Origin of the sequence: Amorphus orientalis, assembly GCF_030814015.1 — a bacterium.
Lineage (GTDB): Bacteria > Pseudomonadota > Alphaproteobacteria > Rhizobiales > Amorphaceae > Amorphus > Amorphus orientalis.
Window position 1 is genome coordinate 170,021 of record NZ_JAUSUL010000005.1, and the last position, 57,335, is coordinate 227,355.

At 66.5% G+C, this 57,335-nt stretch carries 54 protein-coding genes (1 of these 54 cut by a window edge); 22 read left to right on the top strand and 32 right to left on the bottom strand.

The window, feature by feature from the left end; translation table 11 throughout:
* Together phnC and phnD are read right to left on the bottom strand one after the other, a co-directional pair.
* Positions 1-567, bottom strand: partial view of a phosphonate ABC transporter ATP-binding protein gene (gene phnC, locus J2S73_RS19550; protein WP_306887364.1) — the 5' portion only. The gene continues 252 nt to the left of window position 1, outside the view; the window shows 567 of its 819 coding nt (coding positions 1-567); the start codon lies at positions 565-567; its stop codon lies beyond the left edge, outside the window.
* 69 nt (positions 568-636) lie between these two features.
* Positions 637-1,587 carry a phosphate/phosphite/phosphonate ABC transporter substrate-binding protein gene (phnD, locus tag J2S73_RS19555; protein ID WP_306887365.1) on the bottom strand — a complete coding sequence of 317 codons (951 nt, stop codon included), beginning with the start codon at positions 1,585-1,587 and terminating at the stop codon, positions 637-639.
* Between the two features lie 182 nt (positions 1,588-1,769).
* Between phnD and J2S73_RS19560 the strand changes: the two genes are divergently transcribed.
* Positions 1,770-3,881 carry a hypothetical protein gene (locus J2S73_RS19560; RefSeq protein WP_306887366.1) on the top strand — a complete coding sequence of 704 codons (2,112 nt, stop codon included), beginning with the start codon at positions 1,770-1,772 and terminating at the stop codon, positions 3,879-3,881.
* A gap of 52 nt (positions 3,882-3,933) precedes the next feature.
* Here J2S73_RS19560 and J2S73_RS19565 read toward each other — a convergent pair whose 3' ends face one another.
* From J2S73_RS19565 to J2S73_RS19585, 5 genes are all read right to left on the bottom strand, one after another.
* Positions 3,934-4,392, bottom strand: a complete 459-nt coding sequence (locus J2S73_RS19565) for a GNAT family N-acetyltransferase (RefSeq protein WP_306887367.1) — start codon at positions 4,390-4,392, stop codon at positions 3,934-3,936.
* 146 nt (positions 4,393-4,538) lie between these two features.
* Positions 4,539-5,735, bottom strand: coding sequence for a hypothetical protein (locus J2S73_RS19570; protein WP_306887368.1), 1,197 nt, complete (start codon positions 5,733-5,735; stop codon positions 4,539-4,541).
* 238 nt (positions 5,736-5,973) lie between these two features.
* On the bottom strand, positions 5,974-6,372 hold the full coding sequence (locus J2S73_RS19575) for a cyclophilin-like fold protein (RefSeq protein WP_306887369.1): 399 nt from the start codon (positions 6,370-6,372) through the stop codon (positions 5,974-5,976).
* Between the two features lie 39 nt (positions 6,373-6,411).
* On the bottom strand, positions 6,412-6,774 hold the full coding sequence (locus J2S73_RS19580; RefSeq protein WP_306887370.1) for a PH domain-containing protein: 363 nt from the start codon (positions 6,772-6,774) through the stop codon (positions 6,412-6,414).
* Between the two features lie 186 nt (positions 6,775-6,960).
* A complete protein-coding gene (locus J2S73_RS19585; protein WP_306887371.1) occupies positions 6,961-7,230 on the bottom strand; it encodes an usg protein in 270 nt (89 codons plus the stop codon).
* 336 nt (positions 7,231-7,566) lie between these two features.
* On the opposite strand from J2S73_RS19585, the gene groES reads away from it, so the two are divergent.
* Entirely contained in the window at positions 7,567-7,881 is a 315-nt protein-coding gene (groES, locus tag J2S73_RS19590) for a co-chaperone GroES (RefSeq protein WP_306887372.1), read from the top strand.
* 40 nt (positions 7,882-7,921) lie between these two features.
* Positions 7,922-9,553 (top strand): chaperonin GroEL, encoded by a 1,632-nt coding sequence (groL, locus tag J2S73_RS19595; protein ID WP_306887373.1) that lies wholly within the window; start codon positions 7,922-7,924, stop codon positions 9,551-9,553.
* A gap of 109 nt (positions 9,554-9,662) precedes the next feature.
* On the opposite strand, the gene J2S73_RS19600 is transcribed toward groL, so the two are convergent.
* Both J2S73_RS19600 and J2S73_RS19605 read right to left on the bottom strand, forming a co-directional pair.
* Complete coding sequence (locus tag J2S73_RS19600) at positions 9,663-10,037, bottom strand: VOC family protein (protein WP_306887374.1); 375 nt, start codon at positions 10,035-10,037, stop codon at positions 9,663-9,665.
* Between the two features lie 69 nt (positions 10,038-10,106).
* Entirely contained in the window at positions 10,107-10,790 is a 684-nt protein-coding gene (locus J2S73_RS19605) for a helix-turn-helix transcriptional regulator (protein WP_306887375.1), read from the bottom strand.
* A 267-nt stretch (positions 10,791-11,057) separates the two neighbouring features.
* Between J2S73_RS19605 and J2S73_RS19610 the strand changes: the two genes are divergently transcribed.
* On the top strand, positions 11,058-12,446 hold the full coding sequence (locus J2S73_RS19610; protein ID WP_306887376.1) for a multicopper oxidase family protein: 1,389 nt from the start codon (positions 11,058-11,060) through the stop codon (positions 12,444-12,446).
* 65 nt (positions 12,447-12,511) lie between these two features.
* Here the strand turns inward: J2S73_RS19610 and J2S73_RS19615 are convergent, their stop codons facing one another.
* The 4 genes from J2S73_RS19615 to J2S73_RS19630 form a co-directional block, all read right to left on the bottom strand.
* Complete coding sequence (locus J2S73_RS19615; RefSeq protein ID WP_306887377.1) at positions 12,512-13,192, bottom strand: CatB-related O-acetyltransferase; 681 nt, start codon at positions 13,190-13,192, stop codon at positions 12,512-12,514.
* Positions 13,193-13,861: 669 nt separating this feature from the next.
* Entirely contained in the window at positions 13,862-14,242 is a 381-nt protein-coding gene (locus J2S73_RS19620) for a hypothetical protein (protein ID WP_306887378.1), read from the bottom strand.
* A 182-nt stretch (positions 14,243-14,424) separates the two neighbouring features.
* A complete protein-coding gene (locus tag J2S73_RS19625) occupies positions 14,425-15,327 on the bottom strand; it encodes a class I SAM-dependent methyltransferase (protein WP_306887379.1) in 903 nt (300 codons plus the stop codon).
* Positions 15,328-15,497: 170 nt separating this feature from the next.
* Complete coding sequence (locus tag J2S73_RS19630) at positions 15,498-16,718, bottom strand: NADP-dependent isocitrate dehydrogenase (RefSeq protein WP_306887380.1); 1,221 nt, start codon at positions 16,716-16,718, stop codon at positions 15,498-15,500.
* A gap of 303 nt (positions 16,719-17,021) precedes the next feature.
* Here J2S73_RS19630 and J2S73_RS19635 point away from each other — a divergent pair, with 303 nt between their 5' ends.
* The 3 genes from J2S73_RS19635 (at position 17,022) to J2S73_RS19645 (ending at position 20,575) form a co-directional block, all read left to right on the top strand.
* Entirely contained in the window at positions 17,022-17,843 is an 822-nt protein-coding gene (locus tag J2S73_RS19635) for an RNA methyltransferase (RefSeq protein WP_306887381.1), read from the top strand.
* Positions 17,840-18,640, top strand: coding sequence for a glutamate racemase (gene murI / locus J2S73_RS19640; protein WP_306887382.1), 801 nt, complete (start codon positions 17,840-17,842; stop codon positions 18,638-18,640). The genes J2S73_RS19635 and murI overlap by 4 nt, the downstream gene beginning before the upstream one ends.
* Before the next feature lie 258 nt (positions 18,641-18,898).
* A complete protein-coding gene (locus J2S73_RS19645) occupies positions 18,899-20,575 on the top strand; it encodes a sensor histidine kinase (RefSeq protein ID WP_306887383.1) in 1,677 nt (558 codons plus the stop codon).
* A gap of 28 nt (positions 20,576-20,603) precedes the next feature.
* Here the strand turns inward: J2S73_RS19645 and J2S73_RS19650 are convergent, their stop codons facing one another.
* Entirely contained in the window at positions 20,604-21,518 is a 915-nt protein-coding gene (locus tag J2S73_RS19650; protein ID WP_306887384.1) for an AraC family transcriptional regulator, read from the bottom strand.
* A 184-nt stretch (positions 21,519-21,702) separates the two neighbouring features.
* On the opposite strand from J2S73_RS19650, the gene J2S73_RS19655 reads away from it, so the two are divergent.
* The 3 genes from J2S73_RS19655 to J2S73_RS19665 all read left to right on the top strand — a co-directional run bounded on the left by J2S73_RS19655 (position 21,703) and on the right by J2S73_RS19665 (position 24,648).
* The gene (locus J2S73_RS19655) at positions 21,703-22,563 is read left to right on the top strand and encodes an oxidoreductase (RefSeq protein ID WP_306887385.1); all 861 of its coding nucleotides are present in this window, start codon (positions 21,703-21,705) and stop codon (positions 22,561-22,563) included.
* Between the two features lie 131 nt (positions 22,564-22,694).
* Positions 22,695-23,744, top strand: a complete 1,050-nt coding sequence (locus tag J2S73_RS19660; RefSeq protein WP_306887386.1) for an aldo/keto reductase — start codon at positions 22,695-22,697, stop codon at positions 23,742-23,744.
* A 145-nt stretch (positions 23,745-23,889) separates the two neighbouring features.
* On the top strand, positions 23,890-24,648 hold the full coding sequence (locus J2S73_RS19665; RefSeq protein WP_306887387.1) for a Crp/Fnr family transcriptional regulator: 759 nt from the start codon (positions 23,890-23,892) through the stop codon (positions 24,646-24,648).
* 21 nt (positions 24,649-24,669) lie between these two features.
* On the opposite strand, the gene J2S73_RS19670 is transcribed toward J2S73_RS19665, so the two are convergent.
* Entirely contained in the window at positions 24,670-25,440 is a 771-nt protein-coding gene (locus tag J2S73_RS19670) for a DeoR/GlpR family DNA-binding transcription regulator (RefSeq protein WP_306887388.1), read from the bottom strand.
* Positions 25,441-25,503: 63 nt separating this feature from the next.
* Here J2S73_RS19670 and J2S73_RS19675 point away from each other — a divergent pair, with 63 nt between their 5' ends.
* The 12 genes from J2S73_RS19675 to J2S73_RS19730 all read left to right on the top strand — a co-directional run bounded on the left by J2S73_RS19675 (position 25,504) and on the right by J2S73_RS19730 (position 36,732).
* Entirely contained in the window at positions 25,504-26,178 is a 675-nt protein-coding gene (locus J2S73_RS19675) for a TIGR00725 family protein (protein WP_306887389.1), read from the top strand.
* A gap of 51 nt (positions 26,179-26,229) precedes the next feature.
* Entirely contained in the window at positions 26,230-27,003 is a 774-nt protein-coding gene (locus tag J2S73_RS19680) for an ABC transporter permease (RefSeq protein WP_306887390.1), read from the top strand.
* Between the two features lie 2 nt (positions 27,004-27,005).
* Positions 27,006-28,070, top strand: a complete 1,065-nt coding sequence (locus J2S73_RS19685) for an extracellular solute-binding protein (protein ID WP_306887391.1) — start codon at positions 27,006-27,008, stop codon at positions 28,068-28,070.
* A 34-nt stretch (positions 28,071-28,104) separates the two neighbouring features.
* Entirely contained in the window at positions 28,105-28,926 is an 822-nt protein-coding gene (locus J2S73_RS19690; RefSeq protein WP_306887392.1) for an ABC transporter permease, read from the top strand.
* Positions 28,923-29,963, top strand: coding sequence for an ABC transporter ATP-binding protein (locus J2S73_RS19695; protein ID WP_306887393.1), 1,041 nt, complete (start codon positions 28,923-28,925; stop codon positions 29,961-29,963). Before J2S73_RS19690 ends, J2S73_RS19695 begins: the two co-directional genes overlap by 4 nt.
* Positions 29,964-30,107: 144 nt before the next feature.
* The gene (locus tag J2S73_RS19700) at positions 30,108-30,845 is read left to right on the top strand and encodes an AbiU2 domain-containing protein (protein WP_306887394.1); all 738 of its coding nucleotides are present in this window, start codon (positions 30,108-30,110) and stop codon (positions 30,843-30,845) included.
* A 212-nt stretch (positions 30,846-31,057) separates the two neighbouring features.
* Entirely contained in the window at positions 31,058-31,675 is a 618-nt protein-coding gene (gene rpsD, locus J2S73_RS19705) for a 30S ribosomal protein S4 (RefSeq protein ID WP_306887395.1), read from the top strand.
* Positions 31,676-32,061: 386 nt separating this feature from the next.
* Positions 32,062-33,513 carry a DUF1254 domain-containing protein gene (locus J2S73_RS19710; protein ID WP_306887396.1) on the top strand — a complete coding sequence of 484 codons (1,452 nt, stop codon included), beginning with the start codon at positions 32,062-32,064 and terminating at the stop codon, positions 33,511-33,513.
* Positions 33,514-33,606: 93 nt separating this feature from the next.
* Positions 33,607-34,194, top strand: a complete 588-nt coding sequence (locus J2S73_RS19715) for a nuclear transport factor 2 family protein (protein ID WP_306887397.1) — start codon at positions 33,607-33,609, stop codon at positions 34,192-34,194.
* A 127-nt stretch (positions 34,195-34,321) separates the two neighbouring features.
* Complete coding sequence (locus J2S73_RS19720) at positions 34,322-35,356, top strand: helix-turn-helix domain-containing protein (RefSeq protein ID WP_306887398.1); 1,035 nt, start codon at positions 34,322-34,324, stop codon at positions 35,354-35,356.
* A 101-nt stretch (positions 35,357-35,457) separates the two neighbouring features.
* On the top strand, positions 35,458-35,781 hold the full coding sequence (locus tag J2S73_RS19725) for a hypothetical protein (protein WP_306887399.1): 324 nt from the start codon (positions 35,458-35,460) through the stop codon (positions 35,779-35,781).
* Positions 35,782-35,883: 102 nt separating this feature from the next.
* Entirely contained in the window at positions 35,884-36,732 is an 849-nt protein-coding gene (locus J2S73_RS19730) for an outer membrane protein (protein WP_306887400.1), read from the top strand.
* Between the two features lie 164 nt (positions 36,733-36,896).
* Here J2S73_RS19730 and J2S73_RS19735 read toward each other — a convergent pair whose 3' ends face one another.
* The 17 genes from J2S73_RS19735 to J2S73_RS19815 all read right to left on the bottom strand — a co-directional run bounded on the left by J2S73_RS19735 (position 36,897) and on the right by J2S73_RS19815 (position 57,315).
* Positions 36,897-37,859, bottom strand: a complete 963-nt coding sequence (locus J2S73_RS19735) for a universal stress protein (protein ID WP_306887401.1) — start codon at positions 37,857-37,859, stop codon at positions 36,897-36,899.
* A gap of 27 nt (positions 37,860-37,886) precedes the next feature.
* Entirely contained in the window at positions 37,887-39,002 is a 1,116-nt protein-coding gene (gene mnhG, locus J2S73_RS19740; RefSeq protein WP_306887402.1) for a monovalent cation/H(+) antiporter subunit G, read from the bottom strand.
* On the bottom strand, positions 38,999-39,289 hold the full coding sequence (locus tag J2S73_RS19745; protein WP_306887403.1) for an MrpF/PhaF family protein: 291 nt from the start codon (positions 39,287-39,289) through the stop codon (positions 38,999-39,001). The genes mnhG and J2S73_RS19745 overlap by 4 nt, the downstream gene beginning before the upstream one ends.
* Entirely contained in the window at positions 39,289-39,606 is a 318-nt protein-coding gene (locus tag J2S73_RS19750) for a Na+/H+ antiporter subunit E (protein ID WP_306887404.1), read from the bottom strand. The genes J2S73_RS19745 and J2S73_RS19750 overlap by 1 nt, the downstream gene beginning before the upstream one ends.
* Positions 39,603-41,114, bottom strand: a complete 1,512-nt coding sequence (locus J2S73_RS19755) for a proton-conducting transporter transmembrane domain-containing protein (RefSeq protein ID WP_306887405.1) — start codon at positions 41,112-41,114, stop codon at positions 39,603-39,605. The genes J2S73_RS19750 and J2S73_RS19755 overlap by 4 nt, the downstream gene beginning before the upstream one ends.
* A complete protein-coding gene (locus tag J2S73_RS19760; protein WP_306887406.1) occupies positions 41,111-41,476 on the bottom strand; it encodes an NADH-quinone oxidoreductase subunit K in 366 nt (121 codons plus the stop codon). Before J2S73_RS19760 ends, J2S73_RS19755 begins: the two co-directional genes overlap by 4 nt.
* 4 nt (positions 41,477-41,480) lie before the next feature.
* Complete coding sequence (locus J2S73_RS19765) at positions 41,481-41,930, bottom strand: MnhB domain-containing protein (RefSeq protein ID WP_306887407.1); 450 nt, start codon at positions 41,928-41,930, stop codon at positions 41,481-41,483.
* Positions 41,927-44,230, bottom strand: a complete 2,304-nt coding sequence (gene mbhE / locus J2S73_RS19770) for a hydrogen gas-evolving membrane-bound hydrogenase subunit E (protein ID WP_306887408.1) — start codon at positions 44,228-44,230, stop codon at positions 41,927-41,929. The genes J2S73_RS19765 and mbhE overlap by 4 nt, the downstream gene beginning before the upstream one ends.
* A 63-nt stretch (positions 44,231-44,293) precedes the next feature.
* Positions 44,294-44,494: a hypothetical protein gene (locus J2S73_RS19775; protein ID WP_306887409.1), complete on the bottom strand. Its 201-nt coding sequence runs from the start codon at positions 44,492-44,494 to the stop codon at positions 44,294-44,296.
* Positions 44,495-44,611: 117 nt separating this feature from the next.
* Positions 44,612-45,526: a hydrogen peroxide-inducible genes activator gene (locus J2S73_RS19780; RefSeq protein ID WP_306887410.1), complete on the bottom strand. Its 915-nt coding sequence runs from the start codon at positions 45,524-45,526 to the stop codon at positions 44,612-44,614.
* A 430-nt stretch (positions 45,527-45,956) separates the two neighbouring features.
* Positions 45,957-47,429, bottom strand: coding sequence for a siroheme synthase CysG (gene cysG, locus J2S73_RS19785; RefSeq protein ID WP_306887411.1), 1,473 nt, complete (start codon positions 47,427-47,429; stop codon positions 45,957-45,959).
* Complete coding sequence (locus J2S73_RS19790) at positions 47,401-50,067, bottom strand: nitrate reductase (protein WP_306887412.1); 2,667 nt, start codon at positions 50,065-50,067, stop codon at positions 47,401-47,403. Before J2S73_RS19790 ends, cysG begins: the two co-directional genes overlap by 29 nt.
* A 74-nt stretch (positions 50,068-50,141) precedes the next feature.
* Complete coding sequence (gene nirD, locus J2S73_RS19795; protein WP_306887413.1) at positions 50,142-50,513, bottom strand: nitrite reductase small subunit NirD; 372 nt, start codon at positions 50,511-50,513, stop codon at positions 50,142-50,144.
* Positions 50,510-52,960, bottom strand: coding sequence for a nitrite reductase large subunit NirB (nirB, locus tag J2S73_RS19800; RefSeq protein ID WP_306887414.1), 2,451 nt, complete (start codon positions 52,958-52,960; stop codon positions 50,510-50,512). The genes nirD and nirB overlap by 4 nt, the downstream gene beginning before the upstream one ends.
* 62 nt (positions 52,961-53,022) lie before the next feature.
* Positions 53,023-54,753: an ABC transporter ATP-binding protein gene (locus tag J2S73_RS19805; RefSeq protein ID WP_306887415.1), complete on the bottom strand. Its 1,731-nt coding sequence runs from the start codon at positions 54,751-54,753 to the stop codon at positions 53,023-53,025.
* A 12-nt stretch (positions 54,754-54,765) separates the two neighbouring features.
* On the bottom strand, positions 54,766-55,854 hold the full coding sequence (locus J2S73_RS19810; RefSeq protein ID WP_306887416.1) for an ABC transporter permease: 1,089 nt from the start codon (positions 55,852-55,854) through the stop codon (positions 54,766-54,768).
* A 60-nt stretch (positions 55,855-55,914) separates the two neighbouring features.
* Positions 55,915-57,315, bottom strand: coding sequence for a CmpA/NrtA family ABC transporter substrate-binding protein (locus J2S73_RS19815; protein ID WP_306887417.1), 1,401 nt, complete (start codon positions 57,313-57,315; stop codon positions 55,915-55,917).
* Between the last annotated feature and the right edge of the window lie 20 nt (positions 57,316-57,335).

Below are 57,335 nucleotides of genomic sequence, written 5' to 3' on the forward strand. Positions count from 1 at the left end.
GGTGAGAAGACGCATGATCTTCCGGGAAGTCTTCGGATCGAGCGACGCGGTCGGTTCGTCCACAAGCAGAAGCTCGGGCTCCTGGGCGAGCGCCCGGGCGATGCCGACCCGCTGGCGCTGTCCGCCGGACAGGGCGTCGGCGCGGCTGTCAGCCCGGCCCTCCAGCCCGACCCGGTCGAGGAGCCGGAACGCGGTAGCGATGTCGGAGCCCGGGAAGCGGCGCATCCAGCTGCGCCAGAACGAGACGTAGCCGAGCCGGCCGGACAGCACGTTCTCCATCACCGTCAGGCGCTCGACCAGCGCGTATTCCTGGAAGATCATACCGATCCGGCGGCGCGCCCGGCGCAGGGCCGGCTTGCCGAGCGTGGTCAGATCCAGATCGTTGAGCAGGACCCGGCCCGAGGTCGGCTCGACCAGCCGGTTGACGCAGCGGATCAGTGTCGACTTGCCCGCACCCGACGGACCGATAAGGCCGACGACCTGCCCCTTGGGCAGCGTGAAGCTGACGCGCTGCAGCGCCTTGTCGCCCGAACGGTAGGTCTTGGTCAGGTTTTCGACGGTCAGCATTCGATGGTCATGTCCCGGACGGAAAAGGGCGCGGACGGTGCCGCCCGCGCCCCGATCGGTGACGTCGGCCTACTGGCAATCGTAGGTGACGCCGTTGGCCTGGTCGATCTTGCGGATCACGTCCCAGTCGTCCTTGAAGGTGATCTCGATGAACTTCTCTTCACCGTTCTTGCCGAACTCCTCTTCCAGGCCGGTTCCGGCCCAGTCGAAGCTGAAGAACGCGTCGCGGATCTTCTCCTGCAGCTCAGGCGTCAGGTTGTAGACCACGCCGTAGCCGGTCGTCGGGAAGGTCTGCGAGGTGTAGAGGATCTCGAACTGATCGTCCGACACAACGCCGCGCTCGACCATCCGCTTCTTCACCGAATTGGCGACGGTGGCGACCTCGTAGTCCTTGTTCGCGACGCCGAGGATCGAGTTGTCGTGCTTGCCGGAGAACTGGGTGTCGTAGTCCTCACCGGAGATCATGCCGAACTCGGCCTTCATCAGAGCCGTCGGCGCCTTGAAGCCGGAGTTGGAGGTTTGCGACGTGTGGGTCAGGGTCTTGCCCTTGATGTCCGCCACTTCGTCGATGCCGGACCCCGGATAGGTGATGATCTCCATCTCGTAGCCGAACGATCCGTCCTCGCCGGCCATCATGGCGAAGGGCCGGAAACCGGCGCAGGCGACCGCGATCGGGTTCGACCCGGTGTTGAAGCCGGCCACATGCAGGCGTCCGGCGCGCATGGCCTCGATCTGGGCGGCGTTGGACTGGACCGGGAAGAACTGGACCTCCTTGCCGGTCGTCTCCGCCAGATGGTCGAGGAACTCCGACCAGACCTCGCGGTAGACCGCCGGATCCTCGACCGGCGTATAGGCGAAGATCAGCGTGTCCGGATCGATCTGCTCGGAAGCGTCGGACGGGATGTCGGCGACGAGATCGCCATCGGTGTCCTGGAACCGCGAGCCGAGCTGGAAGTCGGCGTGGGCGGGAACTGCGACGGCAAGCGCAATCAGGGCGGAAATGGCAGTGAGGGCTCTCATGATCGTCTCCCTTGGAAAGAGGCTCGCGACACTGCTAACCGGAGTTCACAACACTTCTGTAACAGTGCCGGCTAACCAGTTCCGGCACTGGTGGATCCCTTTCGCGGCCGGCACGGAGTGGAAAGTCGGCGAGCGGTCAGCTACTCAACGGGGAGTTGGGCAACTGCACCGGAGGGGGACGCATGGGACGTTGTGGGGAGTTTTCCGCTGGCTGGCGCAATCGGCGGTCGACGATGAGCCCGGACGTGGAGGGACACCCTGTCCGCCGCTCGCTGTCCCCTGTCGCGCTCATCCTGGCAGCGGCCGTCTGCGCGCCCACCAGCACCTTCGCCCTCGACGGAACATCCTGGCGCGACGCCCCGCGGCCCGAGTTCGTGCTTTTGGGCAAAGGCAACGAAGGCAAGTACGTGGACATGACCGAGGCCGTCACGCTGGGGCCGGAGTGGTCGGTCGCAGCACCAGGCGCGACACGCTGGGGCAGCGATCAGGCGGTCGTTCTGGGCGGCTTCATGAGCAGCATTCCGGCGGTGGAAGTCTTTGCCGACGGGTTCGCAACCTCCACCCGGATCACGCTTTCCCATGAAGAGACGCGCAAGCGGCCCTATGAGGACGAATGGGGCGCCGTTTATCCCTGGAGCCTCCACGCGACCGCATCCGATCGGCCGGTGATCCGGGCATGGCGCGACCGCGAGGAAGGCGTCGTGGTCGACGTGGCGGAGGCTTCCGAGGACCAGGTCACGGCTCGTCTGCTCGGCCCGCGGCTGGGCGCGGCCGACCGCAACGACCGGGTGATCGATCTGGCCCAGGGGCACGGCGTTCGGGCGCTCGCGGTCGAACTCGGTGAGCCCGGCGACATGCGAGTGCGGGTGGCCGTGGCGCGCGCCGAAGCGGAAGCGGAACACACGCTGACGCCCTCGGTATCCGGCGGCCGGGTCATGGCGCTGGACGTGACCCTGACCCCGCGCGACAACGACGGCCGCGATTTTCAGGCAAACACGCTATCGCTGCTTCTGGCCGGCGAACGCCGCACGGACGACGAAGAGCCGACAGCCTTCCGCGACCCCCGCGACAGCGTCGGTTTCCTCGAACTCGTGCAGACGCCGCTGTCGCGCGGCGAGGCTCCGATTTCCCGGATGGCGGTGACCTTTTCCTCCGCCGATATGCTGCCGCGCGACTGGCGTCCCTTCGTCGAGCGTGGCGAGATCCAGGTCCGCCTGGCCGGTGTCCAGACGCTGACCGAGCGTCTGACCGACACCTCGGACGCCGTCCCGGTCTGGCTGGTCTACGAGGTTGAGCTGTCGTCGGAAGCGGCCGACAGTCCGGTCGGCGGTGACGGCGTCCTGATCGCGCGCCTCGACTGGGAGAACGACGAGCTTCGCCTGCGTCACCGACGGGCCATTGTCCTGAACAATTCAGGCTTGCGGCACGCAACCCTGCGAAGCTTCGAGGTCACCGACGATGGCGTGGCCGGCGTGCTGGTCTCGCGCGACTGGGCGCAAATGGGTCCGCGCCAGCAGGTGCTGGCGCTTCTGGCGCCGGACCTTTCGGTGACCGCAGCCCTCGACGCCCGCGAAGTTTTCGAGCGCGATGCGGAGGACCCGGATTACGAGCCGGTCTTCATGAACGCGCTCTTCGTCACGCCGAGCGCCGAACTCGGTCTCGTGACCTCAACGCGCACCTACATGTTCGACAAGTCCCGCGCTGCGATCTATGCCGTGCGCCCGCCCGGCGGATCGGCGCCGGTCGCCAGGACATCCGAGCCCGTGGCCGGCACCATCACCGAGGAGCCGGTGACTGGCACGGTTACCGAAGAAACGGCGGAAGTGGAGATCGCGGAGGAACCACCGGAACGCTCCAACGGCTCGCTGCGTGGGATGACGTCGTACGAGGCGCTCGGCCGGCTTCTGGACGCGCTCGGCGACCTGGAAGCGGCCGAACCGTTCTACAGCGAGGTTGCCCCCTGCCCGGAGCTTCTGCCGGTGCCTTCCGCGTCCGATCCGACCACGTCCCGCGTCGCTTTCGTGGAATCGTACAACGCACGGCGCGACTGTCTGATGGACCGCAAGACGGTGTTCTTCGAGGAGTTCGACCAGGCAATGGAGCTGGTCCAGCGCGCCAAGGACGTATCGTGGGCCTGGGACGTCCAGCCGCGTGACGTGCGCAACGGCTACGTCCTCCGCTGGAACAGGTCGATCGACCGCCACAACGCGGAGAAGCGGGACGCCGAGGAGGTCATCAACAGGATCGAGAGCGACCTTGAGGCCGCGCTCACCGAATACGATCAGTTGCCGTGAGTCTGTTCCTCTCGGCTCCGACCTCGCCGTGCGGACGCAAACGGCTCTGGCGTCAGTCGAGATCCTTGCGCATGGTCGCCATGCCCTGACGGCGGCTGAGTTCCTCGTAGCCGGCCCCGTCATAAAGCCGCATGGCGGCCTCGTTGTCCGTTTCCGCCTTCAGCGTGATGGACAATGCGCCAAGCTCGCGCGCGGCTTCCTCGGCGATTTCCGTCAGCCGCACGCCGGCGCCGCCCCGGCTTTCCGGCTCGACGAACACATAGACCAGATGCCGGACTTCCGGCCCGATCCCAACGCGCAGCGCGAAGAAGCCGACCTCCCGGTCGTTCTCGTCCACCAGATAGAAAGACGCGTCGTCGGGCTCGTTCAGCCACTTCTCCTGCCATTCGAGCGGATCGAACGGATACTTGGCATTCGGATTGATGAGAGCGATGTCCTCTTCCTCGACGAGAAGCCGGGCCAGAGGAGCGAGATCGAACGGCTGATTGCGCCGGACGCGGAGGTCGGACATGAAGGTCACCTGACGGTTCGGGATAGCTGCGGACGGGCGGCGCACGCCCTTCCCATCCGCGTTCGGGTCCATCGGGTGACACCCCCTAGCAAGATCCGACCGGGCTTGACCACCCGCCGTGACCGCGGAACTCGCCCGCCCCGGTCCTATTGCGGAGCGGCTTCCTCGCCGAGCCGCGTGACCTGGAGCGTCACCGGACCGCCGAGCCCGCGCACCTCCAGTTCCGTGCCCTCGCGCACCGGCACCCGGACCGGCTCGCCGCTGTCCAGCGTGTAGACGGTTCCGTCGACCCGGAGACGGAACGGGCCGTCGCCGTCGATCAGCACACCCACCGCGCCGCCTGAAGCCGGGTCCGGCACGCCGGTCCAGCTGGTCGGGACGGAGACCGACTGCGGTTCGCCCAGACGGGTGACCTGCATGGTCGCGCTGCCCCGCAGGGCCTCGATGACACCCCGGCTCTCCAGCCAGTAATAGGCTGCACCGCCGCCGCCCACGAGCAGAAGCAGGATGATGGCGAGCGCGATCAGTCCGCCCCAGCCGCGGCGTCGCCGTTCGCGCGGCCGCTCCTCGGTCTCCAGCATGAATGCATCGATGGAAGACCGGTCCGACCCCTGCTCCTCGCCGTCATCCTCCTCGTAGGTCTCGTCGTGATCCGCAACGGGACCCGGCGCAGGCGGGCTCGGCGCGACCCGGCGCTGGGCGCTGGCGCGGCGCCGGCGGCCCCTGCGTGGTTCGCGCTCCGGATCCGGAAGCGGTGCGGCCGGCGCGGCATCCGCATCGGCGTGGGGGTCGGCAGCCGCCGGCTCGGGCGCTGCCGGCTCCGGGCGCGGGGCGCCGGGCACGCGCACGTCCGGCGCGCCGACGCGCCGGGCCGCGGGCTCGGCCGATCCGAGCGTGGGCTCGATGCGGCGGCCGGCAGGCTCCGGGGCGGGCTTCGGTGTCCGCTCGACGCGCGGAGCCGCATCGATATCCGGGTCGGCGCGGCGGCCGCGAACTCCGCTCAGATCCCCGGTCGCGGCTGCCGGTTCCGGTGCCGGAGCCGGAGCAGGTTCGTCCACGGGGACGGCCAGCGGAATGGGGCCGTCGGGATCGCTCGACCGGTCCTCCGGCTCCTCGACATAGACGAGATCCGTCGGCTCGTCGTCTTCGCGCTCGTCCGGTGCCTGATCGTAACCGGCATCGTCCGTTGCCTGCTCCCCGGTATAGGTGTCCCGCTCGTCCTCCAGCTGGGCAGCGCTGTCCAGCGGCACGGCCGAGCGGAACGCCCCGCAATAGGGACAGCTCAGGACGGGCCGGACCAGCGGCTCCCCGCAGGCGTTGCAGCGAAATCGGGCAGTTTTCACCAAATCGTCTCCAGTCGGCGCCTCGACGCACTTTCGTCGGCGGACCCTGTCGCTCCGCCATCTGGCGCTCGTGACATGGAACCTCTAAGCCGAATCAGGGAAAAGGTGTGGCAAAGCAACCGTTGATGCGCGGATTTTTGGTCTGCGGACGCTATTTTCCAGCGCTCGCCCTGGCCGAACCGCACCGAGGCGGGATCCCTCGCCCGACGGCGGCGGCCTTCTCCCGCGCCGAGCGATGTCAGTCGGCCCGTGTCTCCTCCTCGGGATCGGCCTTCTCCACCCGGACCGCTGCGCCCGGCTTGGTCGGCACGAGCGCGCGAACGTCTCCGTGAATGTCGGCGAAGACGTTGCAGGGCTCCGCCAGCCGGATCTCGTCGGGCGCGGAGATCGGCGTCGGACCGAAGCCGATGGCGATGATCTGGCCGTCCGGCCAGAAAGCCACTTCCCCGGCTTCGACCGTCTCGCGGGCATCGCGCTCCAGGTCCGGAGATAGGCCGGTACTGAAATAGACCTCTTCGCCCCAGATCGAAGCGTCGCCGGTCAGCGGCAGCGCTTCCCAGACGGCATCCGCGGTGGGCGTGTCGCGCAGATCCGCCAGAAGCACCACGTCGCCGATGGTCATCTGAATGGCTCGCATGAAGACCTCCTGCGTGTCGTCGGTTGAAGCCGCATCCGCTCAGGGCCTGAGCGCCGCCCGCAGCGCCTCGGGATCGGGCAGGCCCTTGACCTCCATCTCCGGCCTGTCGCCCGCCGTGTAGATGCGCAGGGTTCCCACGTTCAGCAGGCGGTCGGGCAGTGACTGGTCGACCTTCACGGTCCGGATGGACTGCAGTTCGATCTCGGTGTGCTCCTTGGACAGGATCCCCCGGTCGAGCGCCACCCGGTCGCCATCGACGGTGACCGTCGTCGTACGATGGATCAGCCACCAGACGACCAGCGCCACGATGCCGATCCCGAGCGGGATCAGGATCACGCACAGGATGAACGTGAGCGGCCGGCTTTTGAACATCGAGGGGTGGGCTTGATAGCGGACAGGCATGGCGGACGGGACTCCTCGCGCGGCATGTTGCAGGACAACGCACGGCGCGAGGATGCGTTCGCTTTGGGGCGCGAGCGCGACAGGCAGATCCGCGTCATCCGCCCGCCGGACGTTGGGCGTCAACGCGCGTCATGACGCATGCCCGGTGGCGCTCGGCGGCTCCGTACAGCTATTCCGATGAGCGCCTCAGTGCAGCAGCGCCATCGCGTCGACCTGGCGCCATTCCCGGTCGCCGACGAGCCGCCGATAGGCCACCTCGACGGAATGGAGCGGACCGTCGAGCTCACGGCGCCAGAACTCAAGGAAGCGGGTGAGCTCCGGAAACTGCGGCGCGAGATCGTACTCCTGCCACAGATAGGTCTGCAGCAGCGTGGGGTGATCCGGCATCCGGTAGAGGATCTTGGCGGTGGTCAGACCGTATCCGTCGAGCTGGCGGTCGAAGCTGGAATCGATCATCGGGTCCCTCTGCTCTTGTCGATGACCCTGAAATGGTGCATTGCAACCGCGGCAAAGGCAAGCCGGCTTTCGATTATACTTCATTGAAATCAGATAGTTAGCAACACTCCTCCGTGGCTGCTGCCAGCAGCTGGCAGGCGCGGCAACCGTTGGCGCGCGCGGCTGTTAGCACTTTCTTCTGGCGAGTGCCAAAAAAGTGTGGCAGGTACCTTGATACCGGTGATGGGACATCCCATTTCACCGCCGCACGGCCCCCGTGCCGCATCAGGACGGGCCGGCCGTGAGGAGGAACTCACCTTGCGAAAATCGCATCTGGTTCATTAGGAGGAACAGAGCATGACGTTCCGGCCGCTTCACGACCGTGTGGTCGTGCGCCGCATCGAGTCCGACACCAAGACCGCCGGCGGCATCATCATCCCCGACACTGCCAAGGAAAAGCCCCAGGAAGGCGAAGTCGTCGCCGTGGGTCCGGGCGCCCGTAACGAGGCCGGCGAGATCGTCGCCCTCGACGTCAAGGCCGGCGACCGCATCCTGTTCGGCAAGTGGTCGGGCACCGAGGTCAAGATCGACGGCGAGGATCTCCTGATCATGAAGGAGTCCGACATCATGGGCGTCATCGAAGGCGCCGCCGCTGCCAAGGCCGCTGCATAAGCGCCGGATCCACGCAGTCTCTCAACGGAGAACAAAAACTATGGCTGCCAAGGAAGTTAAGTTTTCCACCTCCGCCCGCGACAAGATGCTGAAGGGCGTCGACACGCTGGCGAATGCGGTGAAGGTGACGCTCGGTCCGAAGGGCCGCAACGTCGTCATCGAAAAGTCGTTCGGTGCGCCCCGCATCACCAAGGACGGCGTGACGGTCGCCAAGGAAATCGAGCTTGAGGACAAGTTCGAGAACATGGGCGCCCAGATGGTCCGCGAGGTCGCCTCGAAGACCAACGATCTGGCCGGCGACGGCACCACCACCGCCACCGTGCTCGCCCAGGCGATCGTCCGCGAGGGCGCCAAGGCGGTCACCGCCGGCATGAACCCGATGGACCTGAAGCGCGGCATCGACACCGCCGTCGAGGCGATCGTCGCCGACCTGAAGGCCCGGGCCAAGGACATCTCCTCCAACTCCGAGATCGCCCAGGTCGGCACCATCTCCGCCAACGGCGACACCGAGGTCGGACAGTTCCTGGCGGAAGCCATGGAGAAGGTCGGCAACGAGGGCGTGATCACCGTCGAGGAAGCCAAGTCGCTCGAGACCGAGCTCGAGGTCGTCGAGGGCATGCAGTTCGACCGCGGCTATCTCTCCCCCTACTTCGTCACCGACGCCGAGAAGATGCGGGTCGAGCTTGAGGATCCGTACATCCTCATCCACGAGAAGAAGCTCTCCAACCTGCAGGCGATCCTGCCGGTGCTGGAAGCCGTGGTGCAGTCCGGCCGTCCGCTGCTGATCATCGCCGAGGACGTCGAGGGCGAGGCGCTTGCCACGCTCGTGGTCAACAAGCTCCGTGGCGGCCTGAAGGTCGCGGCCGTGAAGGCGCCGGGCTTCGGTGATCGCCGCAAGGCCATGCTGCAGGACATCGCCGTCCTGACCGGCGGCACCGTGGTCTCCGAGGACGTGGGCATCAAGCTCGAGAACGTCACCGTCGACATGCTCGGCCGCGCCAAGAAGATCTCCATCACCAAGGACGAGACCACTGTCGTCGACGGCGTTGGCGAGAAGGCCGACATCGAGGCCCGCGTGGCCCAGATCAAGGCCCAGATCGAGGAGACCACCTCCGACTACGACCGTGAGAAGCTCCAGGAGCGCCTGGCCAAGCTCGCCGGCGGCGTCGCGGTGATCCGCGTCGGCGGTGCGACCGAGGTCGAGGTGAAGGAGAAGAAGGACCGCGTCGACGACGCCCTTCACGCCACCCGCGCGGCGGTCGAGGAAGGCATCGTTCCGGGCGGCGGCGTCGCCCTGCTGCGCGCCACGAAGGCGCTCGAGGCCCTGAAGCCGGCCAACGCCGATCAAAAGGCCGGCATCGAGATGGTCCGCAAGGCCATCCAGGCTCCGGCCCGCCAGATCGCCCAGAATGCGGGCGAGGACGGCTCGGTCATCGTCGGCAAGATCCTCGAGAACGCCGACGCCGCCTTCGGCTGGAACGCCCAGTCGGGCGAGTACGGCGACCTCTACAAGATGGGCATCATCGACCCGACCAAGGTCGTGCGCACCGCCCTTCAGGACGCCGCTTCCGTCGCGTCGCTGCTCATCACCACCGAGGCGATGGTCGCGGAGAAGCCGAAGAAGGACTCCGCCCCGGCGATGCCCGGCGGCATGGGCGACATGGACTTCTGATCCAGTTGGCTGACGGGGCCGGCTCGCCCGGTCCCTTCACCTGGAAGATCCGAGAGGCGCGGGAGCGATCCCGCGCCTTTTTTATTCGACCGCGCCGGCCGTCGCGGCCTCAGACCACGCCCGGCCGCGCATAGACCCGCAGCCGGTGGCCGTCGGGATCCCTGCCCACGAACGACCGGCCGAACCCCAGGGTCGTGGGCGACAGCGCGATGTCGACGCCCCTGTCCGACCAGACGCCGAAGATCTCGTCCACGGTCCCGGTGTCGTCCACCTGGAAGCCGATCTCGGAGCCGCCCACCTCCGATGTGGCCGCCGGCGCCACCGCGTCGCGCTTCCACAGGCCGAGATTGAGGCCGGATGGCAGCGCCATGAGCGCGAAGCCGGGCTCCGCATGAAGCGTCTCCAGTTCCAGCGTCCCCGCATAGAACCGGACACTCGCCTCGACGTCCTTCACGTAGAGAATGATGTTGTTCGCGTCGCTCACAGTCGCCTCCTGGTGAGAAAGAACCACGAGGCGGACGCTACCGCCCTCCGCTGCCAGAATTTGTCAGCATCATTCGGCGGCCCGCCGATCGCGCCACTCCTTCAGAAGAACGGCGCGCCGGCGGGGATAGCGTTCGCCGAGCGGATCGGCCGAGGCGATCCGGTCGGTCCGGAAGCTGCGGAAATCGTTGCGCAGCTCGCACCAGGTGGTGAGCAGCCGGACCCGGTCGAAGAAGGCCAGCGCGAACGGCCAGACGATCCGCTCGGTCCTCTCGCCGGTCTCCTTGCTGTAGACGATCCTGAGCTTGCGCTCGGCCCGGATGGCGGCCCTCAGATCCGCCTGGTCGACCACGTCGACAGGAGCAGCCGCCCCTGGGCCGACCACGAGACCGGAGGTTTCCAGATCGTCGCGCAGGTCGCTCGGCAGCACGGCGGCGATCCGCACCAGCGCGCTCTTCGCCGCCTCGCTGAGGCGCGGGTCGGCCCGGTCGGCCACCCAGCGCGATCCCAGCACCAGCGCCTCGATCTCCTCCGGGGAGAACATCAGCGGCGGCAGCAGGAACCCGGGCTTGAGCACGTAGCCGACACCGGGCTCGCCTTCGATGTGAGCACCGAGCGACTGCAGGCTCGCGATGTCGCGGTAAAGCGTCCTGAGGCTCACGCCGAGACCGTCCGCCAGCACCTGCCCCCTCACGGGACGGCGGTGGGCGCGCAGCAGATCGAGCAGATCGAAGAGCCGTTCGGACCGGGACATCCCCCATTATGCCACTCCCCTGCTGACAATACATGTCAGCATACCGCGGAGACCGACACAGATCGCGCCGGATCCCCCCTGCCGGCGCCGTCCCACTCCCTGTTCGATGCCCGTGCGTCATTTTGGCCACCCGAAACAGCCGTCCGAGGGTGTAAGGAGGGACTCGCCAGGGAGACGAAAATCAAATCATTCCAATAGGTTGGAATGATTTCAATCTGCTAGTCACAGGCGCCGACCCGACCCCGGGGAGCGCAGAGGAGATCGCAGATGAGGATCACGCGACGCAGCTTTCTCCGCACCAGCGGCCTCGTTGCCGCCTGCGGCGCCGGCCTCGGCCTCGCCGGCCGCTATGGCGGCGCCTTGGCCGAGGCGCCGATGGACCTGACGGCCCGCAGGACGTCCGCGGTCCTCGACGGCTCCTCCCTCACCGAGGGCGTGATGACCTGGAACGAGGGGCCGCTGCCGCCGGTGATCCGGGTCCGGCAGGGCGCGCCGTTCTCCGCCCGCCTCGTCAATGCCCTGGACGAACCGACCACGATCCACTGGCACGGGCTCCGGATTCCCAACGCCATGGACGGGGTGCCCTTCCTGACCCAGCCCTATGTCTATGAGGGCGACAGCTTCGACTATGCCTTCACGCCGCCGGACGCCGGCACGTTCTGGTACCATCCCCACTGCAACACGCTGACCCAGCTCGGTCACGGGCTGGCCGGCCTGTTCATCGTGGAGAACCCGGACGATCCCGTGTTCGACGACGAGATCGCGCTCAACATCCGCGACTGGCGGCTCGACGGCAAAGGCCGGTTCATCGCCCAGTTCAAGCCGCGCGACGCCGCGCGCTCGGGCACCTTCGGAACGGTGCGGACGACCAACTGGACGCCGGAGCCGATCTACGACGCGCCCGCCGGTGGCCTGGTGCGCGTGCGCGCGGCCATCACCGACGTCACCCGCATCTGCCGCTTCGAGCTGGAGGGCGCCGACGCAAAGGTCATCGCCATCGACGGCTATCCGGTCCCTGACCCCTTCGCGTTCGACGAGATCACGCTCGGGCCCGGCCAGCGGCTCGATCTGGTCGTCCGCATGCCGGACGAGGAAGGTGCCATCGCACGGCTGATCAACGAACGCACGACCAGTCCGTACGCCATCGCCCAGTTCCGCGCCGTCGGAAGCAGCCTCAACCGCGATCTGCGGGAGGTGACAGCGCTGCCGGACAACCCGGTCGCCGAACCCGACCTTGACGATGCGACGGTGCTGCCGCTGGAGCTGTCGGCAACGGCCGAGGAGGCGCCGGCCAAGGGCAGTATCTGCGGGTCGCTCGGCTACAATTTCTGGGCCATCAACAAGGTGCCGTGGTCGGGCGATTCCGCCGATCCCCACGAACCGCTCTACGAGCTGAAACAGGGCCGCTCCTACGTTCTGGACATGGTCAACAGGACGCCGCACCTGCACCCGATCCACCTGCACGGCCTCGCCTTCAAGCCGATCCGCTCCTCTGACGGTCCGGTCGCGCCGCGCTACACCGACACCTACCTGATCAACCCGGACGAGCGGGTGCAGCTCGCGCTCAAGGCCGACAATCCCGGCGACTGGGTGTTCCACTGCCACATCATCGAGCACCAGAAGACCGGTATGACCGGCTTCTTCCGGGTGGTGTAACGGACCCGGTCCAGGCCGCAACCCGCCCCGCCCGTCAGCCCGGCGCCCTCACCCGACTGAAGTCGCTACCGACCGGCAACCGCGTCGGCGATCCGCCGCAGCGCGTCCAGATCCCCGCCCGAGATGGTCCGGTGATTGGCCTCGATCACGTCGGCCGGCCAGTCCCACCAGCTTATCTCCTGGAGCGCCGTGATGGTCGCGTCGTCGAAGCGGCGGCGGACCGGCACGGCCGGATTGCCGGCGACGATCGTATAGGCCGGCACGTCGCGGGTGATGACCGAGCGTGCCGCGCAGATGACGCCGTCGCCGATGGTGACGCCCGGCATCACCAGACAGTCCATCCCCATCCAGACATCGTTGCCGACCACCGTGTCGCCCTTGCGGCCGGGAATGTCGAACAGCGCCAGAATGTCGTCCCGGCTCATGTCCGGCGTCAGCATGAAGGTGGCGAACGGATAGGTGGAAAACCCGCTCATGTCGTGGTTGGCGGAGCTTGTGATGAAGCGCACGCCGTGAGCGAACTGGCAGAACTTGCCGATCACCAGCTTTTCCGGGCTGAGCGGAAACAGATACGGGGCCATGTAGGCGGCGTAGTCCGGCAGGACCAGGAAGTTGTGATAGTAGCTGAAGTCGCCGACCTCGATGCGCGGATGGTCGATGACGGCCTTCAGATGCACCGTCTGCTCCACGACCATGCCGTCGGGCATCGTCATCGGGTTCTTTTTGGCGGGGTCGAGCAGCGGCACGGGCATCTCCTGACGGTCGGACGGCCTCCGCAGGCGGGCGCGGAGCCGGTCTGACTACAGAAGGGGATGCGCGGTGTCGAGCAGAACGGTGCCGACGAACCAGTGGCGTTGTTCACGGGCCACTGTCGAACTGGCACGACCCCAGCCCCTTGTTCCGCTCATTCCCGCGAAGGCGGGAATCCAGGGCCACACGACGAACCCGGTGCGATCAGCCGTCAGAAAAAAGAGCGGCAAGCCGGAAGACAGCACCGCATTCGCCGCAGCCGCGAAGACGCTACCGCCGCCGTAGCACGAACCTCGACAGCGCGTTCTTGCGCCGGGCGAAGGCAAACAAATACGCCAGAACCTATTCTCCGCGGGACGGAGTGGAGTCGAAAAGCTTACCTAGCGACGACGGGCGATCATGAAACCAATCCCACGCAGCTTGTGGGAGAAGGCCATTCACATTCCACTTATTAACCTCAGATACTATAAATAGAGACCCTGGCAAAATATTTGATATCTTTTGAGTAAGATCATATGCCGTAATATTCGTCTTTACAAAAAAAGTCCATGGTAAATAATTCCAATAACCATATATATCTTTACTATCCGTTATATATTGAAGAAAAATCCGAACATCAACACTTCTCATGTCTAAGCTGACAGAATATATCTTAATATCACCGCTCAAAGCATCTCTCCTTTCTGTATTTCAGGAGAATTATTCTGAACAGGCGCGGCATTTAGGATTTTGTAATCGTTATTATTTTCATCGAGAGCAAGATTTTTATCTGCCATATATTTCTTGAAAATATGATCCTCTGAATGCAGCCTATCTGGATCACGCAACAGTAAATAACCTATACATCCAGCACCAAAAATAGCTATAAGAGCGCAAATAGAAGAAAAAACGACTCTAACAAAGCCTTCCCCAAATATAGCCCCACATAAAGAGAGAGCAAATATAGTAAAACAAAACACAATTATTGGAGAGGCAGCAGTCTTTGTCGCCACCTTCCAGACCGCACTTTGCGCTTGGTCCGGAGCGTTTGCTGGAAAACGAAACATAACTAGAGGCGCCCGAAAGCTAGGAGAAAGATCATTTTTCGACCTCAACCCTTTTCTTGCACCAAATTGGACTGCACTAGGTCTCGTCTACAACTGCCACCAAAAACGATGCCTTTAAGCAAATAGAAAAGTCAACTGAATACAATTATAAATTGCAAATGATAAATCAAATTTTTCGGCCCCTACCGCCGCTTCAGCACAAACCTCGACAGCGCGTTCTTGCGCCGGGCGAAGGCGAGCTTGGAATTGCGGAGATAGTGCTCGAAGAAGTCGTACTTCTCCTGGTCCCATTCGGCGATGATGACGTCCTTCTTCGCCTTCAGGTTCTTGATCCACTGGTCGAGGGTGAGGATGTAGTCCTCGCGCCGGTTCTCCAGATATTCCAGCCGGAACAGCGGATGGGAGGCGGTCACCACCTCGTCGATGAACGGGATGTCGGACTGCGGGAACACCGTTTCCGGGATCCAGGTCTTCGCCTCCTCGAAGGTCGGCGTGTCCCAGACGATCGTCTGCAGCGACAGGAAGGCGCCCGGCATCATGTTCTTGTGGCAGATCTCGAAGAAGCGCGTGTAGGCCTCGATCTTCTCCGCCTTGTTCATCGCGGGCCGGGCGAAATGCTCGAACGCGCCGACCGAGACGATGCCGTCGTAGGGGCCGTCGAGCTCCGCCTCGTAGACGTCGGCCAGCCGGACTTCGACGCCCTTCAGGTTGCGGCTCTCGATGTGGTCGCGCTGGTCCTTGGAGAGCGTCAGGCCGACCGCGCCGCGCCCCTCGTACTCGGTCACGGCCGCCGCCAGGATCGCGCCCCAGCCGCATCCGACGTCGAGGATCCGCGCGCCCGGCTTCAGCTGCAGCGCGTCGAGATGGAAGCGGATCTTGGCCCACTGGGCGTCATAGAGGTTGTCGAGCGCCGGCTCGGCCCGGTTGGGCAGATGGAAGCGCGCGGCCGAATAGCAGAGCGTCTCGTCCAGGAACAGCGAGAAGAAACGGGTCTCGTTGTCATAGTGGTACTGGATTGCCTCGGCCGCCGACAGCGTGCCCGCCGTCTCCCGGTCGACAGGTTTGAACGCGGTCCGTTCGTTCACGGCTCACCCCTCCGTTCGGCCATACCCGGCATGCCGGCCCCCGCCCCTCGCGGCCGACCGGCATCCATTCCTGACTCGCAACTATCGCGCCAGCGGCGTTCGTCTTCAAGCGGAGACCGCCAGGATCCGCCGTCTCGGGACGGCGGATCCGAAGTGTCGTGGGGCCGAGATCAGCCCTGCATGCCCATCGCCTTGGCGACGCGGTCCGACACGGTGTCCAGGAATCCGGTGGTGGATTCCCAGGACTGGTCGGCACCGACCAGAAGCGCCAGGTCCTTGGTCATGTGACCGTCCTCGATGGCGCCGACGGTTTCCTTCTCCAGCTGCTCGGCGAAGGTCTTCAGGTCGTCGTTGCCGTCCAGCTTGGCACGGTGGGCGAGGCCCCGCGTCCAGGCGAAGATCGAGGCGGTGGAGTTGGTGGAGGTCTCCTCGCCGCGCTGATGCTGGCGATAGTGGCGCGTCACCGTGCCGTGGGCGGCTTCCGCCTCCACGGTCTGTCCGTCCGGCGTCATCAGCACCGAGGTCATCAGGCCGAGCGAGCCGAAGCCCTGGGCCACGATGTCGGACTGCACATCGCCGTCGTAGTTCTTGCAGGCCCAGACGTATCCGCCTGACCACTTCAGCGCCGCCGCAACCATGTCGTCGATCAGCCGGTGCTCGTAGGTCAGGCCCGCCTTGTCGAACTCGGCCTTGAACTCGGCGTCGAAGATCTCCTGGAACAGGTCCTTGAAGCGGCCGTCATAGGCCTTGAGGATGGTGTTCTTGGTGGAGAGATAGACCGGCACCTTGCGCATCAGGCCGTAATTGAACGAGGCGCGGGCGAAGTCCTTGATCGACTCGTCGAGATTGTACATCGCCATGGCGACACCGGAGCCAGGTGCGTCGAACACCTCGTGCTCGATCTCCTGGCCGTCCTCGCCGACGAACTTGATCGTCAGCTTGCCCTTGCCCGGGAACTTGAAATCGGTGGCGCGGTACTGGTCGCCGAAGGCGTGACGGCCGACGATGATCGGCTGGGTCCAGCCCGGCACCAGGCGCGGCACGTTGCGGCAGATGATCGGCTCGCGGAAGATCACGCCACCGAGGATGTTGCGTATCGTGCCGTTCGGCGAGCGCCACATCTTCTTCAGGCCGAATTCCTCGACCCGGCCCTCGTCGGGCGTGATCGTGGCGCACTTGACGCCCACACCATGCCGCTTGATCGCGTTGGCGGCATCGACCGTGATCTGGTCGTCGGTCTCGTCGCGCTTCTGGACTGACAGGTCGTAGTATTCGAGATCGAGGTCGAGATAGGGGTGGATCAGCTTTTCTTTGATGTAGTGCCAGATGATCCGGGTCATCTCGTCGCCGTCGAGCTCGACGACCGGATTTGCGACTTTGATCTTTGCCATCGTGGAACGGACCTTCGGTTTGAGGCCAGGGGTGGTGCGCCCGGAAATGCGGCGGACCGCCGGTGATTGGAGGCAGGCCGGCAGCCGGACGCACGCGGGAAAGCAGGTGCGGCGTCCTTCTAGGTCATGGCCGCGGAAATGTGAAGGAATGCCGCAGCCGATTTGCAGGCGCGCGCGGCCTGCCGCCGCGATGTCCGCCCCGGACGCGTCTCAAAACCTCGCTGCGAACGTCCCCGGCCAACCCGCCTCGATCCCCTCGCGACGCGTCTTCCCGTCGCCGCCATGGCCGCTATGATCCGCCCCATGTCAGAAACCGATTCCGCCCCCGAAACAACGTCGCCACCGCCCGCGATCGTCCTGGTCGAGCCCCAGCTCGGCGAGAACATCGGCACGGCCGCCCGCGCGATGGCCAATTTCGGCCTGGACGATCTGCGCCTGGTCGCGCCGCGCGACGGCTGGCCGAGCGAGAAGGCCACGGCCGCGGCCTCCGGCGCGACCCACGTGATCGACCGGGTCCGGGTCTTCGAGACCACGGAAGCGGCGATCGCCGACCTCAATTTCGTGCTGGCCACCACCGCACGCGCCCGCGGCTTCCATCGGCCGGTCCTCGGCCCGGAGGAGGCCGCCGCCCGCACGCTGGCGCCCGCCGGTAACGCGGTGTCGGGCGTCCTGTTCGGGCGCGAGCGCTGGGGCCTCACCAACGAGGAGGTGGCGCTGGCCGACGCCATCCTGACCTATCCCGTCGACACCCGGTTCGCCTCGCTCAACATCGCCCAGGCCGTGCTGGTGTTCGCCTACGAGTGGCGCCGGCAGGCGACCGCATCTGCCCTGCCGTTCGCCGCCCAGCCGAGTGCCCCGCCCGCCTCGAAGGCCGACGTCCTCGGCCTGTGCGCGCATCTGGAACAGGCGCTGGAGCCCACGGGCTATTTCCGTCCGCCGGAGATGCGCCCGGTCATGGTCCGCAACCTGCGCACCCTGATCCAGGACGCCGGCTTCACCGAGACCCAGGTCCATCTCCTGCGCGGAGTGGTCGCCCATCTGGAGGGCCGGCGCGGACGTCCGATCCCGAGAGAGACACCCGCCCCGGACGAGACCGTCGGCGAATCCGGACCCTCCGACACGTGAGCCGGCCGATCCTGGTCTTCGATTCCGGTCTCGGCGGCACCACGGTCCTGGCGGCGATCGCGACCCGCCTTCCCGATACCCGGTTCGTCTATCTCGCCGACGATGCCGGATTTCCCTACGGCGCCTGGACCGACGAGGCCGGGCTTGTCGCGCGGATCGTGGACCTCGTGACCGCCGAGGCCGCCGCCAGCGACGCCTGCTGCGCCGTGATCGCGTGCAACACCGCGGCCACCGTGGCGCTCCCCGCCCTCAGGGCCGCCCTGGATATCCCAGTGGTCGGGACGGTGCCCGCCATCAAGCCGGCGGCCGAACGCTCGCGGAGCGGCCTCGCCAGCGTGCTCGCCACACCGGCCACCGTCGCCCGCGACTACACCCGTGAGCTGATTCGCGCCCATGGCGGCGACGTCCGCTTCACCCTGATCGGCGCGGCCCCGCTCGCCACCCTGGCCGAGGCCCATGCCGCCGGCGCGCCTGTGGATTCGAACGAGATCGCTCGCATCGTCGCGCCTTGCTTCGTGGAGGACGGCGACCGCCGCACCGACGTCGTGGTGCTCGCCTGCACCCATTATCCGCTGCTCAGCGACCTCCTGCCCCGGATCGCGCCGTGGCCCGTCGACTGGATCGATCCGGCACCGGCCATCGCCCGCCGGGTCGCAGCGGTGCTCGACGTCCCGGAGACAGACGAGCGCGCGCCCGATACCGTCGACATCGCCGCACGCTTCACGAGCGGGCGGGCCCGCGCGCCGGAAATCGCGCCCCTTGTCGACCACCGCATCCGCGCGCTTGCGACGCGCTAACCGACGGCCGGCCGGCCCGCAGGCGGAGCCTCGCCCGAACGCTATGAAAATTCCTGCCCTCGATATGTCATCTTGTATTGCTGAGTGACGCGGTCTCGGCAATCTGCGCGACGGAGACCGACGCACGTCCTCCCGAAGATCGTCGGACTTCGCGCAAGCGAGCCCGAACCAACCCCGATCGACGCATGACGTGTCGATCGCACGTCGCACACGACGGTCCGGACCGGACCGGACCGGAAACTGGAGCACGGATCTGGCGTGAAACGCGCATTCCGCCGCATGCCCACCGCGACGATCGGCTTCTATCTCATCGCGATGGTGGTTGCCGTCGCGCTGCCGATTCTGGCGTTCGTGGTGATTCTGCTCGACCAGTTGGAAAGCAGCGAGCGGGCCGCCCTGGAGCGCCGTACCGTCCGCGACGCCCAGGCGCTGTCCACCGCCGTCGAGCGCCAGCTCCACGACATGACCGTCACGCTCCGGCTGCTGTCCACGGCGCATGAGTTGGCCGAAAACGATCTTCAGACCTTCCACAACCGCACCCAGTCGGCGCTCCGCTCCTCGTCGATGTTCCTGATCCTGGTGAAGGAGGACGGGCAGCAGGTCCTCAACACCCGCAGGCCCTACGGCGAACCGCTCGGCGAGATGTCGAACCTGCCGGCGCTTCAGGAGGCGCTGGAGTCCGGGACGGTCGAGGTGTCCGACGTTTTCTTCGGACGGACCGGCAATCGGTGGGTCTTCAACGTCACCATGCCGCTCTCGGAGGAACTGGCTCGCGCCGGCGCAGCGCTGATCCTCACCCAGAACGTCGAGGAACTGGCGGGTCTGGTGAAGACCGAGGGCCTGCCCAAGGGATGGTCGGCGACCGTCGTCGACGGGGCCGGACGCACGATCGCCGCAAGCGGCGAGGCCGATCCGGGCGAAACCTTCGACGAAGCCCTGCTGGCGGGCGCCACGGGCCTGTCCGGTACGATCCGCACCCAGGGCGACAACGGCGACGTTCTCGCCGGCTATGCACGCCTCGCGGGACAGGCGTGGACCATCTTCGTCTACGGCCCCGTCGACACCGCCCAGGCCTCCCTGGTGACGGCATGGCGCTCGCTGCTTCTGGGCGGCGGTCTTCTGATCCTGGTCGCCATCGGCGGGGCATTCCTGCTCGGCCGCCAGATGCGCAACTCGATCGTATCCATCGCATCGATGGCCGAACGGATGGGACAGGGAGAAATCGTCTCCCCGATCTCCACGCGCATCGTCGAGGCCGACATGGTCTCGATTGCGCTTTCGGAGGCCTCCTTCGACCGCGCCGAAGCGGAGGACCGCATCCACTTCGTGATGCGCGAACTCGCCCATCGCACCAAGAACCTGCTCAGCGTGATCCAGGCCATGCTGCGCCAGACCGCCCGCCAGAGCGCGACGCTCCAGGAATTCCAGACATCGGTCAGCGGCCGCCTTCAGGGTCTGGCGCGCTCGATCGATCTTCTGACTGCCGAAAACTGGACCCAGGTCTCCATGACCCAGCTCGTGACCGGCCACCTGGAAACCTTCATCGACACCAGCGAGCGGCTGGAAATCTCCGGTCAGGACTTCGCCCTGAAGCCCGAAGCCGTCCAGAACGTCGGCATGGCACTGCACGAACTCGCGACCAACGCGGTCAAATACGGCGCCTGGTCGACCCACAACGGCAAGGTGCTGATCGACTGGGCGGAGACACCCGGCGCCGACGGCGGCGACAATCGGATCACGATCCGCTGGCGGGAGGTCGGCGGCCCGCTGGTCCGCGCTCCGGAGAGCAAGGGCTTCGGCACCACCGTGATCGACCGGCAGCTCACCGCCGCCTTCGGGGCCCGCGTCGACCTTGACTACGCGGAGGACGGGCTGCGCTGGACACTCGACGCCCCCGCCTACGCCCTCAAATGGGAAGCACGGAAGGCCCAGTAGAGCCGGACGGCTCCGGACGGGACCTCCCTCAGGCCTCCAGCACCTCGCCGGCCCGGCGGGGATCACTCAGTGCCAGGGTCCTGAGGCGGCTGGCGTCGCGGCCCGGCGGCGCCCCGAACATGCGCGCATATTCGCGGCTGAACTGGGACGGGCTCTCATACCCCACGGCAAAGCCGGCCCGTGCCGCCTCAACCTGGCCGCCCAGGAGCAGGCGGCGCGCCTCGTGCAGCCGGATCCGCTTCTGATACTGGAGCGGCGTCATCGCGGTGATCGCCTTGAAATGGCGGTGGAACGAGGATCCGCTCATGCCGGCGATCTCGGCAAGGCGCGGAATCGACAGCGACTGATCGTAGGTCCGCTTGATGTGCTCGATGACCCGGGCGATCTGGGACGCCCGGCTTTCGGCCAGCGCGATCTGCCTCAGCGCATGGCCCTGTTCCCCCTGCAGGAGCCGGTAAATCAGCTCCCGTTCCAGGAGCGGCGCCAGCACCGGTATATCCGCTGGCCGATCGAGCAGCCGCAGAAGCCGCGCCACCGGCTCGGCGATCTCGTCGGTCAGCCGGCTGGTGCCGAGCGCCAGCGCTTCGCTCGCGCCGCCCTCGTCGCCGAGGCCGATCAGGAGTTCCGCCAGCATCGCCGGCTCCAGCCGCAGCACCAGCGCCCGGTAGGGCTTGTCCGCGCTCGCCTCGCAGATCTCGCCGGAAACCGGAAGATCCACCGACACGACCACATAGTCGCCGGCCCGGTATTCCACGATCCGGTCGCCGACCACGACCCGCTTCGCCCCCTGGGCCACCACGCACACGAGCGGGTGGTAGACCGACGAAACCGGGCTCGTGCGGATCGACGACTGGACCAGCGCAAGCCGGGGAATGTCCGTGTCGCAGCGCCCCTCCGCGCAGTATCGGCCAATCAGCTCCGAGATTTCCTCAAGCGATCCCATGCACTTCTCCTCAGAAATCCGGGCGGATGACGCCATGACGATGGCGGACGCGTCCAGCTACAGATCGTGACTTTGACAGGATTGTGCAAGAAGGCGACACGATCCGGCTAACGCACCGCCGCCCCGGCGCCCCATCTCCCATCTGTCCAGTCCCCCATCTGTCCAGTCCTACGGGAGCCTCACCATGACCAAGACCTGGTTCGTCACCGGCGCAAGCCGCGGCATCGGCGCGGAGATCGCCCGCGCCGCCCTCAAGCACGGCGACAATGTCGTCGCCACCGGCCGCGACGCCTCCCGTGTCGCCGCCGCCTTCGAAACCGACACCTCCCGCCTCCTCGTCCTCAGCCTCGACGTGACGCGGCCGGACGAGGTCGTCGACGCGGTGAGTTCCGCCATGGCGCGCTTCGGCGCCATCGACGTGCTCGTCAACAACGCAGGCTACGGCCAGCTCGGCCTGTTCGAGGAGATCTCGCCCGAGGCCATCGAGCGCCAGTTCGCCACCAATGTCTTCGGCCTGATGACCGTCACCCGCGCCGTGCTTCCCGGCATGAGCCAGAAGCGGTCCGGCCGCATCTTCAACCTGTCGTCGGTCGGCGGCCTCACCAGCAGCGCCGGCGGCTCGATCTACTGCTCGAGCAAGTTCGCGATCGAGGGCTTCTCCGAAGGGCTCGCCGCCGAAGTCGCCCCGTTCGGGATCGGCGTCACCCTCGTCGAGCCCGGCTATATCCGCACCGACTTCCTGGACGAAACGTCCGTCCGGTTCGGCGACGGCGCCATCGCCGACTACGCCGAGACGTCGGCGGCGCTGCAGTCGGCCTTCGCCTCCTACAGCCACCGCCAGCCGGGCGATCCGAAGCGGCTTGCGGCGGCGATCCTGGAGCTTGCCGGCCGGGACGATGCGCCCCTGCGCTTCGCGGCCGGGTCGGACGCGGTGGAGATGATCGCCGCGCACATGTCCGAGCACAAGCGGGAGCTCGACGCCTGGTCGAGCCTGTCGCTCTCCACCGACGGCGCATTTTCCTCGGAACTCGCCGCCGACGCCTGACCTTTCCCACCCCAATCCGGCGCGGCTCGAGCGATTGACGCCGGAACCATTCCTCACCGCTCGGGCAGTCATGTCCGAGCGGAAGAGGCTTCGGACGGTCGCGCCTCCTCCCTCACTCACGGAGTCCTGCCATGCGATACAACAGCCTCGGCCAGACCGGCCTTTTCGTTTCGGAGCTCTGCCTGGGCACCATGACCTTCGGCGGCGGCGAAGGCATGTGGCGCGCGATCGGCGCGGTCCAGCAGAAGGACGCCGACGACCTGGTGAAGACGGCCCTCGACAACGGCATCAACTTCATCGACACGGCAAACGTCTACGCCGAGGGCCTGTCGGAACAGATCACCGGTCAGGCCCTGAAGAATCTCGGCATCAAGCGCGACGAGGTCGTCGTCGCCACCAAGGTCCTCGGCCCGATGGGCGAAGGCCCGAACCAGCGCGGCGCCTCCCGCTTCCACATCCTGGATCAGGCCAAGGAGAGCCTGAAGCGGCTGCAGCTCGACCACATCGATCTCTACCAGATCCACGGCTTCGATCCGGCCACCCCGATCGAGGAGACGCTGGAGGCGCTCGACACCCTCGTCCGACACGGCCACGTTCGCTATGTGGGCGTCTCGAACTGGGCCGCCTGGCAGATCGAGAAGGCGCTCGGCATCTCCGAGCGCAAGAATCTCGCCAGGTTCGCGTCCCTGCAGGCCTACTACACCGTGGCCGGCCGCGATTTGGAGCGCGAGATCGTTCCAATGCTCCGGGCCGAGGACGTGGGCCTGATGGTCTGGAGCCCGCTCGCAGGCGGCCTTCTCTCCGGCAAGTACGACCGCGACAACCAGACCACCGGCGACGGCCGTCGCGTCAACTTCGACTTCCCGCCCGTCGACCGGGAGCGTGCGTTCGACGCGATCGACGTCATGCGGCGGATCGGCGAGGAGAAGAACGCCTCGGTCGCCCAGGTCGCGCTCGCCTGGCTGCTGCATCAGCCGGTCGTCACCAGCGTCATCGTCGGCGCCAAGCGTGTCGACCAGCTCAGCGACAATCTCGGCGCCGTCGAGGTCGAGCTGTCCGAGGACGACCTCTCGGCGATCAACGCAGTGACCGAGCTGCCGCCGGAATATCCGGGTTGGATGCTGGAACGGCAGAGCGGCTACCGGGCCGACCTTCTCGCCAGTTCCCGGCGCACCGAATAGCCGGTGAAGGGGCGCCCGGAAGCGGGCGCCCCTGATCCGCATCCCGCACCGTGACGCTGCCGATACGGAGAGAAAGATCGCGGATAAGTGCTTGATTTAAACAAATGTTGATGCGCGGTCCGGCAACGGCGCTAATCCGTCTTCCATGCCGCCCGCAGACCCTCACAGCAATCCGCTGGTCCGCAAACTCGACAATTTCGCCCGCCTCTCCTTCGAAGAGAGGCGGATACTGCATCATGCGGCGACCGAACGGGTGCGCAGGATCGGGGCCCGCGAGAGCCTCGTGCACGAAGGCGGCAAGCCGCCGGATATCAGTTTGCTGCTGTCCGGCTGGGCCTGCCGCTACAAGATGCTGTCGGATGGACGCCGCCAGATCCTCGCCTTCCTGATCCCCGGCGACCTGTTCGAACAGAACGGCCACGTGCTGCGCGAGATGGACCACTCGATCGGGACGCTCACGCCCGTGGAAGTCGGCGAGATCGCGCGCCCGCGCTTCGACGAGGTCCTGTCCGAGCGACCACGAATCGCCCAGGGCCTGCTCTGGGACACGCTCGTCGGTGCGGCGATCCAGCGCGAATGGACGGTCAATCTTGGCCGGCGCGACGCGCCCGAGCGGGTCGGACATCTTCTCTGCGAGCTTTTCGTGCGGCTGCAAAGCGTTGGACTGACCCTTGGCAACCGCTGCGATCTGCCGCTCACCCAGAACGAACTTGCCGACGCCACCGGCATGTCGACGGTCCACGTCAACCGCACGATCCAGGATCTGCGCGCCGCCAACCTGATCATCCTGCGTGAGAAGACCCTGACCATCCCCGATATGGACACCCTCAAGCGGGCCACCCGGTTCAGTCCCACCTATCTCCATCTGCAACGGGTCGGCGGTCACCTCGACGCAAGCGACTGAGGCCGGCCGACGCGCCTTGGCTCAGGCGATGAGGACGCTGCACTCCGCCGCGGCGAACGCCTCCGCGAGGTCGGCGGGCGGATCGCGGTCGGTGATCACGCCCCGTAACTGACGCGCTGCACAGACCCGGCGCCGCGCGGTCCGGGCGAATTTCCCCGCGTCCGCCAGCGCCCAGCCGTCCTTCGCCGCCTCCAGCGCCGCCCGCTTGATCGCCACCTTGGCCGGATCGAAATCCCACGCCGCCCCGTCGGCATCGAACGCCGACACGCCAAGAAACGCGTGGTCGAGCCGGACGTCGCGCAAGGCCGCGATGGCAGGCGCACCGGTGATCGCGCCGTCCGGGGTCTTCACCTCACCCGGCAGAACCTCCACCGCAATGCCGGGCGCACCGGCGAGGATCATCGCCGCGTTGAGCGCAACGCAGACGCCGCGCAGATCCATCAGCTCGCCCGCGTCCAGCCGCGTGCGAAGGGCGCGCGCCGCCGCCTCCACCGTCGTGCCCACGTCGAACAGCACCGTGTCGCCCTGGCGAATGAGGCCAGCCGCCGCCTGGCCGATCGCTTCCTTGCCCGCCGGATTGATGGCCTGCTTCGCCGAGTAGCTCGGCCGCGTCTCGTTCTCCGACAGGCCGGCGCCGCCGTGAAAGCGCTTAAGGAGCCCCAGTTGCTCCATCGCGATCAGGTCGCGGCGCACCGTCTGGGCGGAACAGCCGAAGCGCTGCGCCAGGCCGTCGATGGTGACGAAGCCCGCTTCCTGCAGGTCGGAAAGAATCTGCTCGCGCCGCTCGCCCATCGCGTCCGGATCATGTAAGATTTCGTTCATAGGAATTCGGATTTACCACATGAGAGATCGCGCATGCCACTTTTGAAGCGTAGCGGCGACGGTGCCCTTTGGCGAGAAAGCGAGCGCTTCGATCCCTGGGCCCAGACATGGGTCGCAGGCACGGCGCCCGCCGACCTTGCCCCGGTCAGCGCCCGCGAAGCCCTGCGCATGGTCATGACCGGCAACCGGGTCCGGCGCATCCCGGTCGGCGTGATCGGCCCGCGCGAGCCCGGCGGCCGGCAGAAAGAAATTGCCTACGAGCTCGGCCGCGCCCTCGGCGAGATCGGCGTCCAGATGATGTGCGGCGGCAAGACCGGCGTCATGGAAGCCGCCTGCCGCGGCAATCTCGAGGCGGGCGGCCAGCCGATCGGGCTTCTACCGGAAGGCGACTGGACCGAGGCCAATCCCTATGTGGCGATCCCGATCGCGACCGGGATCGGCCCGGCCCGCAACGCCATCCTGGCGCGGGCCTGCACGGCGCTGATCGCCGTCGGCGGGGGCTACGGCACCCTGTCGGAAATCGCCTACGGGCTGCAGTGGGAGCGGCTGGTGATGACGCTGGAAGGCGCCCCCGAAGTCGCCGGAGCCGTGGCCTGCAGCGACGTCGACGCCGCCATCGACCGGCTCGCCGGTCATCTTCTCTGCCTGGAAAAAACCGAACCAAAGAATGCGACTGCCGGGGAAACGCAACTCTCACTGACGTCATAAAACTTACATTAGGTCGGGCTATGTAAGAACTCGACCACCAAGGGGGGACCGATGGCGCTCGTCACCTGGGCGTATCTCGTCTATCTCGCGTTGCCGATCGCGCTGCTCGCCGTCGGTTCCGTCGGCGAGACATGGACCAACACGCTGCTGCCGGCCGGCTTCACCGGCGACTGGTACCGGGCCGTGCTCGACGACCCGAGCTTCGTGCGCGCCTTCTGGACCAGCCTCCAGGTGACCGGCACGACGTGCCTGGTCGCCGCCCTCATCGGCCTGCCGCTCGCCTATGCGGCGGTCACGTCCGGCCGCGAAAGCGCCTCGCGCTTTGTCCGGCTTCTCATGCTGGTTCCGGTCGCCGCTCCCGAGATCACCCTCGGCTTCGGCTTCATCATCGCCTTTTCGACGGCGGTGACGCCCTGGCTCGGCTCCTTTTACCTGCTCGTCGCCGGCCATGTGCTGCTGACGCTGCCCTATCTCGTCGCCACGCTCATGAACGACATGGCCGCGCTGAAGCTCGGCGATCTGGAGGCCGCCGCCGGCTCGCTCGGCGCGGGCTTCTGGCGCCGGCTGATCGACATCGTCGTGCCGGTGTCCGCCACCAGCCTGCTCACCGGGCTGGTCACCGTCGCCGCGATCTCCATCGGCGAATTCCAGTTGTCCAACCTGATCGCCGGCTTCCTCGACCGCACCTACCCGATCGTCCTGCTCCAGGCCTTCTACGGGGCCACCGGCTTCGCCTGCGCGGCGACGGTCATCCTTCTCGCCCTTTCCCTCATCACCGGAACCGCCGCGGCCACCCTGTCCGCGGCCACACACAGGGAGACCTGACCATGAAGAGGTTTGCACTTACGGCCGTTGCGGCGCTCGCGCTCGCCACGACCGCCCACGCCTTCGACGGCGAGCCGCTCTATGACGGCGAGCAGTCGCTCTACGACCAGGCCGCCGAAGAGGGCATGGTCGTGTCCTTCGACACCGGCCCGACCTGGGCCAACTGGGCCGCCCAGTTCAAGGCGTTCAAGGAGCGCTATCCGGGCGTGGAGATGGTCTACAACGACCTTGGCTCCGCCGCGACGGTGGTCGCCCTCGACAAGGCCCGCAACCGGCCCCAGGCCGACACCGCCTATTACTTCGCCGGCTCCGCCCTGGACGCCGCCGACAAGGGCGTGGTCGCGCCGTTCGAGCCGGTCAACTTCGAGAAGCTGCCGGAGCCGTTCAAGGATCCGGAAGGCAAGTGGTTCACCATCCACACCCTCAACGTCGCCTTCCTGGTGAACACCAACCTCGTCGATGACGTGCCGACCAGCTGGGCCGACCTCACCGACGAGAAGTACAAGAACTCCATCGTTTATCTCGACCCGCGCTCGACCGGCCAGGGCCAGGTCGTGGTGTTCGCAGCGGCGCTGGGCAACGGCGGCTCCATGGACGACGTCCAGCCGGGCATCGACTACCTGAAGAAGCTGCACGACAACGGCAACGTCATGCGCACCGTCGGCACCACCCCCTACGCCCAGTTCCTCAAGGGGGAGATCCCGATCTATATCGGCTACGAGAACGACGGCCTGAAGGCGAAGTACAAGGACGGCATGGGCGACGCCGTCGAAGTGGTGATCCCGGAGGAGGCCTCCGCCGCCGCCCCCTACGCCATCAGCCTGGTCAAGGACGGCCCGAACCCCCACGCCGGCCGCCTCTGGCTCAACTTCATCATGTCCGACGAGGGCCAGGCCCGCTTCGCCGACGGCTTCGTGCGGCCTTCGGTGCCGGGCGTGAAGCTGCCGGCCGAGGTGGCGGAGATGATGCCGGCCGCGCCGCAGCTCCAGCCGCTCGACGTGGCCAAGGCCAAGGCGATGAAGTCGGAGATCGACGAAGCCTGGTCGAAGGCCGTTCTGGCGCAATGACACCGGTCATGACACGCGGCGCGCGGAGGTCTTGATGCGCGCGTCGATCCTGAAATGGGCGCTGGCGGTTCCCGCCGGCGCCTTTCTCGTCGTCTTTCTCGCCTGGCCGCTCGCCGGCGTCGTGACGGAGGCGCTGTCCGACGGCGGCAGCGCGTTCGGCCGGCTCGCCGATGATCCCGTGTTCTGGCGCGGTCTCGTCGGCAGTGCCGTGCTGGGCACGCTGGCGCCGGCCGTCTCCACCGCCGTGGGCCTTGGCGTCTCGCTCCATCTGGCCCGGCTCGGTCCCGCCAAGCGCACCGCCCTTCTGACGGTGATCGCCGTGCCGCTCTCCTTCTCCGGGCTCGTGGTCGCCTACGGCTTCATCCTGGTGTTCGGGCGCTCCGGCTTCGTCACCATGCTGCTCGCCGACCTCGGCGCCGATCCGGCCGTCGTCGGCGGACTGATCTACACCCCCGCGGGTCTCGCGATCGCCTACTGCTACTATCTGATCCCGCGCGCGGTACTCGTGATCTTTCCCGTGGTCGCCAACTTCGAGACCGAGCAGATCCAGGCCGCCCGGGCGCTCGGCGCGTCCCGCTTCCGCGCCTTCCGCGACATCCTCCTGCCCCAGGTGGCGCCGGCCTGCCTCGTTGCCTTCGCGCTGTGCGCGGCCGTGGCGCTCGGCGCCTACGGCACGGCCCTCGCCCTTTCCGGAACCCAGATCGCAATCCTTCCGATGGTCCTTTATTCCAAGATTTCCGACTCCGGCTCCGACCTGCCGGCCGCTGCCGCCATGTCCCTCGTCCTGATCGCGCTCGCCTGCACCGTCATGGCCATCGCCGAGCTGGTCCGCCCGCGCACGAGGCGCGCGGCATGAGCGGCAAGCAGCTCACTCTCGAAGCCTGCGGCAAGACCTATCCGGACGGCACCCGGGCGCTCACCCCGGTGGACCTCACTGTGGCCGCCGGCGAGATCGTCGTCCTGCTCGGCCCGTCCGGCTGCGGCAAGACCACGCTTCTGCGCATGGTCGCCGGCCTCGACCGGCCCGATCCCGGCGGCCGGGTGATGCTCGACGGCCGCGACGTGACCACGCTGCCGATCGAGAAGCGCGGCGTCGGCATGGTCTTCCAGTCCTACGCCCTGTTTCCGCACATGTCGGTCGCCGGCAACATCGGCTACGGGCTCCGGGTCCAGGGCTGGCCGAAGGCGAAGCGGAAGGCCCGGGTCGACGAGATGCTCGCCACCGCCCGGCTTGAGGAGTTCGCCGGCCGCCGCGTCGACCAGCTCTCCGGCGGCCAGCGCCAGCGCGTGGCGCTCGCCCGCGCGCTTGCGCCGGGCTCCGGCATGATCCTGCTGGACGAGCCCCTGACGGCGCTGGACGCGGGCCTTCGCGAAGGGCTGCGCGCGGAAATCGCGGCGATGATCCACGCCCAGGGCGCCACCGCCCTCTACGTCACCCACGACCAGGCCGAGGCCCTGACCCTGGGCGACCGGCTGGTGGTCATGGACAAGGGCCGCATCGCCCAGGTCGGCACGCCGCGCGAGGTCTACTACGCCCCTCAGAGCGACTATGTCGCCGGCTTCTTCGGCCATGTGAACCGGCTTTCCGGCACGGTGGAGAACGGCGTCTTCACCACCGCCGCCGGGACGCTTGCCCTGCCCGGCCGGCCGAACGGGGAGACAACGCTGGCCTTCCGCCCGGAAGCGGCGGTCGTCGGCGCGGCGAATGGCCTGACCTTCACCGTCAAAGCCGCGCTCTTCGAAGGCCCCCGCCAGCGCGTCGACCTCGCCGGGCCTGAAGGCGAGCATCTCGTCGCCTTCGCGCCGGGCATCCGCCCCTACGCGCCCGGCGATCAGGTCACCGTCAGCGTCGATCCCGACGGCCTGCTCGCGACCGGCGCATCGGCCATCTGATCACCGGGCAGATTGGCCGGCCGCCTCCCAAAATCGATTAAGAGACAAGCGAAACGGCTGAGTGCGCGGGCTCGCTGGGCATGGATAGCGCCGATTACGCCAAAACAGCTATCCTGAGCATTCGCTGGCGTGGGAGGCAGGGGAATGACAAAGAAAAAGTCAAAGCGCCTGTCCAGGGATCAGGCTCTCAATCGGGTATTCTTGATTGCCCGGTGGGTCGAGACTGTAACAACCGATGCAGTTCGCCTTAAGGCAGTGATTAAGGCTGCTAACCACACATCTCGAACCGCAGCATTTAGCGAAACAGACAATCTAACCTACGCGACCATTATGCGCAGTCTAAGGATTCGGATGGTCTTAATCCTTGCGACCCTCTATGAAATTCCTACGCCTCGTAGCGGCCAATCTGTGGCCAACCGGCTCAACAGTAGCGACACGGCGTCGATCCCGTTGTTGGTCCGCCTTCTGAGGCAGAAGCGCGTTCGATCCCGGCTTGCAGTGTTTGCTTCGCATCTTCCTGAGCTTTGGGGCTCAAGCACAGCAGGGGATGCTGCTAAAGTTGTAACCGAGGCAATCGACCAGGCTGTCGCACAATACGAACGCCTCAGTCGAGACCCGATAGGAAAGGCCGGAGCAAAGAAACTGAAGAATTACCGGGACACTGTGCTTGCGCATTCCTCATTTAAGGCCTTCGCCCTGTTCACCGATTCAGACACTAAGCCCACATCCGAAGAGTTGCTGATTTTGATCGAGACAGCAGAGGCTATTGTGGCATCTGCTATCCTCGCGATTGATGGCAAAGGGATTGATTTTGGTCAGATTGAGGAACGCGAATTGAAGGATGCCTTGGAGTTCTGGTCTTTCGCGTCGGCCCCGAATTGACTTCCACGCCCCGATCGCCTATCTCACGCCCCTTCGCTGGCGGCAACGCTGGCGGATTTCACGCACCCGCGGGATGAGCGTCCGACTCGCGTCGTCCCTGTCGGCTGTTTCGACCGGTTCCGGTCAATCCAGCAAAGGAGGGGGCGTGTCCAACGGATCCGGAAGGCCGCCGGTCTTCGGGATCCTCATTCATTGCAAGGACACGGATCCATATGTCGAAGCGTCATTCGCAGAAGTACAAAATCGACCGCCGCATGGGCGAGAACATCTGGGGTCGCCCGAAGAGCCCGGTCAACAAGCGCGAGTACGGCCCCGGCCAGCACGGCCAGCGCCGCCGCGGCAAGCTCTCCGACTTCGGCGTGCAGCTGCGCGCCAAGCAGAAGCTGAAGGGCTACTACGGCAACATCGCCGAAAAGCAGTTCCGCAAGATCTACGACGAGGCCGTGCGCCTGAAGGGCGACACCTCCGAGCGCCTGATCGGCCTGCTCGAGAGCCGCCTCGACACCCTCGTCTACCGCGCCAAGTTCGTGCCGACCGTGTTCGCCGCGCGTCAGTTCGTGAACCACGGCCACGTCATGGTGAACGGCCGCAAGGTCAACATCCCGAGCTATCGCTGCAAGGTCGGCGACGTCATCGAGGTGCGCCAGCGCTCCAAGGACATGATCATGGTCCTGGAAGCCGTCGGCCTGCCGGAGCGGGACGTGCCGGACTATATCGACACCGACCACACCAAGATGACGGCCACCTACAACCGGATCCCGGGCCTCGGCGACGTGCCCTACCCGGTCCAGATGGAGCCGAACCTGGTCATCGAGTACTACTCGCGCTGATCCGGGCTCATCTGCTGCAGCCTTTTCGTGGCCGCCCCCGCCGGGGCGGCCTTTTTTGTGCGCGCCCCCCGGATACGCAGGCCCTTCGGCAATCCTCGCCCCATCGGTCCGGCGCCGCACGGCGATCCCTGGCCGGTCTCCGTCCTCCCCGGCTGACGGAAATTGCAAAGCCCCGGCTGGCTGGAGCGGCTTCAATGTCGTCGCTGCGCTTGAGGGGCCAGGACCCCGGCATCGCATGAGGCGTCGGGACGGTCCGCACACGCCGAATTGCTCGCCGCGATCCGCGAGACCCGCCGTGTCATGACGCCGCCAAACACAGGCCGGACCGGCAGCCCCAGCAGTTGGCGCCGGCCCGGCGAAGGAGCGACGGAAGTCGGAGAAACAGAATGAAGCTTCAAAATGCACTGGTGGGCGCCGTTTTCTCGGCTTCCGTTCTGCTTGGAGGCGGCACCGCCCAGGCGCAGACCCTCACCCAGACCGAAGCCAACACCCTCGCGGTCGAGGCCTATCTCTACTTCTATCCGCTGGTGACCATGGATCTGACCCGGCGCCAGGTTTCCAGCCTGGACCCGGCCAAATATTCGTTCGGCGGCGTGGAGAACTGGTTCACCAACGTCCGCGCCTACCCGACCGCCGACGAGAAGTCGGTCGTCCGGCCGAACTTCGATACCCTCTATTCGTCGACGTTCCTCGATCTGACCGGGGAACCGATGATCGTCTCCGCACCCGATACCGGCGGCCGCTACTATCTGCTGCCGATGCTCGACATGTGGACGGACGTCTTCGCCTCGCCGGGATGGCGGACAACGGGTACGGAAGCGGCGACCTTCCTGGTGACCCCGCCCGGCTGGCGGCCGGATCTGGGCACGGATTTCGCCAGGACGCTCGGCCTTCCGGACGGCACCCAGCGGATCGACGCGCCGACGCCCTATGTCTGGATCATCGGCCGCACCAAGACCGACGGGCCGTCGGATTACGACGCGGTTCACAAGATCCAGGACGGCTACAAGGTCACGCCGCTCTCCAGATGGGGCCAGGACGTTTCGGAGCCGACATTCTCGCCGGATCCGACCGTCGACGTGAAGACCCCGCCGAAGGTCCAGGTCGATACGATGGCGGGCAAGGATTATTTCGCCTACGCGGCCAAGCTTTTTGAGGTGAACCCGCCGCACCCGACCGATCAGCCGATCGTCGCGCGGATGGCTCGGCTCGGCATCGCGCCCGGCGAGAGCTTCGATTTCGACGCCGCCGATCCCGTCGTGAAGGCGGCCATCGAAGCCGCCCCGAAGTCCGCCCAGCAGCTGATGGCCTGGAAGACGCCGACCATCGCAGAGACCGTCAACGGCTGGTCGATGGACGTCGACACCGTCGGCGTCTACGGCAACTACTACCTCAAGCGCGCGATCATGGCGCAGATCGGCCTCGGCGCCAACGTGCCCCAGGACGCGATCTATCCGATCTCGCTCACCGACGCCGAAGGCAAGCCGCTCGACGGCACGAACGACTACGTCCTGCACTTCGAGGCGTCCGAGATCCCTCCGGTCGACGCGTTCTGGTCGGTGACCGTCTACGACAACGACGGCTTTCAGGTCGCCAACGAGCTGAACCGGTTCGCGCTGTCGAGCTGGATGCCGCTCAAGAAGAACGCCGACGGGTCGATCGACCTCTATGTCCAGCATGAAAGCCCCGGCGCGGACAAGCAGGCGAACTGGCTGCCGGCGCCGGCCGGGCCGTTCAACGTGACCATGCGCCTGTATGCACCCCGGCCGGAGGCGCTGATCGGGAAATGGGCGCCGCCGGCGATCGCCCGCGCCGAGCAGGCTTCGAGCGCGCAGTAGCCGGCTTGGAGCCGGGGAAGCCCGGGTCCGGGTGGTCGCCGTCGCCACCACACGCCCCGGTGGCGACGGCGCACCTCAACCGATGGAGTGCGCATGAATAAGGTCGTCGCCGCAGCGATCGCGGTTTCGCTTCCCGTCCTGTTCGCAGGCGGCGCCGTCTCTGCCGAGTCGGCCGCGCCCGGGGTCGGCTCCCCTGCCGCCACGGCCGCCCCGCTGCGGTCCTATGCGCCGGACCGCAATCCCGGCACGACGGACTTCGACGTCACCGACCGCATGGCGATCACCAACCTGATCTCCGCCTATGCATTCGCCTATGACAACACCGACGCGGACGCCTGGCTGAGCCTGTTCACACCCGATGCCGTCTTTGTGGCCGCCGTGCCCGGCCAAACGCCGGTTTCGTTCACCGGCGACGCGTTCCGCACGTTCTGGACGAAGCGGATGGCCGAGTTCCGCACCTCCGGCAACCTGCGCCGCCACCTGATGGCGAATGTCCTGTTTCTGGACCAGACGGCCGACACCGCGCATGTCAGCGTCGTCGGGCTTCTGACCAACGCGAAGGACGGCAAGACCTTCACCGCCGTCTCCAGCCTCAACTACGAAGGCTGGATCGAGAAAGGGCCGGACGGCTGGAAGATCAGGCGGTGGCATGACTTCCCTGACGCGGCATTTCCGGAATAGGCTCGATTGAAGCACACTCGGTCGAGCATGCACGGGCGCTTGCGCGCGCTCCCGGATCGGGTGCTGCGCCATCAAGCGTCGTCGCCGACGCCGATGTCTTCGCAGATCGGGGCGGCGGGGTGGGCGGATGGCGTCTGACGGATCGGTTTCCCTGGTAAGGGCCAGCGGGTTCGGTCCGCTTCCGGCGCTCTTCGAACGACGCGCCGGCGAGCGCGAACTCTGGAAGGCCTTCGAACGGGAAGGGCTTCCCCTCGCGGTGATCGGCCAACCGCAGACGCCGATACCGCTTCACAGCATGATCGGACTCTTCGAAAGGTGCGCCGACGTTCTGGGCGATCGCACCTTCGGGTTCGACGTCGGCTTCGAAATGGCGAAGGCGTGGGGCTACGGTCTCTGGGGCACCTACGGCGCGGCCGCGCCGACGCTGGGCGAAGCGATCGAGCGCTACTGCCTGACGTTCCGCTCCCACGCGGTTCATGGGCGGCTGGAGCTCCTGAAACGCGACGATCATTGGCTGTGGCGATGCGTCGGACCGGCTTTCAGCCTGGCATCGATCCACCACAAGGATCACCTGCTTGGCCCCATGATCCTGATCGGCCGGGAATATCTCGGCGATCGATGGACGCCGAAATGGGTCGAACTGCCCTACCCGCGCGATCCCGAGGCCCACCTCCTGGAAAGCCGACTGCAGATCCCGGTCCGCTACGGGTGCCACGGTACCGGGATCGCCTTTGCGGCCCAGGATCTGCGCGCGCGGCGGGACAAGGAGCCCGGATCGATTGCGGGGATCGTCACGCTCAGGGAACTGACCGCGGACCTGGTCCTGTCACATGCGCCGGAGCCCGCGCGCTCGATCTCCGCCATCGTGGCGCTCAGGCTTCTCGACGGGCAGACCGACATCGACGGAACGGCCCGCATGGTCGGCACCGGTGCCCGAAGCCTGCAACGCCTGCTCGGCCAGAAGGGCTACACATACCGTGAGGTCCTCCGTCAGGCGCGCATGGCGCGCGCGCTCAGCCTGCTGCGCGAGACCGACCGGCCGATCCTCGAGATCGCGATGCATGTCGGCTACGAGGGCCACGCCAGCTTCACCAAGGCCTTCCACAACTGGATGGGCTGCTCGCCCTCGGAATTCCGGGCGCGGATCCGCCGGGACCGCTGACGTGAAATAACAAGCCGGCCAGTTGGGTACTCCGTATACGTCTGAGGGACGGTGACGGCGTCGGGTCGGACGTCATGCGCCGTAAGTGACGGGGGACGGAGATGACGGTCTACGCAGTCTACTACGCGTCCGACGAAGCGCAGGAACGCGCCTTTGACCAGGCACTCGGCGAGCGCTTTGGCGACACCTATCGGGTGAGCGAAGACTTCTGGCTGATCGACACCGCGCGCGAAGCCGACACCATTTACGGCAGTCTGCGCACCACCATCCACAGGAGCGACCGACTGTTCATCGCCGAGATCACGCGCGACTTCTTCCCGTGGCTGTCCGAGCGCGCGCTCAACTGGCTGTTTTCCCCGCATCGGTCGTGGAAAGGCCCCCTCGCGGTCCGCCAGCTCATCGACCACGCCTGCGCGCCCGACTGATCGCAAAGTCTGCGGCCCGGCGTCCGGGCCTTTTCCATCCCGGTGGACGCATCTGGTCGACAGCGACTTTCAGGCCGTTCCGCCGAAGCGCGGGAGACCCGCATGAGAGGGAGACGCCTTCGGGCGACCATGCACATGAACGACCTTCGACATCTGATGCCGTCCCGCGCGGCCCTTGCCTTCGGTGCGGCATGTGCCGTCCTCATCAGCTCGGCTGCGATCGCGGCGGACCTCGTTCCCCCTGCCGCCCCTGCTTCCGACACGAAGCCGGTCTCGCAGCCGGACTGGACTGTCAGCGTCGCCCCCTATTTCTGGGCGGCGGGCATGTCCGGAACCGTCTCCTCCTTCGGCGCTCCTGCGGTCGATGTCGACATGAGCTTTTCCGATATCCTGAGCGACCTCGACTTCTCGGTCATGCTGGCCGGCGAGGCCCGCCATGGCCGGTTCAGCCTGAGCACTGACCTGCTCTTTCTGAAGCTGTCGACCAAGGAGACGACGCCCTACGGCATCGCGGCCTCCAACGTGAGCTTCGGGTCGACCGTGATGGAGGCCACCGCGCTTGCCGGCTACTCGATCCTGGACCTGTCCAATGCGCGCCTCGACGTTGTGGGCGGCGCCCGGCTCTGGTCGGTCAGGAACGAACTCTCCTTCAACGGCGGCTTCTTCAACGGCCGCGGCTTCGAGGACAACGCCACCTGGGTCGACGCCATGGGCGGCCTGAAGGGCCGTTTCGACCTGTCAGACCATGTCTATCTGACCGGTATGGCGCTCGGCGGCGGGGGCGGATCGAAGTTCGGCTGGGACCTGCTCGGCGGGGTCGGCTACGAGTTTTCCGACCGGATCTCCGCCCTTGCCGGCTATCGCGCTGTGGGCGTCGACTACCAGGACGGTCCGTTCGAGTTCGACACCACGATCCACGGACCGATCATCGGCGCCTCTTTCACGTTTTAGGCCCGTGGCGACCGAAGAGGCTTCGGGCTGACGACGTTCCGTTGACCAGGCTCCCTCGGGCAATCCTTAGAGAGATGCGTCACCTTTACGGGTCTGCGGATGCGGACCCTGTGTTTCCGTCCAACCGGAAGCCGCGGGCACAGGCCGGAAAGCCCCGCCGGAGCCTACGCCGCAGCGGACGGCCGCACCGGGGTGTCAAAGCCGGCCGGCTTCACGGTCAGGACGCTGCAGTCGACCCGATTGAGGATCATCTCCACGTCCTCGTCCACGAGATAACCAGGCACGTCCGGGCGCGAGAGAGACCCCATCACGACGAGATCGATGCCGTGCCGGGCGACGTGTTCGGGAACGATCGCTTGCCGCGACCCCTTGGCCTGATGCGTCTGGATCTGGGCGCCCACCCCGGCGTATCGAGCGACCAGCAGGTCGAGATCGCGCGAGACGCTGCTCTCGACCCGTTCGATGAGCCAGTCCGCATCCGCCTTCAGATCCGCCTCAAGCTGGTGTCGCAGCACCTGCTCCTCGGGAACGTGCCAGACGTCGAGAACGTCGAGTGCTGCAGCATCGTGGGCGGCAAACGATGTCGCAAGCTTCATCACGTCGTGAGCCATCGCGTTGCGGTGGGGATCGGAGTCGTTCGGATCGACGACCGCAAGAACACGTTTCAGCCCCGCGCCCGTCTGCCCACGCCACAGCAGGAATGGGACGGGGCTCTTGCGGATCAGGTGCATGTCCAGTCCATCGAGCGCCCGTTCTCCATTCCTCGGGCCGGACCCGCTCCGAAGGATGAAGTCACAGCCGAAATGCAGAGCATGGCCGATGATCTCGATGAACGGGGTACCCTGACGAACGACTTCAGCGGTCGAGATCCCCGCGGCGACGAGCGGCTGTGCCAATCCCTGAAGACGGGCGCGATGCGTCGCGATGATCTGTTCTTCAAGCTCGTGGGCATGATCGCCAGGCAAGGCAGCAAAGAGGCGGGCAAGCTCCCCAGGAGCCGTGGCGACGACATCGACCAACGTCACCGCGGCCCCGTTTTCCACAGCAAGCGGTTTCGCGCGGTCGATCACGTCCCGATCGAGGCGGGTGCCGTCACAGATCACAAGGATGTTCTTGAACCGGTCCATATCATGCCTCCGATCGGACGGTCGCGCTCACACGAGGAGCAGATGGCCGCGCCAGCCGGGCGCCAGACGGTCGCGCCAGTCGAGGCCGTACCAGTCGGCACGACCACTGTGCGGCGAGGTGGAGACGACGACCTCACCGGGATCGTCGATAACGCCGGCGCCGCTCCGCCTGGCGGAAAACGCCACGCCGTCACAGACGGCCGACAGCTCGGCGCGCCGTTCCGATTCCGGCTGGTAGTCTCGAGCCCAGTGGACGACGAGATCCGCCTTTCCGAATGGTTCGAGCGTTGCGAGCGTGGCCAGCGCCCGCGCCACCGCCGGACTGCCGTCGTCAAGGATGGAGATGCGGCGGACCGGCGCCGGTTCGCCTGCGAACAGAACCGGCTGCGCAAGGCTCCGCGCCAGCGGCAGCAAGGCTTCCCCGCGGCCCGAGATGTCCTCGGGCTCACGTCCAGCGCCATGGTCGAACCAGCCGCGCGACGGCAGCACCACCAGGTCGCCGTCCCGTACGACCCGAGCGAGGGCCGTGCGCGGATCGGCCTCGACAAGCTCCATCGGCGCGCCCTGCGCACCGAGAGCGATAGCGCGGCTCAACGTGGACTGCGCGCGTTCACGGGCGAGCCCGCGACCTTCCGGGGCCGTCTCGAAGAACCTCGGGTCGATGACACCAAGACACACCACGGGAACGTCGAGCGCGCGGCCCAGCGAGACCGCCTGTGTGCTGGCGTTGCAGTCGCTCTCATAGGTCGGCATGACGACGATCCGCTCGATTGCGAGCGGCTCCACCGGCGCCGATTTCGGCTCGGCCGGTTCTCCGCGCGGCAACGTTCCATCAAGGGCATCCGAGGCGGTGCCCTGCCAGAACGGAGCGCCACCGATATAGGCCGCACGGCCGAGGCTGTGCGAGGCGAGCGGCACTGTGAGCAGGAGGAAGAGAAGCGTGACGATCGCCGTGCCGATTGAGAACGCGCTTTCCAGCGGAAGCGCACTGCCCAGAACAACCAGGCCGGCTCCGAGCGTGCCCGCCTTGGTGGCCGCGTGCATCCGGGTGAACGCGTCCGGAAGGCGCACAACTCCGACCGCCGCGATGAGGAGAAAGGTCGTCCCGATCGCTTTCAGCAAGTAGGCGAGAACCTCGATCACGGCCTTTCCTCCCGGTCCTCCGGATTTTCGGGCAGCCGTTCAATCAGCCGCGAGAAGGCGATCGTGGCAACGAAGCCCATCAGGGCAATTCCGAGGGCGACGTCCAGGAACGCGCCAGAGCCGGATGCCCGCGCTGCGAGCGCTGCGAAGGCGACCCCCGCCACGGTCAGCATGTCGAGCGCAATGACCCGGTCGACCATGTGCGGTCCGATGACGGCCCTGACGGCGCCAAGCACCACGGCGATCGCGCCGAACAGAACCAGGGCGATGTCGATGATCTCCAGCATCAGGCCTCCTTCAGCACGCGTTCGAACCGCGACTTGATTGCGTCGACCGTCGCTTCGTCGCCGGCCCAGTCCATGACGTGGACGTAGAGGCTGCGGCCGTCCTCGCTGAGATGGAGCGACGTGGTGCCCGGGGTCAGGGTCACGGCGTTGGCGACAAGCGCGGCATCTGCCCGCTTCTCGAGGTCGAGCGGGATGGCGACCACGGCCGATCGCATGGAGCGATCTCCCGACAGGATTGCCCGCGAGACCGCGAGCGACGATCGCACCAGTTCCAGGACGAAAATTCCGAAAAAGCGGGTGTAGGCAAAAAGCTTCATCGGACGTTCTCCGCGACGGTGTCCTCGATCGGTGGCGTCAGCGCCGCGATGTAGTCGGCCGGATCGATGAGTTGCTGACCGGCCTGGAGCGAGAAGGCGACTAGCGGCTCGGCGCTGAAGCCGATCGCGAGCGTCACGGCCGCCAGGGCGGCAATCGGCACCATCCGCTTCCAGCCCACCGGTCGGGAGCGGCCATCTGCGGGGCTTCGCCAGAAGGCGTAAGCCCAGATTTTCCCCATCGAGAACAGCGTCAGGAGACCGACGGCGAGCGCGGCCGCCGTGACGATCCACGCCTCGTCTTCAAGACCGGCGTCTATGACCATCAGCTTCGCCCAGAAACCCGACAGCGGCGGAATGCCTCCGAGCGACAGCGCCGGTATCAGGAACAGAACGGCCAGCAGCGGAGAGAGCATCATCAGCCCGCCGCTTCTGCGGATGTCGTAGGTGCCGCCCACGCGGCCGATGACACCGGCCACCAGAAAGAGGTTGGCCTTCACGATGATGTGGTGGACGACATAGAAAACGGCGGCCGCGATGGCGTACGGCGTGAACAGCGCGAGGCCGAGCAGCATGTAGCCGATCTGGCTGACGATGTGGAACGACAGGATCCGCCGTACGTCCCACTGTACAGCTGCGCCGAACACGCCGGTCACCATGGTGAGCGCGGCGACGACGAGGAGCACGGTCTGCAGCGCCGTCCCCTCCAGAGGCAGCACCAGAGTGTAGATCCGGATGATGGCGTAGACGCCGACCTTGGTGAGCAGGCCCGCGAAGATCGCGGCCACCGCGATAGACCCGGTGTGGTAGGACGCGGGCAGCCAGGCGAACAGCGGGAAGGCCGCGGCCTTCATCAGGAAGGCGAGCAGCAGGAGCCAGGCCGCTGCGGTGGCCGCGGCGGTTCCACTCGTTCCCTGCAGGGTCATGGCGAGATCGGCGAGGTTCAGCGTGCCGGCGGCGTTGTACAGGAGCGCGATCGCCGCGAGAAAGAACAGCGTGCCGAGCATGTTGAGCGCAAGGTATTTGAGACCGCCGTCGAGCTGCTCGCGCGTCTTGTTCAGGACGAGAAGCCCGAACGAAGCGATCAGCATCACCTCGAACCAGACGTAGAGATTGAAGAGATCGGCCGTCAGGAAGGCGCCGGCCACACCCGCCAAAAGACCGTTGTAGAGCGGATAGAAGCCGGAGAGCGCGGCGATCCGCCGGACGTCCGCGAGTGCGTAGACCGCGACGGCCAGCCCCAGAAGCCCGGTCACCAGGACCATGGCGGCGCCGAGACGGTCGGCGGCGAACGCGATGGCGAACGGCGCCGCCCAGTCGCCGAAGCGCGTCACGAGGATGGTGCCGTCTGCCACCCGGACCACGAGAAGCGCGGAGACGACGAGGAGCGCGGCGGCCGCTGCGATCGTCACCGCCGCCTGAAGCCGCGTCGATCCCCAGACGATCGTGCACAGGGTCGCCGCGGCGAGTGGAATCAGGACCGGAAGGATGAGAAGAAGATCGGCACTCATCGTCCGTCCTCCCCGGCAGGTTCCGCCTCTCGCATGGCGTCGGTGTCGACGAAACCCAGCGCGAGCTGGACGCGGTAGGCGAGGACGAGGGCGAACGAAAGCAGCGCGAAGCCGATCACGACGGCCGTCAGCACCAGGGCCTGCGGCAGCGGGTTCGCGGTGCCGGGGGCGGCCACCTCTGCGCCTGCGGCAATGAGGGCCGGCTCTTCGGGTCCGACCCCGCCGGCGAGAAACAGGAGCATGTTCACCGCGACCGCGATGAGCGACAAGCCGAGAACCATGCGCAGGATATGCCGAGCCAGAAGCATGTAGGTTCCGGCTGCGATCAGAGCTCCGAAGCCGAGGGCGAGCGAGGCTTCCATCCGGTCAGTTCTCCTCGAACAGGAAGAAGAAGGCGGAGACGGCACCGACCACCACGAGGAAGACGCCGAGATCGAAGACGTAAGTCGTGCCGACCTTGAGGACGCCGACCTCGCTCTCGATGTCGCCCCAGAGGTGCGTGAGATACGGAACGCCGCCGAGAAGCCCCGGGAGCCCGGAAATCAGCGCCAGGGCGAGCCCCCAGCCGGCAAGCGCCACCGGGTGGACCCGGAGGAGCCGCTGCGCCTTGCGCACGCCGAACGCGTAGGCGATCACCACCAGGGCCCCCGCTCCGACCAGTCCGCCAATGAAGCCGCCACCCGGTGCGTTGTGTCCGCGCAGAAGGATGATCACGGCGACCGCCGCCATGAGCGTCGCGAGAAGGCCCGCACTTGCGGCCAGGATTGGCGACGGCAGGACGGGACGCGTCCCGTGGCGACCGGATACGCCCTTCATGGCAGGCTCCTCTTCGCGCGCAGTCTGAGGCCCCGCATCAGCCCGAAGGCGGCCACGGCGGCGAGCGCGACGACGCCGATCTCGCCCAGGGTGTCGAGCGCCCTGAAATCCACGATGATGACGTTGACGACGTTGCGGCCGAACGCTTCCGTGTAGGAGGCGAGACGGAAATAGTCGCTGACGCGCTCGTCGAAGGGGCTCGCAAGAAGGCTGATCGCGAGAAGGGTCGAGGCTGCACCGAGGGACAGCGCGACCGCGCCATCGACCCGCTTCTGGCGGATGGTGCGCGCGTCGAGCGCGGAGGCCGGAAGGCGCAGCACCACCGCCGTTGCGATGACCACGAACACCGTTTCGACGGCGAACTGGGTGAACGCCAGGTCGGGCGCCCCTTTCTTCAGAAAGAGAACGCCGAGCGCATAGCCCACCAGGCCCACGCCGACCAGGACGGTGAGAAACGACCTCGCCAGCGCGGCAAGCGCCGATCCGATCACCAGCACGCCGACGATGCCGATGATGTAGGGACGGTCAAAGGTCAGGTCCGGTACGGCGATGCCGGTCCGCGCGAGCGCAAAGACGATGAGCGCCGTGGCCGCAAGGAGAGGCACCAGGGTGTAGCGGCGCAACGAGCCGTTCTGCATCGCCGCCGTGCTTGTGCGCGCGCAGGCCAGCACCAGCCCGCCGAGGCGGTCGAACAGTCGCTCGGCGTGCATCGGCGTCGGAACCGACACGCGCGCCAGCATTCTGTGGACCGCCTCCCACTGCCAGGCGAGGAAAGCGCCGACGCCGACGGCGAGCCCCGACAACGCAAGCATTGGCGTCAGTCCGTGCCAGAGCTTCAATTTGGTGTCGATCTGCTCGCCCGCCGCGACCGACGCGGCGTCGGCGAGGATGGCCGACGAGGCAAGTCCGGGCGCAAGGCCGAATGCCGCACCGAGACCCGCAAGCATGATTGGCCCGATCACGAGACCGAACCGCTCGCGGTGACGCAGCGTGGCCGGTTTCTGCTCGCGCCCGAAGAAAGGCCGGAGCGCGACCACGGCGGCGACGGCGACGAGCACCGCGTTCACGATCACTGCCACGGCTAGGAGTGCCGAGATGCCTGCACTCGTGAGTTTCGCCTCGAACAGGAGCTCCTTGGCGATGAAGCCGATGAACGGCGGTAGACCCGCCATTGAGAGGCTCGCCACGACCGCCGCAATGGCCGTGAGCGGCAGCGCCCGGAAAAGTCCGCTCATCTGCGAGAGACGGGCGACCCCGGTGGCGTGGATCGCGTTTCCGGCCACGAAGAACAACGCGGCCTTGTAGAGCGCATGGCTGAGAAAGAACCCGACGGTGGCGACCGCGGCGACCGGATTGTCGAGTCCGACGAGAAGGGTCAACGTGCCGAGTGCGGCGACGGTGGTCTGGGCGAGCACCGCCTTGAAGCGTTCCACGCGCAGCGCCTGGACGGCGGCCACCAGCATGGTCGCACCACCGAAGCCGACCAGCAGGGTCTGCCAGAGTTCGGAGTGTCCGAAGGCGGGGTCCAGCACGATGAGAAGGAAGATGCCGAGCTTCACCATCGTCGCGGAATGCAGATAGGCGGACGCAGGCGTCGGCGCGGCCATCGCGTTGGCGAGCCAGAACTGGAACGGCACCTGCGCCGACTTCGAAAAGGCACCTGCCAGCACCAGAACAAGCGCTGCGGGAAACAGCGGATCCGCGGTGATGGCTTCTCCCTGCGCGACGATGGCGGTGATTTCGGTCGTGCCGGCGATGTTGGCAACGAGCAGGAGGCCGGCAAGCAGCGCGAGCCCGCCGCCGGCCGTTACCATCAGCGCCTGATTTGCCGCGCGGCGCGCCTCCGCGTCTTCACTCTTGAAGCCGATCAGGAGAAACGACAGGACGCTCGTCAGTTCCCAGAACACGAAGAACAGGATGACGTCGTTCGCGAACACGGCGCCGAGCATCGCCGCCATGAAGGCAAGGATCAGCGACAGGAAGCGAAGCCGCTCCGTGCCATGATCCATGTAGCTGGCGGCATAGATCACGACGAGCGCGCCGATCGCGCTGATCAGCGTCGCGAAGAGCAGCGAGAACGCGTCGATGCGGAATGCGAGCGCTATGCCGAGGCTTTCGACCCAGGCCCACCGGACGGTTTCGCCGCCGGCTGCCAGGATATCGTTGCCGTACGCGAAAAGCGTCGCGCACACGGCGAGCGGAAGGACGGCCAGCGCATGGGCGCTGAGACGTCCCAGGGTCCAGGGCAAGAGCGCCGCTCCCGCGAACGATCCTGCAACAAGTGTCAGGGATATGGCCATGGGTCCGGACTGGCATCCTGGCGCGCCGACAGCTCGCTGCCGTGGCGCGCCAGTCCGCAGCTCTCAGGCCAGCGCCCGGAAGCCGGCCCCGCGCAGCCGCTCGAGACGGCGCGAGACGTCGGCGCGCATGAGGCGAAGCGTCGCCAGATGCGGATCCTTGGGATCTCTTCCCGGACCGCCGGCCGCATCGAGCCGGGCGTCCATGGCGCGCTTCATCTGGGAAAGCCGGCGTACCCGCCGCATGATGTCAGCTGTCTTCGGCATAGCAGTCCTCCCAAGCGATCTGCCGTCTACATGCCGGAGATGGGAGTCCCGCGTCATAGCCTCAATCGAGTTTCAGATCTGGATTGATCGGATTATCCTATCACGCAGCGCGAGCGTTCAGGTCTCGAGGGTCAGGTCCGAAAACTCGCGACGGACGATCGACCGGATTGAATCTGCGATCATCCGGTGGGTCACCGCGCGACCTGCGCTCTTGCGCCAGACGAGGCCGATGGAGCGCGAGATGGGTCGATCGCCAAGCCGGCGGACCACGACGTCGCTGGCGTGACTGAGCTCGGACCGCGCATAGAGGGCAGGAAGGAAGGTTACGCCCATTCCCATGCCCACCATGGAGCGCAGGGCATCGAGGCTCGTTCCCTCGTAAGCCAGTTCGAGCGTTGCGCCGAATTCCTGGCACAGGAACAGTACCTGCTCATGAAGATGATATTGCGCCGTGAGCGAAAGAACCTTGAGACCGGCCAGATGGGTTGTCCGCAGTTCGGGCTCGGCAGTGAGCGGATGGTCTCTCGCCAGCGCGAGATAGAGGGGCTCACGAAACAGACGCGCGGTCACGACGTCCGCGCTGCGCATGGGAAGATGCGCCAGGATCACGTCGTGGTCGCCCCGCAGAAGCTCTTCCTCCAGTCCGCGTGGAGGACGCTCACGAACATAGAGCTTGAGGGCCGGGTGCTCACTGTGCAGCTGTGCGACCACATGGGGCAGCAGATAGGGGCCGAGCGTCGGCATGACGCCGAGCCGGATCGTGCCGTCCATCACGCCGCTGCGGACGGTCGCCACGAAATCCTCGATGCCCTGAACTTCGGCAAGGACGCGCCGAGCGCGGTCGATGACCTCCCGACCCGTCGGCGTGGTGACCACCCGGGACCGACTGCGTTCAAACAGCTGCACGCCGAGATCGGCCTCGATTGCCTGGATCTGGGCAGTCAACGACGGCTGGCTGATCCCGCACCGCTCCGCCGCCCGCCGGAAGTGAAGTGTTTCAGCGAGCGCCACGATGGACTGAAGTTGCCTCACGGTTGGTATGGTGGGCCTTCCTTTTTCTCCGACCTGGCCTGCTGTCGATTTTTCGGGCACGGGGCCTGGCAAACATAGCTCGGACGTCGAACGCGGCGGGCTCGACTGGCCCGATATCGAGATCCGGGTCGCGTCCAGTGGCCCAAACCAGCCCCGGCCCGCCCCGCGATATCAGAACAGTCTGCCACGACATGCCCTTATCGACGATGAGGAAGCGCTGCATCGGGCGCGGCGATCCGAGGGCAAACAGGCCGTCGGTCGCAGAAGGCGCTCCGCAAGGAGATCGGATCGCCGTCGCCATCAATGGGCCCGTCGTGGAGGCGCCGCGACCGGTGACACTGTGCCGAGCCCTCGTCATGATATGAACCGATCGGGCCAGATCCCAACCAAACGAGGCCGGCGGCCCGATAGACAGACGGGTCGCCCGCCTTCAGATAGACGAGACCGCCATTCGGGTCTCCAGCCCGGTCGACGAGGCCGCAGTCGCCGAAGCCGCAGAAAACACGTGGCCGACACCAAGCAGGACCGGTCGCTCGTATCCGATCCGGGCCACACTATCGGCCAAGCCGTCGAGCCTGCCATGCACGATGTGCTCATCCGGACGGCCGAGAGCCCATGCGGCGACGACAGGCGTCGAGGGCGGCAGTCCCTCGGCGATAAGTCGCTCTGCGAAATCAGCGCAGGTGCGGCCGCCCATATAGACCAGCAGGCTCGTCTCCGGATCGGCCAGGCCGGCCCAATCGAGCCTGGGCAGACCGCCATCGCGCGCATGGCCGGTCACGAAACGCACGGAATGCGCGCAGTCCCGGTGGGTCAGCGAGACACCGAGTTTCGACGCCAGCGCGAGCGCTGACGTGATTCCCGGCACGACGTCGACGGGAACGCCGTGTCGTGAGAGGTCCGCGATCTCCTCGCCTGCCCGCCCGAAGATCATCGGATCGCCGGACTTCAATCGAACCACGTGCTTGCCCTGGCAGGCCAGCTTGACCATCAGCGCGTTGATATCCTCCTGGCGGCAGGACACGCGCCCTCCCCGCTTGCCCACCAGCATGCGCTGCGCTTCACGCCGGGCGAGCTCGAGCACCTCCCCGGCGACCAGATCGTCGAACAGGATCACATCGGCCGACTGGAGCACCCGCATCGCCTTGAGTGTGAGATATTCCGCGTCACCGGGCCCGGCGCCGACGAGGCTCACCCGACCGGCGGACGCCCCGCTCGCCGTCTCCGCCGCGACCCTGCGGAGGGTCATCCGCGGATCCGGCCCCGGGGGCGCGCGAAAGGCCAGCTCGGCGAAGCGCTCCCAGAAGCGGCGGCGTGCGTCGGCGCCGCCGATCCGCTCGGCGACAAGGCTTCGCAGCGCCTTCGCGGCCTCCGCCCAGGCGCCGACGAAGGGCGGCACCAGCGCCTCGATCCGTCGGCGGATCGCCTGTCCGAGCACCGGCGCCGCCCCGTCGGTCGAAATGCCGATCACCACCGGCGAGCGATTGACGATCGAACCGAACTGAAAATCGCAGAAGTCCCGCTTGTCGATGACGTTGACGGCCGCGCCTGCTGAATGTCCGGCGGACCGGATCGCCGAAGCGTCCTCCGCCGTCTCCGCATCGCCCACGAGGATAGCGGCGCCGACTAGGTCATCCGCACGCCAGGACCGACGCACGAGCGTCACGGAGCCCGCCGGCAGGGAATCAGCCGCGAGAGCGTCCATGTCACAGCACGCATCGGCGGCGAACACCGAGACGTCGGCCCCCGCGGCGGCAAGCAGTTCGGCCTTCCAGGCCGCCCCTTCCGATCCGCCGATCACCACGGCGCGCCGGCCGGCAAGATCGAAGAAGACCGGCAGTTTGGCCAGCGGTTCGATCCGCCCGGGCCGGCGCTCAGTTGGCGTTTTCGAGCGATCGAGCATGGATGATCCTCCGGATCTCCGCGCGGCACGAGCCGCAGTTGGTTCCAGCCTTGAGCTTTGCGCCGACGTCGTCGACGCTCTTCGCCCCGCCTGCGCGCACCAGCGCCTCGATCTGGTTCGTGCCGATTTCGAAGCACGAACAGACGAGAGCACCGGTATCGGGAACGTCACCACGCGGGCGTCCCGCCAGGAGTGCGAGCCGGTCCTGCGGGGTCTCGAACCGCTCCGTCAGCGCTGCCGCCAGGAAGCTGCGGGAAGCGGCCACGGGTTCTCGGGCGACGAAAAGCGCGCCGAGCAGGCGATCGCCGGAAAAGGCCGCCAGGCGGTGGTGCCCGGACTGCACATCATGCAGGGCGTGCACGTCGTCCTCGGCGAGGGTGAATCCGAGCAGCGACGCAAACAGATCACGCCAGGAAGCCGGATCGGCCAGGCCGGCGAGCTCCGCGCAATAGCCTGCCCGAGCGCGAGCCAGCGCCCAGTAGTCGCAATCCTGTGTTCGCGGAGAAGACCGGGTGACGGCAAAGCCGTACCACCGCGCAGGGAATCGCGCGATCCGTACCCTGCCGGACTTCAAAGCAGGCTGCCCGGAGACGGGATCGGTGTCGGCAATCACCAGACTGTCGACCCGGGCGTCGCTCGCCGTCTGACCGTTCCAGTGCATCGGGACGAAGACGGTCCCCTGCCGCTGGGTCGCCGCAACCAGCGCCCGCACCACGATCTGACCCAAGGGGCTTTCGACCCGAACGAGGTCCGCCGGCCCAATCCCTGCCTGGGCCGCATCAAGCGGATGGATTTCGACGAACGGCTCGGCGATGTGTCTGGACAGGCGGGGCGAGCGGCCGGTCCGCGTCATCGTGTGCCAATGGTCACGAACCCGACCGGTGTTGAGCACCATCGGATAGCGAGGTTCCCGGGCGGGGCCGGCGACCGGCGTCGCGACGAACCGCGCGCGACCGTCGGGGGTGAAGAAGCGACCATCTCCCCCGAAGCGGGTCTGTGCGCTCGCGTCCCGGCGGAATGGCCATCGTGCGGGTGCCAGTTCGTGATACCCGGCAGCATCCAGAGCCGCCAGCCCGCCGATGTCGAAAGCCCGCCCCCCATCGTTCTCGAAGGAGGACAGGGCCGCATGCTCGGCGAAAATGTCGGCGGGTTTCGAATAGGGGAACGCGGCTGTGAACCCCATTCTCCGGGCGATCTGGGTGATGATCCACCAGTCGGGACGCGCCTCGCCGGGAAGGTCGAGAAAGGCGCGCTGACGCGAGATCAGGCGCTCGGAGTTGGTGACGGTACCGTCCTTTTCGCCCCAGCCGGCCGCCGGCAGCAGGACGTCCGCACATTTTGCGGTATCGGTGTCGGGCAGGATGTCGGAGACCACCACGAAGGGGCACGCCTTCAGCGCCTCCCGCACCAGATCCGCGTCAGGCATCGACGCGACCGGGTTGGTCGCCATGATCCACAAAGCCTTGATCCGACCATCGCGGACAGCCTCGAAGAGATCGACCGCCTTCAGCCCGGGACGATCTGCGACCGATCGCGTTTGCCAGAAACGTCCGAGACGTTCGCGGTCGGCGGCCGCTTCCAGATCCATATGGGCCGCGAGCTGGGTGGCCAGACCGCCGACCTCGCGCCCGCCCATCGCGTTGGGCTGGCCGGTGACGGAGAACGGTCCCATGCCCGGTTTTCCGATGCGGCCGGAGATCAGATGGCAGTTGATTATGGAATTGACCTTGTCGGTGCCCGAGACCGACTGATTGACGCCCTGCGAGAACGCAGTGACCACCTTCTCGGTCCGTGCGAACAGCTCGAAGAAGGCCTGAACGTCCGAAGGGTCGAGCCCGGTGAGACGGGCAACGTCCGCGACGTGGCCTGACGCTTCGGCGAGCGCCTGTTCCAGACCGCAGGTGTGAGCTGCGACAAAGCCCGTGTCGACCGCCCCGACCTCCGACATATAGGCGAACAGGCCGTTGAACAGGGCGACGTCGGAGCCCGGTTCGATCGCAAGGTGCAGGTCCGCATCGACCGCGGTGGCCGTGCGCCGCGGATCGATCACCACGAGCCGGGTGCCGATCCTGTCGCGCGCAGCCATCAGGCGCTGGTGGAGCACCGGATGGCACCAGGCGAGATTGGAGCCGACAAGAACCACGAGATCGGCCTGTTCGAAGTCCTCGTAGGTCCCCGGCACGATATCGGCTCCGAAGGCCCTGCGGTGGCCGGCGACGGCGGATGCCATGCACAGGCGTGAGTTGGTGTCGATGTTCGCCGACCCGATGAAGCCCTTCATCAGCTTGTTGGCGACAAAGTAATCCTCGGTCAGAAGCTGGCCGGAGACATAAAGCGCGACCGAGTTCGGTCCGTGTTCGGCGATGGCGTGGGCAAAGCGCTCGGCGACCAGCTCTGTCGCAGCGTCCCAGGAGACCCGCCGCCCGCCGACCCGGGGATGGAGCAGCCGTCCGTCGAGGCCGAGGGTCTCGCCGAGCGCCGATCCCTTCGAGCACAGTCGCCCGAAGTTCGCCGGATGCTCCGGATCCCCGGCGATATCGACGCTCCCGTCCGCTCTCGGGGTCGCCAGCACGCCGCATCCGACGCCGCAATAGGCGCAGGTCGTGCGGACCGTCGTATTCGCTCGTGTCGCGTCCATGACTTCGCTCGATCACCTGCATTGGTGAAATCATCCGATCGGGCGCGTACGCCCGTCAGAAATCGCTCCGGCGTCTACTCTGCGGCCGCGAGCGGCCGGTCCGGCCGCACGAATTCCGCCGACCTCGGCTCCAGAGACAGCTCGACGGCCTGCGACGCCGGGTCGACCCGGACATCGAAGGTGCGGGTGCGGCCGCCCTCCGGACCCGACATTTCCCCGCTGGCCAGGGCAATCACCGCGTTGTGGAGTGGGCAGGTGACCGAGGTGTCGTGGACGATCCCCTGGGACAGCGGCCCGTCCTTGTGGGGGCAGCGATCCTCCAGGGCGTAGAGTGCATCGTCCGCGGTGCGGAACACCGCGATCCGGCCAAACGGGGTCAGCACGCAGCGCGCCCCCAGTGGCGGGATGTCATGAAGATGGCCGATCTTGTGCCAGCGGTCGTTCATTCCGCAGCCTCCTTCAGGGTAAGATCAGCCAGAGGCGCGAACTCGTGGGCATCGCGGCCCCGGATCCGCTCCTCCCATGGATCGGCCTGGGAATAGCGCTGGGAAAAGACGAAGCGGTCGAACAGGGCCCTGCGGTTTTCCAGGTCCTCGATCACCTGAGCCTGAACGGTCTCCAGCCCGACCCGGGCCATCCACTTGTAGATCCGCTCCAGGTACCAGCCCTGCTCGCGATAAAGCTGCACGACCGCGACGATGACCTCGAAGGCGTCGTCCTCGGTGTCGACCTTGCCGAGAAGCTCGGTGCCCTTGATGTCGAGCCCCGCCGCCCCGCCGATCTGAATCTCGTAGCCGCTCTCCACGCAGACGACGCCGACGTCCTTGCAGGTGGCTTCGGCACAGTTGCGGGGGCAGCCGGAGACGGCCATCTTCACCTTGGCCGGCGTCCACGAGCCCCACATGAACTTCTCGATCCGGATGCCGAGCCCGGTGGAATCCTGGGTTCCGAACCGGCACCAGTCCGTGCCCACACAGGTCTTCACGGTCCTGAGCGCCTTGCCGTAGGCGTGACCGGAGACGAGACCCGCGGCGTTGAGATCGGACCAGACCGCCGGCAGGTCCTCCTTCCTGACCCCGAGCATGTCGATGCGCTGGCCGCCGGTGCACTTCACCGTCGGAATTTCGAACTTGTCGACCACATCGGCGATGGCGCGCAGCTCCTGCGCATTGGTCACGCCGCCCCACATGCGCGGAACCACCGAGTAGGTGCCGTCGCGCTGGATGTTGGCGTGGACGCGTTCGTTGATGAACCGCGACTGCTGGTCGTCGACATACTCGCCCGGCCAGGTGGCGATGAGATAGTAATTCAGCGCCGGCCGGCACTTGGCGCAGCCGTTCGCGGTCGTCCACTCCAGCTCCTGCATGACCGCCGGGATCGACTTCAGCTCCTTCGCCACGATCAGCCGGCGAACCTCGCCATGGCCAAGCTCGGTGCAGCCGCACATGGGCTTCACGGCCGCCGGATCGTAGGCATCGCCCAGCGACACCGAGAGCAGCTGCTCCACGAGCCCGGTGCAGGACCCGCAACTGTTGGAGGCCTTCGTGTGGGTCCGGACGTCCTCGAGAGAAGACAGGTTCTTGCCGGTTATCGCGGAGACGATGTCTCCCTTGCACACGCCGTTGCAGCCGCAGATCTCCGCGCTATCCGGCAAGGCTGCAACGGCCTCCATAGGGTCCAGCGGCGCGCCTCCGGAATAGGCGCGTCCGAAGATGAGGGTTTCGCGCAGATCGGCGACGTCGGCCTTCTCCTTGAGAAGGTCGAAGAACCAGGCGCCGTCGGACGTGTCGCCGTAGAGGACTGCGCCGACGATCCGGTCGTCTTCGATGACGAGCCGCTTGTAGATCGAGCGGGACGCGTCGCGCAGGACGATCTCCTCGCGATCCTCTCCCTCCGCGAAATCGCCGGCCGAGAAGAGGTCGATGCCGGTCACCTTCAGCTTGGTCGACGTGACCGCGCCCACGAAGGCCGCCTCGGCGTCGTCGCACAGCCGGGCGGCCGCGACCTTCGCCATCTCGTAGAGCGGGGCGACGAGCCCGTAGCACGTGCCGCGATGCTCCACGCATTCGCCGACGGCGAGGATGTCGGGATCCGACGTCTGCATGTGATCGTCGACGACCACGCCGCGATTGACCTCGAGATCGGCGGACCTGGCGAGCGCGGCGTTCGGACGGATCCCCACCGCCATGACCACCAGATCCGCATCGAGCTCGGTGTCGTCTTCGAGAAGAACGCTCTCGACGTGACGGCCGCCCTGGATCGCCTTGGTGTTGGCGCGGGTGATGACCCGGATGCCGCGGCTTTCCAGCTCCTTCTGGAGGAGATAACCGGCCGAGGGATCGAGCTGGCGCTCCATCAGCGTCGGAGCCAGATGCAGGACGGTCACGTCCATGCCCCGGCCCTTCAGCCCGGCCGCCGCCTCCAACCCGAGCAGCCCGCCACCGATCACAACGGCTTTGCCGCCCTTCGCCGCAGCGGCCGTCATCCTCTCCACGTCGTCGAGATCGCGGAAGGAGATGACTTCGGGAAGATCGTGACCCGGGAGCGGGATCATGACCGGATCGGATCCGGTGGCGAGTACCAGCCTGTCGTAGGAGACGACGGCCCCGTCCTCGGACGCCACCGTCTTCGCCGCACGGTCGATTCCGACAATCCTGCGGCCCGAGACGAGGGACACCTTGTTGGTCCGGTACCAGGCCTCGTCGTGGATCAGGATGTCCTCGAACCGCTTCTCCCCGGCCAGCACCGGCGACAGCATGATCCGGTTGTAGTTCACCCTCGGCTCCGCACCGAACAGGGTGACGTCGTAGCGGCCCGGATCGGTCTCCGTCAGATGTTCGAGTAGCCGGCCGGCAGCCATCCCGTTGCCGACGATCACGAGCTTTTCCGTCATCTCGCGTGCTCCGCTGCCATGGTGTGACTGTGTTTCGCGATGGATCGGCTCACGAGCGCCTCCTATTCCGCAGCCGAGACCGCCGGGCTGCGCTTTGCGCGCCTTGTCCGGATCTCTTCGAGGTGCTCCGGTGTCGGATCGGCTCCGCCCTCGTAGGCTTCCAGAAACTCCAGAAGCTCCTCGCGATAGGCGTAGAAGTCCGGATGCTCGATCAGCGCCTTGCGGTCCCGCGGGCGCGGCAGGTCGATCTCCATGATCTTGCCCACACGAGCATGCGGGCCGTTGGTCATCATCACCACGCGGTCGGCCAGCAGTATCGCCTCGTCGACATCGTGGGTCACGCAGATCGCGGTGACGCTCGAGCGCTTCCACACGTCCATCAGGACGTCCTGCAGCTCCCAGCGGGTCAGGCTGTCGAGCATGCCGAACGGCTCGTCGAGGAGGAGGAGCTTGGGCGACAGCGCGAAGGCGCGCGCAATGCCGACGCGCTGCTTCATGCCGTTGGAAAGATCGGCGGCCCGCCGGTCCATCGCGTCGCCGAGACCGACCCGCTTGAGATAGTATTCGACCACCTCGCGGCGCTCGGCAGCGCTGGCCTTCGGATAGACCCGCCCGACGCCCATCGCGACGTTCTCACGGGCCGTGAGCCAGGGAAACAGCGAAGGCGACTGGAAGACCACCGCGCGCTCGGGTCCCGCGCCGTCGACCTCGCGGCCGTCGAGCACGATGCCGCCGCCGGAGACGTCGGCGAGCCCGGCGGCCATGTTCAGGACCGTGGACTTGCCGCAGCCCGAATGGCCGATCAGCGACACGAACTCGCCTTTCTGCATCTTCAGATCGAAGCCGTCGACGACTGTCAGCGGCCCGTCCTTCGTCGGGAACGTCTTGGTGACGCCGGAGAACTCGACGTAACGCTCTTCGATCGGCGACGCCGCCGCGTCCCGGTACGCTTTCGGAGGCGCCCCCGCTGCCGCCAGCGACACGACCTTCGGCACGTCGAGGTCCGAGGCGCCTGAGGTCCCTGCCCCCACCTCGTCGAGATAGCGGATGATCTCCACGCGCAGCCGCCGGAAGTCCGGATCGTGGTTGAGCTCCGCACGGTCGCGCGGGCGCGGAAGGTCGATCCTGAAGTCCGGCCCGAGCGTCGCGTCCGGACCCGGGTTCAGCGGGATCACCCGGTCGGCCAGCAGGATCGCCTCGTCGACGTCGTTGGTGATCAGGACGAAGGTGCGTTTCTCTCGGCCGCAGATCTCGGTCAGTTCGTCCTGCAGCTTGGAGCGGGTCAGCGCATCCAGGGCCGAGAGCGGTTCGTCGAGGAGCAGCAGATCCGGCTGCATGGCGAGCGCCCGGGCGACGGCGACGCGCTGGCGCATGCCGCCGGAGAGTTCGGCCGGACGGCGCTCGCGGGCATGGGAGAGCCCCACCATTTCCACATAGGTGTCGGCGAGGTTCTTCCGCTCCGCCCGGGACTTCTTCGGGAAGATGGCGTCGACCGCAAGTTCGACATTGCCGGCAACCGTGAGCCAGGGCATCAGCGAATAGGACTGAAACACGACGCCGCGCTCGGGCGAAGGCCCTTTCACGGGCTTTCCGCGGAAGCGAACCGTCCCGGCGTCCGGCGTTTCGAGGCCTGCGATTGTGGAGACAAGCGTCGTCTTGCCGGAACCGGAATAGCCGACGATCGCGACGAACTCGCCTTCCTCGACGGACAGATCGATCCCGCCCAGAACCGGATTGCGGGCCTGACCGGCGCCGTAAGCCTTCGTCACACCACTCAATTCGAGAAGAGCCATGATCTCACCTCCTCAGCGGGTCGCGGAGTGGGTGAAGGCCACCTGCAGCGCCTGCATGAGGCGGTCGAGCAGGAACCCGATGATGCCGATGGTCAGGACCGCAACCATGATGCGGGCCAGCGAGTCGGACGAGCCGTTCTGGAACTCATCCCAGACGAACTTTCCGAGCCCCGGATTCTGGGCGAGCATCTCGGCGGCGATGAGCACCATCCAGCCGACGCCGAGCGACAGGCGCAGCCCGGTGAAGATCAGCGGCAGCGCCGACGGCAGCACCAGCTTGGTGAGCTTCTTCGCCGGCGACAGGTTGAGGACCCGGCTGACGTTGAGGAGATCCTTGTCGATCGACGAGACGCCGAGCGCCGTGTTGATCAGGGTCGGCCACAGCGAGCACAGCGTCACCGTGATGGCGGAGACGACCAGCGACTTCGGCAAGGCATCGACGGAGTTCACGTAGAGCGCCGAGACCACCATGGTCACGATCGGCAACCACGCGAGCGGCGACACCGGCTTGAAGACCTGGATCAGCGGGTTCACGGCCCCATTGACGGTCGGCCAGAGACCGCAGGCGATGCCGAGCGGAACCGCAATGAGCGTGGCGATGACGAAGCCGATCGCGACGGTCTTCAGGCTGGTCAGGATCTGGTCGAAATAGGTCGGTCGGCCGGTGTAGTCGCGCCATTTGACCCGGTCGCCATACCCGGCCTCCACCAGCTTGGCGTTGCGCTCCTCCTGGCGCTCGTAGAAGGCCTGGGCCTCCTGGCGTTCGGCGACGTGCTCGCCGTAGAGCGCTTCGGCCTGGTGCCAGACCTGAACCGGTCCCGGAATGGCCCCGAGCGACGTGTTCACCTGCGGCGCAAGCAGCGCCCAGGCTGCCAGGAAGGCGAAAATCCCGATGAGCGGCACCAGGATCTGGCTTCCGATCGCCTTGAACTGGCTTGGCGACCGGTCACCCGCGGCGATCCGGACGACCGGAACGAGCCAGCCGAACCCAAAACTCGACATCGGTCGGGAGATCCGGTCGACGGCGGCAAGTCGCGCATCGCGTCGGGCGGCAGCACGGGTGCTGGGGGACGTGTCGACGAACTCGTCGGCGGTGGTCATGACGGTTGGCTCTCGATGACTGGAACGGAGGTCGAAGACGGACGGGGCCGTGGACGGGGGTCAGCCCCCTGTCACCTCGGTTCCCTTGATCTGCTCGGGGCCCTTCAGACCGATCGACAGCGAGTCGATGTACGCGTTGGGTGCGCGGCCGTCGTATTCGATGCCGTCGAGAAACGCGTCGGTCGGTTCGCGGTAGCCGTCGGTGTCCCAGGGGAAGTCCGCCTCGTCGGCGAGCCCTTCCTCGACCAGCATGCGCGCCGCCTTCAGATAGATGTCCGGGCGATAGACGGTGCGCGCGGTCTCGTCGTACCAGCTGTCGGGCTTTGCCTCCGGAATCTGGCCCCAGCGCCGCATCTGGGTCAGGTACCAGATCGCATCGGAGTAGAACGGATAGGTCGCGTTGTAGCGGAAGAAGACGTTGAAGTCCGGGACCGGCCGCTTGTCGCCCTTCTCGTATTCGAAGGTGCCTGTCATGGAGTTGGCGATGACTTCAGCGTCGGCACCGACATATTCGGGCTTCGAGAGGATCTCGACGGCTTCCTGCCGGTTGGCGTTGTCGTCTTCGTCGAGCCAGATCGCGGCCCGGATCAGGGCCTTGGTGACGGCGAGCGCTGTGTTCGGATATTTCTCGGCGAATTCCGCTGTAATACCGAAGACCTTCTCCGGATTGTTCTTCCAGATCTCGTAGTCGGTGATCACCGGCACGCCGATCTCCATGAACACGGCCTGCTGGTTCCAGGGTTCGCCGACGCAATAGCCATGTATCGTGCCGGCCTCGAGGGTCGACGGCATCTGGGGCGGCGGCGTCACGGACAGAAGCGCGTCCGCCTTGATCTGTCCGGTGGTGTCGTTCTCGCCGTAGTAGCCGGGATGGATTCCCCCGGCGGCGAGCCAGTAGCGCAGCTCGTAGTTGTGGGTGGAGACCGGAAAGACCATTCCCATGTTGAAGGGCTTGCCCTGCTGCCGGAAGTCTTCGACGACCGGCTTGAGAGCGGAGGCCGAGATCGGATGCTGCGGCTTGCCGTCAGCATTGGTCGGAATATTCGGCTTCATCATCTCCCAGACCTCGTTGGAGACGGTGATGCCGTTGCCGTTCAGATCCATCGAGAACGGCGTGATGATATGGGCCTCCGTGCCGTAGCCGATGGTAGCGGCCAAAGGCTGGCCCGCGAGCATGTGCGCGCCGTCGAGTTCGCCGGTGATCACCCGGTCGAGCAGAACCTTCCAGTTCGCCTGGGGCTCCAGGGTCACGTAAAGCCCCTCGTCCTCGAAGAAGTGCTTTTCGTAGGCGATGGCGAGCGGCGCCATGTCGGTGAGCTTGATGAAGCCGAAGGTCAGCTCATCCTTTTCGGGAAACAGCATCTCCGCGGACGCGGACGTGCCCGACACCACCCCCAACACCGTCAGCGCCGTTCCCAGTGCGAGCCCCTTGAGCCCGATACGCCTGTCGAACGTCCCCATTGTCATCTCCCACTCCCGTT

Coding starts and splice junctions, on each gene's coding strand:
- J2S73_RS19810 (WP_306887416.1), bottom strand. CDS start 55,854: ATGACCACCGCCGACGAGTTCGTCGACACGTCCCCCAGCACCCGTGCT.
- J2S73_RS19720 (WP_306887398.1), top strand. CDS start 34,322: ATGGCGTCTGACGGATCGGTTTCCCTGGTAAGGGCCAGCGGGTTCGGT.
- J2S73_RS19690 (WP_306887392.1), top strand. CDS start 28,105: ATGCGCGCGTCGATCCTGAAATGGGCGCTGGCGGTTCCCGCCGGCGCC.
- J2S73_RS19580 (WP_306887370.1), bottom strand. CDS start 6,774: ATGCCTGTCCGCTATCAAGCCCACCCCTCGATGTTCAAAAGCCGGCCG.
- J2S73_RS19670 (WP_306887388.1), bottom strand. CDS start 25,440: ATGGGCGAGCGGCGCGAGCAGATTCTTTCCGACCTGCAGGAAGCGGGC.
- J2S73_RS19805 (WP_306887415.1), bottom strand. CDS start 54,753: ATGGCTCTTCTCGAATTGAGTGGTGTGACGAAGGCTTACGGCGCCGGT.
- nirB (WP_306887414.1), bottom strand. CDS start 52,960: ATGACGGAAAAGCTCGTGATCGTCGGCAACGGGATGGCTGCCGGCCGG.
- J2S73_RS19620 (WP_306887378.1), bottom strand. CDS start 14,242: ATGTTTCGTTTTCCAGCAAACGCTCCGGACCAAGCGCAAAGTGCGGTC.
- J2S73_RS19560 (WP_306887366.1), top strand. CDS start 1,770: ATGGGACGTTGTGGGGAGTTTTCCGCTGGCTGGCGCAATCGGCGGTCG.
- groL (WP_306887373.1), top strand. CDS start 7,922: ATGGCTGCCAAGGAAGTTAAGTTTTCCACCTCCGCCCGCGACAAGATG.
- J2S73_RS19775 (WP_306887409.1), bottom strand. CDS start 44,494: ATGCCGAAGACAGCTGACATCATGCGGCGGGTACGCCGGCTTTCCCAG.
- J2S73_RS19715 (WP_306887397.1), top strand. CDS start 33,607: ATGAATAAGGTCGTCGCCGCAGCGATCGCGGTTTCGCTTCCCGTCCTG.
- J2S73_RS19710 (WP_306887396.1), top strand. CDS start 32,062: ATGAAGCTTCAAAATGCACTGGTGGGCGCCGTTTTCTCGGCTTCCGTT.
- J2S73_RS19695 (WP_306887393.1), top strand. CDS start 28,923: ATGAGCGGCAAGCAGCTCACTCTCGAAGCCTGCGGCAAGACCTATCCG.
- J2S73_RS19610 (WP_306887376.1), top strand. CDS start 11,058: ATGAGGATCACGCGACGCAGCTTTCTCCGCACCAGCGGCCTCGTTGCC.
- J2S73_RS19700 (WP_306887394.1), top strand. CDS start 30,108: ATGACAAAGAAAAAGTCAAAGCGCCTGTCCAGGGATCAGGCTCTCAAT.
- J2S73_RS19750 (WP_306887404.1), bottom strand. CDS start 39,606: ATGAAGCTTTTTGCCTACACCCGCTTTTTCGGAATTTTCGTCCTGGAA.
- J2S73_RS19760 (WP_306887406.1), bottom strand. CDS start 41,476: ATGGAAGCCTCGCTCGCCCTCGGCTTCGGAGCTCTGATCGCAGCCGGA.
- groES (WP_306887372.1), top strand. CDS start 7,567: ATGACGTTCCGGCCGCTTCACGACCGTGTGGTCGTGCGCCGCATCGAG.
- J2S73_RS19765 (WP_306887407.1), bottom strand. CDS start 41,930: ATGAAGGGCGTATCCGGTCGCCACGGGACGCGTCCCGTCCTGCCGTCG.
- J2S73_RS19725 (WP_306887399.1), top strand. CDS start 35,458: ATGACGGTCTACGCAGTCTACTACGCGTCCGACGAAGCGCAGGAACGC.
- J2S73_RS19730 (WP_306887400.1), top strand. CDS start 35,884: ATGAGAGGGAGACGCCTTCGGGCGACCATGCACATGAACGACCTTCGA.
- nirD (WP_306887413.1), bottom strand. CDS start 50,513: ATGAACGACCGCTGGCACAAGATCGGCCATCTTCATGACATCCCGCCA.
- J2S73_RS19575 (WP_306887369.1), bottom strand. CDS start 6,372: ATGCGAGCCATTCAGATGACCATCGGCGACGTGGTGCTTCTGGCGGAT.
- J2S73_RS19735 (WP_306887401.1), bottom strand. CDS start 37,859: ATGGACCGGTTCAAGAACATCCTTGTGATCTGTGACGGCACCCGCCTC.
- cysG (WP_306887411.1), bottom strand. CDS start 47,429: ATGCTCGATCGCTCGAAAACGCCAACTGAGCGCCGGCCCGGGCGGATC.
- J2S73_RS19605 (WP_306887375.1), bottom strand. CDS start 10,790: ATGTCCCGGTCCGAACGGCTCTTCGATCTGCTCGATCTGCTGCGCGCC.
- J2S73_RS19565 (WP_306887367.1), bottom strand. CDS start 4,392: ATGTCCGACCTCCGCGTCCGGCGCAATCAGCCGTTCGATCTCGCTCCT.
- J2S73_RS19745 (WP_306887403.1), bottom strand. CDS start 39,289: ATGCTGGAGATCATCGACATCGCCCTGGTTCTGTTCGGCGCGATCGCC.
- J2S73_RS19755 (WP_306887405.1), bottom strand. CDS start 41,114: ATGAGTGCCGATCTTCTTCTCATCCTTCCGGTCCTGATTCCACTCGCC.
- J2S73_RS19790 (WP_306887412.1), bottom strand. CDS start 50,067: ATGGACGCGACACGAGCGAATACGACGGTCCGCACGACCTGCGCCTAT.
- mbhE (WP_306887408.1), bottom strand. CDS start 44,230: ATGGCCATATCCCTGACACTTGTTGCAGGATCGTTCGCGGGAGCGGCG.
- J2S73_RS19585 (WP_306887371.1), bottom strand. CDS start 7,230: ATGATCGATTCCAGCTTCGACCGCCAGCTCGACGGATACGGTCTGACC.
- phnD (WP_306887365.1), bottom strand. CDS start 1,587: ATGAGAGCCCTCACTGCCATTTCCGCCCTGATTGCGCTTGCCGTCGCA.
- J2S73_RS19675 (WP_306887389.1), top strand. CDS start 25,504: ATGCCACTTTTGAAGCGTAGCGGCGACGGTGCCCTTTGGCGAGAAAGC.
- rpsD (WP_306887395.1), top strand. CDS start 31,058: ATGTCGAAGCGTCATTCGCAGAAGTACAAAATCGACCGCCGCATGGGC.
- J2S73_RS19665 (WP_306887387.1), top strand. CDS start 23,890: ATGCCGCCCGCAGACCCTCACAGCAATCCGCTGGTCCGCAAACTCGAC.
- J2S73_RS19685 (WP_306887391.1), top strand. CDS start 27,006: ATGAAGAGGTTTGCACTTACGGCCGTTGCGGCGCTCGCGCTCGCCACG.
- J2S73_RS19660 (WP_306887386.1), top strand. CDS start 22,695: ATGCGATACAACAGCCTCGGCCAGACCGGCCTTTTCGTTTCGGAGCTC.
- J2S73_RS19655 (WP_306887385.1), top strand. CDS start 21,703: ATGACCAAGACCTGGTTCGTCACCGGCGCAAGCCGCGGCATCGGCGCG.
- J2S73_RS19635 (WP_306887381.1), top strand. CDS start 17,022: ATGTCAGAAACCGATTCCGCCCCCGAAACAACGTCGCCACCGCCCGCG.
- J2S73_RS19680 (WP_306887390.1), top strand. CDS start 26,230: ATGGCGCTCGTCACCTGGGCGTATCTCGTCTATCTCGCGTTGCCGATC.
- J2S73_RS19650 (WP_306887384.1), bottom strand. CDS start 21,518: ATGGGATCGCTTGAGGAAATCTCGGAGCTGATTGGCCGATACTGCGCG.
- J2S73_RS19630 (WP_306887380.1), bottom strand. CDS start 16,718: ATGGCAAAGATCAAAGTCGCAAATCCGGTCGTCGAGCTCGACGGCGAC.
- J2S73_RS19815 (WP_306887417.1), bottom strand. CDS start 57,315: ATGGGGACGTTCGACAGGCGTATCGGGCTCAAGGGGCTCGCACTGGGA.